Annotated in this window: 51 protein-coding genes and 1 tRNA gene (1 of these 52 running past the window's edge); 25 read left to right on the top strand and 27 right to left on the bottom strand. The window is 65.7% G+C overall.

Features of this window, described 5'->3' with window-relative positions:
* The first annotated feature begins 242 nt into the window (after window positions 1-242).
* Together DT069_RS21300 and DT069_RS21295 are read left to right on the top strand one after the other, a co-directional pair.
* Window positions 243-488 carry a hypothetical protein gene (locus DT069_RS21300; RefSeq protein ID WP_119462353.1) on the top strand — a complete coding sequence of 82 codons (246 nt, stop codon included), beginning with the start codon at window positions 243-245 and terminating at the stop codon, window positions 486-488.
* Entirely contained in the window at window positions 485-793 is a 309-nt protein-coding gene (locus DT069_RS21295; RefSeq protein WP_119462352.1) for a hypothetical protein, read from the top strand. Before DT069_RS21300 ends, DT069_RS21295 begins: the two co-directional genes overlap by 4 nt.
* Before the next feature lie 70 nt (window positions 794-863).
* On the opposite strand, the gene DT069_RS21290 is transcribed toward DT069_RS21295, so the two are convergent.
* Window positions 864-1,136 carry a DUF1488 family protein gene (locus DT069_RS21290; RefSeq protein WP_119462351.1) on the bottom strand — a complete coding sequence of 91 codons (273 nt, stop codon included), beginning with the start codon at window positions 1,134-1,136 and terminating at the stop codon, window positions 864-866.
* Between the two features lie 127 nt (window positions 1,137-1,263).
* Here DT069_RS21290 and DT069_RS24745 point away from each other — a divergent pair, with 127 nt between their 5' ends.
* Both DT069_RS24745 and DT069_RS21285 read left to right on the top strand, forming a co-directional pair.
* The gene (locus tag DT069_RS24745) at window positions 1,264-1,437 is read left to right on the top strand and encodes a hypothetical protein (RefSeq protein WP_162913340.1); all 174 of its coding nucleotides are present in this window, start codon (window positions 1,264-1,266) and stop codon (window positions 1,435-1,437) included.
* A 31-nt stretch (window positions 1,438-1,468) separates the two neighbouring features.
* Window positions 1,469-1,789 (top strand): tyrosine-type recombinase/integrase, encoded by a 321-nt coding sequence (locus DT069_RS21285; protein WP_119462350.1) that lies wholly within the window; start codon window positions 1,469-1,471, stop codon window positions 1,787-1,789.
* A 10-nt stretch (window positions 1,790-1,799) separates the two neighbouring features.
* On the opposite strand, the gene DT069_RS21280 is transcribed toward DT069_RS21285, so the two are convergent.
* From DT069_RS21280 to epsC, 8 genes are all read right to left on the bottom strand, one after another.
* Window positions 1,800-1,876: transfer RNA gene (locus DT069_RS21280), tRNA-Met, on the bottom strand.
* Window positions 1,877-1,972: 96 nt separating this feature from the next.
* Entirely contained in the window at window positions 1,973-3,094 is a 1,122-nt protein-coding gene (gene mnmA, locus DT069_RS21275; RefSeq protein WP_119462349.1) for a tRNA 2-thiouridine(34) synthase MnmA, read from the bottom strand.
* A gap of 33 nt (window positions 3,095-3,127) precedes the next feature.
* Window positions 3,128-4,483 carry an alpha/beta hydrolase family protein gene (locus tag DT069_RS21270; RefSeq protein WP_119462348.1) on the bottom strand — a complete coding sequence of 452 codons (1,356 nt, stop codon included), beginning with the start codon at window positions 4,481-4,483 and terminating at the stop codon, window positions 3,128-3,130.
* Window positions 4,484-4,586: 103 nt separating this feature from the next.
* A complete protein-coding gene (locus DT069_RS21265) occupies window positions 4,587-4,922 on the bottom strand; it encodes a ferredoxin family 2Fe-2S iron-sulfur cluster binding protein (RefSeq protein WP_119462347.1) in 336 nt (111 codons plus the stop codon).
* A 220-nt stretch (window positions 4,923-5,142) separates the two neighbouring features.
* Entirely contained in the window at window positions 5,143-6,381 is a 1,239-nt protein-coding gene (locus tag DT069_RS21260; RefSeq protein ID WP_119462346.1) for an IscS subfamily cysteine desulfurase, read from the bottom strand.
* Window positions 6,382-6,398: 17 nt separating this feature from the next.
* Window positions 6,399-7,529, bottom strand: coding sequence for a cysteine desulfurase family protein (locus DT069_RS21255; protein ID WP_119462345.1), 1,131 nt, complete (start codon window positions 7,527-7,529; stop codon window positions 6,399-6,401).
* A gap of 46 nt (window positions 7,530-7,575) precedes the next feature.
* The gene (locus DT069_RS21250) at window positions 7,576-8,058 is read right to left on the bottom strand and encodes an Rrf2 family transcriptional regulator (protein WP_119462344.1); all 483 of its coding nucleotides are present in this window, start codon (window positions 8,056-8,058) and stop codon (window positions 7,576-7,578) included.
* Window positions 8,059-8,067: 9 nt separating this feature from the next.
* On the bottom strand, window positions 8,068-8,859 hold the full coding sequence (gene epsC, locus DT069_RS21245) for a serine O-acetyltransferase EpsC (protein ID WP_119462375.1): 792 nt from the start codon (window positions 8,857-8,859) through the stop codon (window positions 8,068-8,070).
* A gap of 308 nt (window positions 8,860-9,167) precedes the next feature.
* On the opposite strand from epsC, the gene DT069_RS21240 reads away from it, so the two are divergent.
* Complete coding sequence (locus DT069_RS21240) at window positions 9,168-9,830, top strand: alpha/beta hydrolase (RefSeq protein WP_119462343.1); 663 nt, start codon at window positions 9,168-9,170, stop codon at window positions 9,828-9,830.
* Here the strand turns inward: DT069_RS21240 and DT069_RS21235 are convergent.
* Window positions 9,827-10,939, bottom strand: a complete 1,113-nt coding sequence (locus DT069_RS21235) for an anhydro-N-acetylmuramic acid kinase (RefSeq protein ID WP_425450448.1) — start codon at window positions 10,937-10,939, stop codon at window positions 9,827-9,829. The genes DT069_RS21240 and DT069_RS21235 overlap by 4 nt on opposite strands.
* Before the next feature lie 156 nt (window positions 10,940-11,095).
* Here DT069_RS21235 and tyrS point away from each other — a divergent pair, with 156 nt between their 5' ends.
* Window positions 11,096-12,349 (top strand): tyrosine--tRNA ligase, encoded by a 1,254-nt coding sequence (gene tyrS, locus DT069_RS21230; RefSeq protein WP_119462342.1) that lies wholly within the window; start codon window positions 11,096-11,098, stop codon window positions 12,347-12,349.
* Window positions 12,350-12,353: 4 nt separating this feature from the next.
* On the opposite strand, the gene DT069_RS21225 is transcribed toward tyrS, so the two are convergent.
* Window positions 12,354-15,551, bottom strand: a complete 3,198-nt coding sequence (locus tag DT069_RS21225; protein ID WP_119462341.1) for a YhdP family protein — start codon at window positions 15,549-15,551, stop codon at window positions 12,354-12,356.
* Between the two features lie 74 nt (window positions 15,552-15,625).
* On the opposite strand from DT069_RS21225, the gene DT069_RS21220 reads away from it, so the two are divergent.
* From DT069_RS21220 to DT069_RS21200, 5 genes are all read left to right on the top strand, one after another.
* Window positions 15,626-18,592, top strand: a complete 2,967-nt coding sequence (locus DT069_RS21220) for a bifunctional [glutamine synthetase] adenylyltransferase/[glutamine synthetase]-adenylyl-L-tyrosine phosphorylase (RefSeq protein WP_119462340.1) — start codon at window positions 15,626-15,628, stop codon at window positions 18,590-18,592.
* 88 nt (window positions 18,593-18,680) lie between these two features.
* Complete coding sequence (locus tag DT069_RS21215; protein ID WP_119462339.1) at window positions 18,681-19,649, top strand: MipA/OmpV family protein; 969 nt, start codon at window positions 18,681-18,683, stop codon at window positions 19,647-19,649.
* A gap of 128 nt (window positions 19,650-19,777) precedes the next feature.
* Complete coding sequence (locus tag DT069_RS21210) at window positions 19,778-20,743, top strand: cyclase family protein (RefSeq protein ID WP_425450447.1); 966 nt, start codon at window positions 19,778-19,780, stop codon at window positions 20,741-20,743.
* A 119-nt stretch (window positions 20,744-20,862) separates the two neighbouring features.
* Window positions 20,863-21,342 carry a thioredoxin-dependent thiol peroxidase gene (gene bcp / locus DT069_RS21205; protein ID WP_119462337.1) on the top strand — a complete coding sequence of 160 codons (480 nt, stop codon included), beginning with the start codon at window positions 20,863-20,865 and terminating at the stop codon, window positions 21,340-21,342.
* Between the two features lie 30 nt (window positions 21,343-21,372).
* Window positions 21,373-22,212, top strand: a complete 840-nt coding sequence (locus DT069_RS21200) for a ferritin-like domain-containing protein (RefSeq protein WP_425450446.1) — start codon at window positions 21,373-21,375, stop codon at window positions 22,210-22,212.
* A gap of 423 nt (window positions 22,213-22,635) precedes the next feature.
* Here the strand turns inward: DT069_RS21200 and prfB are convergent.
* The 3 genes from prfB to DT069_RS21180 form a co-directional block, all read right to left on the bottom strand.
* A protein-coding gene (gene prfB / locus DT069_RS21190) for a peptide chain release factor 2 (protein WP_119462334.1) occupies window positions 22,636-23,743 on the bottom strand; the annotation gives its coding sequence in 2 pieces (ribosomal slippage) (window positions 22,636-23,673 and window positions 23,675-23,743; 1,107 coding nt in all).
* A gap of 149 nt (window positions 23,744-23,892) precedes the next feature.
* On the bottom strand, window positions 23,893-26,331 hold the full coding sequence (locus tag DT069_RS21185; RefSeq protein WP_425450445.1) for a penicillin-binding protein 1A: 2,439 nt from the start codon (window positions 26,329-26,331) through the stop codon (window positions 23,893-23,895).
* A gap of 85 nt (window positions 26,332-26,416) precedes the next feature.
* Window positions 26,417-27,631, bottom strand: coding sequence for an N-acetylmuramoyl-L-alanine amidase (locus DT069_RS21180; RefSeq protein ID WP_162913339.1), 1,215 nt, complete (start codon window positions 27,629-27,631; stop codon window positions 26,417-26,419).
* Between the two features lie 552 nt (window positions 27,632-28,183).
* On the opposite strand from DT069_RS21180, the gene DT069_RS21175 reads away from it, so the two are divergent.
* Window positions 28,184-31,204 (top strand): ribonuclease E/G, encoded by a 3,021-nt coding sequence (locus DT069_RS21175; RefSeq protein ID WP_119462332.1) that lies wholly within the window; start codon window positions 28,184-28,186, stop codon window positions 31,202-31,204.
* 33 nt (window positions 31,205-31,237) lie between these two features.
* On the opposite strand, the gene DT069_RS21170 is transcribed toward DT069_RS21175, so the two are convergent.
* Together DT069_RS21170 and DT069_RS21165 are read right to left on the bottom strand one after the other, a co-directional pair.
* A complete protein-coding gene (locus DT069_RS21170; RefSeq protein ID WP_119462331.1) occupies window positions 31,238-32,386 on the bottom strand; it encodes a pyridoxal phosphate-dependent aminotransferase in 1,149 nt (382 codons plus the stop codon).
* A 51-nt stretch (window positions 32,387-32,437) separates the two neighbouring features.
* Window positions 32,438-34,015, bottom strand: a complete 1,578-nt coding sequence (locus DT069_RS21165) for a gamma-glutamyltransferase (RefSeq protein WP_162913338.1) — start codon at window positions 34,013-34,015, stop codon at window positions 32,438-32,440.
* 133 nt (window positions 34,016-34,148) lie between these two features.
* Here DT069_RS21165 and DT069_RS21160 point away from each other — a divergent pair, with 133 nt between their 5' ends.
* The 6 genes from DT069_RS21160 to aat all read left to right on the top strand — a co-directional run bounded on the left by DT069_RS21160 (window position 34,149) and on the right by aat (window position 39,571).
* Window positions 34,149-35,495, top strand: coding sequence for a M48 family metalloprotease (locus DT069_RS21160; protein WP_119462329.1), 1,347 nt, complete (start codon window positions 34,149-34,151; stop codon window positions 35,493-35,495).
* 144 nt (window positions 35,496-35,639) lie between these two features.
* Window positions 35,640-36,362 carry a DsbA family protein gene (locus tag DT069_RS21155; protein WP_119462372.1) on the top strand — a complete coding sequence of 241 codons (723 nt, stop codon included), beginning with the start codon at window positions 35,640-35,642 and terminating at the stop codon, window positions 36,360-36,362.
* Window positions 36,363-36,618: 256 nt separating this feature from the next.
* Entirely contained in the window at window positions 36,619-37,077 is a 459-nt protein-coding gene (gene aroQ, locus DT069_RS21150; RefSeq protein ID WP_119462328.1) for a type II 3-dehydroquinate dehydratase, read from the top strand.
* Window positions 37,077-37,529: an acetyl-CoA carboxylase biotin carboxyl carrier protein gene (gene accB, locus DT069_RS21145; RefSeq protein ID WP_119462327.1), complete on the top strand. Its 453-nt coding sequence runs from the start codon at window positions 37,077-37,079 to the stop codon at window positions 37,527-37,529. Before aroQ ends, accB begins: the two co-directional genes overlap by 1 nt.
* Window positions 37,530-37,548: 19 nt before the next feature.
* On the top strand, window positions 37,549-38,892 hold the full coding sequence (gene accC, locus DT069_RS21140) for an acetyl-CoA carboxylase biotin carboxylase subunit (protein ID WP_119462326.1): 1,344 nt from the start codon (window positions 37,549-37,551) through the stop codon (window positions 38,890-38,892).
* Window positions 38,893-38,920: 28 nt separating this feature from the next.
* Window positions 38,921-39,571, top strand: coding sequence for a leucyl/phenylalanyl-tRNA--protein transferase (aat, locus tag DT069_RS21135; protein ID WP_119462325.1), 651 nt, complete (start codon window positions 38,921-38,923; stop codon window positions 39,569-39,571).
* Here aat and DT069_RS21130 read toward each other — a convergent pair.
* From DT069_RS21130 to DT069_RS21105, 6 genes are all read right to left on the bottom strand, one after another.
* Entirely contained in the window at window positions 39,508-39,906 is a 399-nt protein-coding gene (locus DT069_RS21130; RefSeq protein WP_425450444.1) for a DUF2155 domain-containing protein, read from the bottom strand. The two genes, aat and DT069_RS21130, sit on opposite strands and share 64 nt — an antisense overlap.
* Before the next feature lie 7 nt (window positions 39,907-39,913).
* Entirely contained in the window at window positions 39,914-40,132 is a 219-nt protein-coding gene (locus tag DT069_RS21125; RefSeq protein ID WP_119462323.1) for a hypothetical protein, read from the bottom strand.
* 71 nt (window positions 40,133-40,203) lie between these two features.
* On the bottom strand, window positions 40,204-41,028 hold the full coding sequence (locus DT069_RS21120; RefSeq protein WP_119462322.1) for a class I SAM-dependent methyltransferase: 825 nt from the start codon (window positions 41,026-41,028) through the stop codon (window positions 40,204-40,206).
* A 2-nt stretch (window positions 41,029-41,030) separates the two neighbouring features.
* On the bottom strand, window positions 41,031-41,489 hold the full coding sequence (mlaD, locus tag DT069_RS21115; protein WP_119462321.1) for an outer membrane lipid asymmetry maintenance protein MlaD: 459 nt from the start codon (window positions 41,487-41,489) through the stop codon (window positions 41,031-41,033).
* 39 nt (window positions 41,490-41,528) lie between these two features.
* Entirely contained in the window at window positions 41,529-41,885 is a 357-nt protein-coding gene (locus DT069_RS21110; protein WP_425450443.1) for an NADH:ubiquinone oxidoreductase subunit NDUFA12, read from the bottom strand.
* 284 nt (window positions 41,886-42,169) lie between these two features.
* Complete coding sequence (locus DT069_RS21105; protein WP_119462319.1) at window positions 42,170-43,165, bottom strand: LysR family transcriptional regulator; 996 nt, start codon at window positions 43,163-43,165, stop codon at window positions 42,170-42,172.
* Window positions 43,166-43,326: 161 nt separating this feature from the next.
* Between DT069_RS21105 and DT069_RS21100 the strand changes: the two genes are divergently transcribed.
* Together DT069_RS21100 and DT069_RS21095 are read left to right on the top strand one after the other, a co-directional pair.
* Window positions 43,327-43,764, top strand: a complete 438-nt coding sequence (locus DT069_RS21100) for a cupin domain-containing protein (RefSeq protein ID WP_119462318.1) — start codon at window positions 43,327-43,329, stop codon at window positions 43,762-43,764.
* Window positions 43,765-43,905: 141 nt separating this feature from the next.
* The gene (locus DT069_RS21095; protein WP_119462317.1) at window positions 43,906-44,463 is read left to right on the top strand and encodes a hypothetical protein; all 558 of its coding nucleotides are present in this window, start codon (window positions 43,906-43,908) and stop codon (window positions 44,461-44,463) included.
* 272 nt (window positions 44,464-44,735) lie between these two features.
* Here DT069_RS21095 and DT069_RS21090 read toward each other — a convergent pair whose 3' ends face one another.
* The 4 genes from DT069_RS21090 to DT069_RS21075 form a co-directional block, all read right to left on the bottom strand.
* The gene (locus DT069_RS21090; RefSeq protein WP_119462316.1) at window positions 44,736-45,602 is read right to left on the bottom strand and encodes a DUF72 domain-containing protein; all 867 of its coding nucleotides are present in this window, start codon (window positions 45,600-45,602) and stop codon (window positions 44,736-44,738) included.
* Window positions 45,603-45,632: 30 nt separating this feature from the next.
* The gene (locus DT069_RS21085; RefSeq protein ID WP_119462371.1) at window positions 45,633-45,962 is read right to left on the bottom strand and encodes a c-type cytochrome; all 330 of its coding nucleotides are present in this window, start codon (window positions 45,960-45,962) and stop codon (window positions 45,633-45,635) included.
* An 80-nt stretch (window positions 45,963-46,042) separates the two neighbouring features.
* Entirely contained in the window at window positions 46,043-47,296 is a 1,254-nt protein-coding gene (locus DT069_RS21080) for a PQQ-dependent sugar dehydrogenase (protein WP_119462315.1), read from the bottom strand.
* Between the two features lie 144 nt (window positions 47,297-47,440).
* The gene (locus DT069_RS21075) at window positions 47,441-48,820 is read right to left on the bottom strand and encodes a UbiD family decarboxylase (RefSeq protein ID WP_119462314.1); all 1,380 of its coding nucleotides are present in this window, start codon (window positions 48,818-48,820) and stop codon (window positions 47,441-47,443) included.
* 114 nt (window positions 48,821-48,934) lie between these two features.
* Here DT069_RS21075 and DT069_RS21070 point away from each other — a divergent pair, with 114 nt between their 5' ends.
* From DT069_RS21070 to DT069_RS21055, 4 genes are all read left to right on the top strand, one after another.
* On the top strand, window positions 48,935-49,906 hold the full coding sequence (locus DT069_RS21070) for a Bug family tripartite tricarboxylate transporter substrate binding protein (RefSeq protein WP_119462313.1): 972 nt from the start codon (window positions 48,935-48,937) through the stop codon (window positions 49,904-49,906).
* 29 nt (window positions 49,907-49,935) lie between these two features.
* Window positions 49,936-50,367, top strand: a complete 432-nt coding sequence (locus tag DT069_RS24740) for a tripartite tricarboxylate transporter TctB family protein (RefSeq protein ID WP_162913337.1) — start codon at window positions 49,936-49,938, stop codon at window positions 50,365-50,367.
* Window positions 50,358-51,839, top strand: a complete 1,482-nt coding sequence (locus DT069_RS21060; RefSeq protein WP_119462311.1) for a tripartite tricarboxylate transporter permease — start codon at window positions 50,358-50,360, stop codon at window positions 51,837-51,839. The genes DT069_RS24740 and DT069_RS21060 overlap by 10 nt, the downstream gene beginning before the upstream one ends.
* 144 nt (window positions 51,840-51,983) lie before the next feature.
* Window positions 51,984-52,460, top strand: a complete 477-nt coding sequence (locus DT069_RS21055) for a hypothetical protein (RefSeq protein ID WP_425450442.1) — start codon at window positions 51,984-51,986, stop codon at window positions 52,458-52,460.
* A gap of 93 nt (window positions 52,461-52,553) precedes the next feature.
* Here DT069_RS21055 and rpoH read toward each other — a convergent pair whose 3' ends face one another.
* The gene (gene rpoH / locus DT069_RS21050) at window positions 52,554-53,441 is read right to left on the bottom strand and encodes an RNA polymerase sigma factor RpoH (RefSeq protein WP_119462310.1); all 888 of its coding nucleotides are present in this window, start codon (window positions 53,439-53,441) and stop codon (window positions 52,554-52,556) included.
* Between the two features lie 1,022 nt (window positions 53,442-54,463).
* Here rpoH and DT069_RS21045 point away from each other — a divergent pair.
* Window positions 54,464-57,040: the 5' portion of a vitamin B12-dependent ribonucleotide reductase gene (locus DT069_RS21045; RefSeq protein WP_119462309.1), read on the top strand. Its footprint extends 1,101 nt past the window's final position; 2,577 of the gene's 3,678 nt are visible here — the first part of the coding sequence; its start codon is at window positions 54,464-54,466; the stop codon falls past the right edge of the window.

Raw genomic sequence — 57,040 nt, 5'->3', positions numbered from 1 at the left:
ATTCCAGATGCGCTCAGGATCGTTCTGCCTGAGACGGCAAGTCTGCCAAGGAAGAGTACTCGGCGAACAGAGATCTTTGAGATAAGCGCATAAGCCAGAAAGCTTATGCTTTGACCTTTAGAGGCACCACCTCGGCACCCCCTTTTAACTCGAGCACAGTTTCCTGAGTCCGTGTCTGTACCAGAGCCTCTGTCGATAGCCTTAGTTGGCATGTCGCCGACATTCGCCTGTAGCGCCTGCAGGTGATCAGCGAGGCGGATGCGATCGCGGAGGGCGTGAGCAAGTTCCAGCCCCAAGATAGCGATGGACGGCGGCATTTCTCGGTGGAGGATATTCGCGACACCGACGAGCCGACCGCCAAGCGTAGCTTTGCCAGCCTGTGGCGCTCCATCCACGGCGCCGGTGCCTGGGAGGTGAACCCCCAGGTCGTCATAACTGTTTTCAAGCCGCACCTCGTCAACATCGACCAATGGAGGACGGCAGTATGAAACTCGACCGCAATCTCAATCGAGACGGCAAGGGTAAGTATGCGCTGGTTCGCCTGCGTGGAGACCTCACGCCCGCTGAGCAACGTGCGCTGCAGACACTCGTACACGGCGGGCGCGTCGACTTGGCAACGCCAAGTTCCCCCGAAGAGTTCTTCGCCATCAAATTGAAGGACAAGTATGCGCAGGCGGCGCTCCGTGCCTATGCGGACGCGGCAAAGTTGGATGATCCCGAATACGCCCGCGAGGTCCGCGAACTGGCGGACCGTGCCGGGCCCCGTCATCCACTGTGCAAGGCGCCGGACTGACGCTCTCCATCAACATCGATCGGCTCGGGAAGGAGGCGGCGTGACTCGGATTCCCCGCTTGTTGTCCGCGTCAGAAGTGCTCGGTCTTGAGAATATACGGCCCAGATCTGCCAGGTCCTTGGGCGGCATAGACCTTTCGGGCCACGTCTCGAATCTTCAAAAGATGCCTCCGGTGCGCGGCGGCAACCTGCTTTGGCGTCAGGCTCTCTGCCCTCTCCATATCCGACAGCGCCTCACGGGAAATTGTGAACATCACGGACGCCTTGCCGTCCGTCGCGAAGAAGCGGACGGCCTGTGTGTCCGCGTTATAGACGCCATCCTGGCGGGCAAATTGCAGCGACATGGGTTGCTTCCCTTCGTCGGCGAGGTCGGATCATGCGCTGTCGGGCCGCAAGGCGCAATCTTTCCTGGGGGCCAGCGCGTGGCGGCGATCAACGTGGTGCGCGATGCGTTCAAGAGGGAGCGCGGGAATGGCTGAGCAGGCGCGCCTCGTCGATATGCCCGACTGGCCGCTGCTGATGAGTCGCGACGTCGCGGCCGCTTATTGCGGTGGCGTCTCCATTGCCTTCTTTGAGCAGCACTGTCCTGCTAAACCGATGGGGATCGGCGGGCGACGGCTATGGAGGCCGCGCCCCTCGAATTGAAGGTGCCCGTCGTGATCGGCTGGAATAAGGATTGCGCGAGGGCGATGTCCTGCGGATGACATGGAAGAGCTATGATGGCTCTGCTATCGAGACGCGCCAGTTGAAGGCTGAGGGGAAGATCGAACCGGGCCTGACGTTCCATGGTTTCCAGCATTCGATCGGCAAGGCGCTGGTCGGCGCGGAATGCGACATGCGGACTATCATGGCCGTGATTAGACACCAGAAGGACGCTATGGCGGCGAAGTACACAAAAGAGGCTGAACAGCGCCGCCAGGCCAAGGTCGGAATCGTGAATTTGGAACGCCTGCGGACCAAAAACGGAAAACCGCCCGAAGGCGGCTGTACTAAGTGATTGAAAAGATTGGTAGCGGAGGAGGGACTTGAACCCCCGACACGCGGATTATGATTCCGCTGCTCTAACCAGCTGAGCTACTCCGCCACAAGGTCGATCGCCGCGCCTTGGCGGCGACAGGGTATATGGCCTTCGCCTTGTACCTGTCAAGCGAGCCGGGCTCCGGCGCTTCCCGCGGCCGATTCAGGCGGCGAGCGCCGCTTGGTCGCGGGCGATCCAGCCGCCGCCGAGGACGCGGTCGCCGTCATAGACCACGCAGGCCTGCCCCGGCGCGACGCCGAACTGCGGTTGCGTGAGCTGCACCCGCACCGTGCCATCCGCGGCGAAGATCCGCGCCGGCGCCGGCGGGCTGGCCGAGCGCAGCTTGACCGTGACGGGGCGACCCTCGGGGCCGAGCGGCTCGCGCGCCAGCCAGTTGAGATCACGAACCGTGAGGCTGCCGGTGGCGAGCGCCGCCTTCGGGCCGACGACCACCCGGCGGCTCGTCGGATCGAGGCGGACGACATAGAGCGGTGTCCCGTCGTCGGCCACCCGCAGGCCCCGGCGCTGCCCGACGGTGTAATTGATGATTCCGTCATGGCGGCCGAGCACGCGACCGTCGACATGGACGATGTCGCCCGGCTCGACCGCGCCGGGCCGCAGCTTCTCGACCACACGGGCATAGCCGCCGGTCGGCACGAAGCAGATATCCTGGCTGTCCGGCTTGGCGGCGACGGCAAGCCCCAGCCGCTCGGCGAGCGCGCGGGTCTCGGCCTTCGGCTTGTCGCCGAGCGGGAAACGTAGGAAATCGAGCTGCTCCGCCGTCGTCGCGAACAGGAAATAACTCTGGTCGCGCACCGGATCGACGGCGCGGTGGAGTTCCGGCCCTTCGCCCCCCATCATCCGGCGCACATAGTGGCCGGTGGCAAGCGCCGCGGCGCCGAGGTCGCGGGCGGTGTCCAGCAGGTCGCGGAACTTCACCCGCTGATTGCAGCGCACACAGGGGATTGGCGTCTCGCCGGCGAGGTAAGTCTCGGCAAAATCCTCCATCACCGCGCTACGGAAGCGGCTCTCGTAATCGAGCACGTAATGGGGGATGCCGAGCCGGTCGGCGACGCGCCGCGCGTCGTGGATGTCCTGGCCCGCGCAGCAGGCGCCCTTACGGCCGACCGCGGCCCCGTGGTCGTAGAGCTGCAGCGTGATGCCGACGACGTCGTACCCCTCCCCCTTCAGGAGAGCGGCGACCACCGAGCTGTCGACCCCGCCGGACATCGCGACGACCACGCGCGTCTCAGCCGGAGCCCTGTCGAAACCTAGCGAATTCATGGCGCGTAATATAATGTCTTGCCGCGTCGAGCGCTATGGTCGCTGCAGCCGATCGACCAAGCGGTTCAGCGGCGCCGGGTCGCGCGGTAAGCCGAGCGGCACCGTGAAATGGCCCTGATCGCGCAGGAATACGTTCTCCTGCGGCAGGTGCCAGCGAGTCGCCAGGGCCATGCCGCGGTGGAACGGCGTCACGTCGTCATAGCAGCCGAGCACCATGACGACGTCCTCCGGCGCCATCGCCAGCGCTCCGAGGGGTTCCCAGAGCGGATTCCAGCGGGCGAACCGCTCCGCCGTCCAGCCGGCCCGGCGAAGCGCCTGGTCAAGGCCCAGCGCCTTGGCCAGCGAACTGCCGAAGGCGAGGCTCCCGACATCGTCGGTGGTGGTGGTGAGATAGAGCGCATCCGGCTGCGCCGACGGGTGCCAATGGCGGGCGCGGCAGGCGGCGAGCTGCGCCGACAGCGCCCCCAGGCTGACCCCGCCGATCGCCACGCGGCCGGCGCTGTTGGAGCGGCACCAAGCGACGAGCGTGGCGAGCTCGGGCACCACCGCCGACAGGAACGAGAAGGCCGATATCGGCAGTCCGGCGATGAACGGCTCGCCGCCGTAATATCCAGGTTGCCGCCGGCGGCCATGCCAGGGGGCGTCGAGCCGCACGACGCGCACGCCGCTCTGTGCGAGCGCAACGACGATCTGGTCGTCGATCCCGTCGAGGGACTCGAGCTCGACGCCGAGGCCATGGATATAGACCAGTGTCGCCGGGTCGGGCACCCCGACCGGCTCGAAGACATGCGCCCAGGCCGTATCGCCGATCGCCGCGCAGGGCGATGGGAACCGCAGCCAGTATTCGGTGCCGAACGGGCCTGAGATCCGCTGCGATTCCTGGACCGGGGGCAGCGGATCGGGCACGTCGCAGGCTGACTCCGGGTCGGCGAGAAGCGGGCGGTATTCCGCCTCGACCCGCGCCGGATCGGGAATCGCGAACCGCGCCGCCGGCAGATTGGTGCGCAGCCGCAGCGGTAGATAGCTCCAGCGCGCCATCATATAGGCGTTGCTCGCCCGCCGCCGCTCGCGATCGATCGCCGCAAGCGTGCTCGGCGAAGTCGCGTGTTCGCCGAAGAAAGCCGCCTCCCAGCGCTGCGCGGCCGCTTCGGACCGCCGGCGCAGCGCCGCCGTCCGGGCGAGGGCATTCTGAATCTGGGCCTCCGTCCCGCCGGGCAAGCGGCGCAGCGGCAACGCCGCCAGGAAGCGGTCGATCGCCCCCTCCGCAACCGAGCCTGCCGCCCAGGCGCGCGACAGCGGAAAGGCCCAGCGCGACAGACCCCAAAGGGCGGCGCGGTCGAACCAGGGGCGCGTGACCAGCCCGCCGATCGGACTCGTGAGCAGCGGCATGACGCGCTCGGTACGGCGGCCCCTCAATGGTGGATCAGATGTCGGGGCCGGCGCGGCCTGTTTGGTGCATAAAGCGATGCGCCCGGGGCGTCACCCGAGTGCCTCACTCGCCGGCCATCATGTTGCGGGTGCCGGCCGGCAGGGCGACGGTCAACCCGTTGAGCTCCTCGGTCATGATGATCTGGCAGCCAAGCCGCGAGGTCTGGGTCAGACCGAAGGCGAGGTCGAGCATGTCCTCCTCGTCCTCCGTCGCCTCGGCGAGCGCCTCGTACCATTCGGGATCGATGATGACGTGACAGGTGGAGCAGGCCAGAGAGCCTTCGCACGCGCCCTCCAGATCGATATTGTTCCGGTGGGCGATCTCGAGCACCGACAGCCCGATCGGCGCGTCGACCTCGAGGCGAGTCCCGTCGGTGTTAATGAAGGTCATCTTCGGCATCAGGCCAGTCTCCGTAACCACTAGTCTCTCTAATAAATTGTCCGTCGCTCGGACGTTCGCGAACTCTTTCACCGGATGTGGCCGGTTCGGCGCCGCTCGCCGTCGTCTGAGGCTCCGGCACGGGCTACGCCGGCATCGGGTGCCACAGGTGCCCTCACAGGTCAAGGCAACTCCGCAGCACGGCAGATCAAGCCGCTAACGGCTTAACGTTGCCAAACCGTTAACGGTGTGCCACCGGGGCGGACGGCGCGTCGGCGCCCTCCGGGACGATCGCGGCAGCCGGCGGGCCGTCGCGGAGCCGTTGGACGGCGGCAACCAGCCGCTCCACGGCATAATCCACCTCGGCCTCCGTGGTGAACCGGCCGAGGCCGATCCGCAGGGAGGCGCGGGCCTGCGCCTCGTCGAGGCCCAGCGCCCGAAGCACATAGGAGGGCTCCAGCGCCGCCGAGCTGCAAGCGGACCCGCTCGAGACGGCGAGATCCTTCAACTCACCGATCAGCCGGTCGCCGTCAATGCCGGGGAAGCCGAGATTCAGGTTCCCAGGCACCCGTCGGCCCGGGTCGCCGTTTAGATAAGCGTCCGGCAACTGACGAACAACACCCTGATGAAGCCGCGCCGCGAGCCGGCGCAGCCGGTCCGCCTCGGGCGCCATCTCCCGCATCGCTATCTCGCAGGCCGCGCCGAGGCCGACGCAGAGCGGCGTCGGCAGGGTCCCCGACCGCAGGCCGCGCTCCTGGCCGCCGCCCTGGAACAGCGGCGCGAGGCGCACGCGCGGCCGGCGGCGCACATAAAGGGCGCCGATGCCCTTGGGTCCATAGATCTTATGGCCGGAGAGGCTCATCAGATCGATGTTCATCGCCTCCACGTCCAGTGGGATCTTGCCGACGGCCTGGGCCGCGTCGGTGTGGAAATGGACGCCGCGCGCGCGGCAGAGGGCGCCGATCTCGGCGAGCGGCTGGACGACCCCGATCTCGTTGTTGACCGCCATGATCGAGACGAGCACCGTGCGCTCGGTGATCGCGGCGGCGAGCCTTTCGAGATCGATCAGCCCGGTCCGGCCGACGGGAAGATAGGTGACCGCGAACCCCTCCCGCTCGAGCTGCGCCGCGCTCTCCAGCACGCATTTGTGCTCGGTCGCGGCGGTCACGAGATGGGTCTTCCGGTCACCCTGGAGATTTCGCTGGAACCGGGCGACGCCGGCGAGCGCCAGATTGTTGGATTCGGTGGCCCCGGAGGTGAAGATGATTTCCCGCGGATCGGCACCGATCAGCGCCGCGACCTGCGCGCGGGCCGTCTCGACCGCCCCTGCCGCCGCCGCGCCGAAGGCGTGGTGGCCCGAATGGGGATTGCCGAACTGCTCGGTGAAATAGGGCAGCATCGCCTCGACGACCCGCGGGTCGGTCGGGGTGGTCGCCTGGTAATCCAGGTAGATCGGCAGCGCGGGTAGGTTCTTGGTCAAAGGCTTATTCCCATGGATCAAGCAGCCGAGGATCGGTCCGATCGGTGGTTCGGCCGCTGCGTGACCAGCCCGCTCCAGGCTTCGATGAAGCGGTCGATATCCACCTCCGTGGACCGCCAACCGAGGCTGACCCGGATCGCGCTGCCCGCCTCCTCCACCGTCGCGCCCATCGCCCGCAGCACGTGCGAGGCGCGCACCTTGCCCGACGAGCAGGCCGACCCCGCGCTCACCGCGATGCCCGCGAGGTCGAGCGCCATCACCTGTGTCTCGCTCGGCATTCCCGCCCAGGCGAAGCAGGAGGTGTTCGGCAGCCGTGGCGACGCGGCTCCGAAGACCCGCGCCTCCGGCGCCGTCTCGCGCACGCGCCGCTCCAGACGGTCGCGGAGCTGCGCGATCCTGCCCTGCGCCGGGAGCTCGGCAGCCGCCTCCTCCGCGGCGACGCCAAAACCGACGATCGCCGCAACATTCTCCGTGCCGGCGCGCCGGCTCCGCTCCTGGCCGCCGCCGCGGAGCAGCGGTCGAAGCGCGAGATCGTCGCCGACGACCAAGGCGCCAATTCCCTGCGGACCGCCCAGCTTGTGTGCCGACAGGCTGAGGAGGTCGACGCCGAGAGCGGTGATATCCAAGGGGACCTTGCCGGCCGCCTGCACCGCGTCGCAATGCAGCAGCGCGCCATGAGCGCGGGCGATCTCCGCCGCTTCGGCGACCGGCTGGATGACGCCGGTTTCGTTGTTGGCGAGCATCACCGACAGCAAGGCCGGCCGCGGATCGCGCCCCAACCCCTCGGCTAGTGCCGCCAGGTCGACGATGCCGTCCGTGCTGACCGGCAGGATTTCGGCCTCTGGTGCCGCACGCAGCACGGAGTCATGCTCGATGGCGGACAGGACGAGACGATCGCGGCCTGTGCCGGTGAGGGCAAGATTATTGGCCTCGGTGCCGCCGCTGGTGAAGGTCACCTGCTCGGGCCGAGCATGGACGAGCGCGGCGACGCGCTCCCGCGCCTCTTCGACCTGACGACGTGCCGTGCGGCCGAACTGATGCACCGAGGAAGGATTGCCGCAGAGCGCCAAGGCGCGGGCCATCGCCGCGATGACAGCCGGACGGGCCGGGGCGGTAGCGTTGTAGTCCAGATAGACGGCGCGATCCATGACGGCTCTGTCTCCAGCCCTCCATTCCGGCGGGAAAGACGGTGATCTATTCCGCCGCCGCGATGCCGGCCCGTCCATCCGCGGCGGTGTCGTGGCGGATGAGGCCGCTGGTGCCGAGCACTCGGCGGGCGCAGACATCGGCAAGCGAGACGGAGCTCAGATAGAGATGGATCTGGTTGCCCAGCTCCTCCCAAAGGTCGTGGGTCAGGCAGCGGCTCCGGTTGCCGCGGCAGCCGGCCGGCGAGCCCGGCGTGCAGCGGGTCGCCCGGATCGGCTCGTCGACCGCCAGGATGATGTCGGCGATCCGCATCTCGTCATCGGGCCGCGCCAGCAGATAGCCGCCGCCGGGCCCCCGGACGCTGCGGACCAGCCCGCCGCGGCGGAGCTTCGCGAAGAGCTGTTCGAGATAGGACAGAGAAATCTCCTGCCGCGCTGCGATATCGGCCAGGGCGATTGGGCGGCCGTGGCTGTAGCTCGCCAGATCGACAAGCGCCATCACCGCATACCGGCCCTTGGTGCTGAGCTTCACGGCAGCCCCCTAGCAATCGCCCCGCGAGCCGGCGGCCTTCTCGCGGCGGGCATCGGCGCCCCCGTTGGCGTTCACGTCGTTCGCCGCCTGCCCGTCCGGTCGAACTCCGGGGACAGGCTCGCGCCGCTCCAACTCCCGTTCGAGGAGGTCGATCCGCGTCTTCAGGCTCGATACCTGATCGAGCAGTCCATCAACAGCGCGTGCCACCGGGTCCGGACAATCGCCCGTCGGCAGGCCGTAAGCGCGGAACTCGTGGGTTTCCTCCCGCGGCGCGACGACCTTCGCCGGAATCCCGACGACCGTCACGCCGGGGCTGACATCTCGCACGACTACTGCATTGGCGCCGATCCGGGCGTCCTCCCCGACCGTAACCGGTCCCAGGACCTGCGCGCCCGAGCCGATAATCGCCCGGTCCCGAATGGTCGGATGGCGCTTCCGGTTAACCTGCGCCGCGGAGTTGACGGACGGCGCGATGCCTCCGAGCGTCACGCCGTGATAGAGCGTCACATCGTCGCCGATCTCGGCCGTCTCGCCGATCACCAGCCCCATCCCGTGGTCGATGAAGAGCCGCTTGCCGATGATGGCGCCCGGATGGATCTCGATCCCGGTGACGTGGCGGCCGAGCGTGGAGATCAGACGTCCGAGCAGGTACCACTGGCGGCGCCAGACCGCATTCGCCGCCCGATAGAACAGCAGCGCCTGGAACCCGGGATAGGCAAGCACGACCTCCAAGCGCGACCGGGCGGCCGGATCTCGCGCAATCATTGAATCAATTTCGTCTCGAAGAGTCTTGAAAGTCATGTCGCCCGTCATGGTAAGATCGGTGGCGTCATCAGCACCGTCGCTCGCTGACGCAAAACCGGCCAGTGGTTTGATATAGTATGTCCGACTAAATTGGTCAAGTTTACCCGGCCGGGCTCGCGAGGCCTGTCCAGCACGTCGCTATGGCCCCGAACCCGGGTTCGGTACAGGGTCATGGTTTCGTGGTCTGATCGCAGCGCTCGAAACTCGAACGCTGCGATCAGACCGCTGAATAAAAACCTGTATGGTTCGCTGCCGACGCATGGAGGACACGCGTCGGCAGCGAACCTCTGGAGCAATGGTCAAAGATGCCGGAAGTGATCATAAACGGCCCGGAAGGCCGCCTGGAGGGTCGTTACCAGCACGGTCGGCGGCCCGATTCGCCGACTGCGCTCATGTTGCATCCGCATCCGCAGCATGGCGGCACGATGAACAACAAGGTCATCTACAGCATCTATCACGCGTTCGCCCGCCGGGGCTTCTCCGTGCTGCGCTTCAATTTCCGCGGGGTCGGCCGTTCGCAGGGGCGGTTCGACCGCGGCGAGGGAGAGTTGAGCGACGCCGCGTCGGCACTGGACTGGCTGCAGATCTACAACCCGAACGCCAGCACCTGCTGGATCGCCGGCTTCTCCTTCGGTGCGTGGATCGGCATGCAGCTTCTGATGCGGCGGCCGGAGATCAGCGGCTTCATCTCCGTCGCTCCGCCGGCGAACCTCTACGACTTCAGCTTTCTCGCCCCCTGCCCATCCTCCGGCCTCGTCCTGCAGGGCGACGCCGATGAGGTGGTGCCGCACGAATCGGTTGCGAAGCTGATCCACAAGCTGTCCAACCAGCGCGACATCTATATCGATTATCGCCGGATTCCCGGGGCGAACCACTTCTTCCACGACCACCTGGATGAGCTGACCACCGAGCTCGAGGACTATCTCGAGAAGGTCCTGGAACCGCCGAGCGCGGCGGCCGTCCGCTAGCTCTTGGCAGCCGGCCGGCGATGCAGGGTTCCGCCGGTCACGGGCCGGCGGACCCCGGTGGTTTCCGGCAGGCTAAGCGGCAGCCCCCGCAGCGCCCGCACCGCAAGATAGGCGAAGGCCTGGGCCTCCAGCGCGTCGCCGTCCCAGCCGACGGCCTCGACCGGCGCGACCGGCGCCGCCAGATGTTCCGCCAGCGCCGCCATCAAGGCGGGATTGCGGCGCCCGCCGCCGGCGATCAGCCAGCGCTGCGGCGGCACAGGGAACAGCTCGCCTGCTCGGGCGATGGCGGCGGCGGTGAAGGCAACCAGGGTGGCCGCACCGTCCGCCGCGGACAACCGCGCCACCGGCGCCGGATCGAAGGCGTCGCGGTCGAGCGATTTCGGGGCCGGCAAACCGAAATAGGGATGCGCCAGGAGGTTGGCGACGATGGCAGGATCGGCACGCCCCGCTCCCGCCAGGGCACCGTCCGCGTCGAACGGGCAGCCGGTATGGCGGAGCGCCCAATCATCGAGCAGCGCATTGCCGGGTCCGGTGTCAAAGGCGAGAAGGCGGTCCTCGCCGTTCCCAAGCGCTCCGACCCACGTGACATTGGCGACGCCGCCGATATTGACCACTGCGAGCGGCCGCGGCAGGTCGCGGCTGAGCGCCGCATGGAACAGCGGAACCAGCGGCGCCCCTTGGCCGCCCTCGGCGACGTCTCGGCTGCGGAAGTCATTGACGACGTCGATCCCGGTACGCTCGGCCAGCAACGCCCCGTCGCCGATCTGCCAGGTTCGGCCGCGCTCCGGCGCGTGCAGGATCGTCTGGCCGTGAAAGCCGATGACGGCCACCTCAGCCGGGCTCACGGCGTCCCGTGCCAGCAGGGCGTCGACGAGCTCGGCATGGATCAGGGTCAACTCGCGCTCGACAGCGGCGACCGGCCCCTGCCCGCCGATCACGCCGGCCAGCCGCTGGCGGAACTCCGGAGAAAAGGGCTGCGTCAGGGCCGAACCACAGACTAGGCTGCCGCGCCCGTCGGTGCGGACCAGAGCGGCGTCGACACCATCCCGCGAGGTCCCGCTCATCAGGCCAAGCGCCAGAAGCGATTCGGAAGATGAGTCCGCCGGCACGCCGTTCTCCTTCGATTTTAATCCCTAAACGCCTCGTCGGATCTTCCATCCCGGGCGTTGATTGTTAATGAAGAGCGACTGTGTTACATGACGCGGCCCCTCGGACAAGTCTCTGGAACAAGTCCCTGGGGCAAGACTAGAACGAGCCGATCGCCAATGGACATGCCTCGATCCGAATTTCTGCAGCAGGTCGTCAACCGCGGCTATCTTCACCAATGCACCGACCTCGAGGCGCTGGACGCGCTGGCGGAGGCCAAGCCCATAGCCGCCTATATCGGCTTCGATGCGACCGCGGACAGCCTGCATGTCGGCAGCCTGGTTTCGATCATGCTGCTGCGGCGCCTGCAGCAGACCGGCCACAAGCCGATCGTGCTGATGGGCGGCGGCACCACCAAGATCGGCGACCCCTCGTTCCGGGACGAGTCGCGGCGGCTGCTCAGCGACGCCGAGATCGCCAGGAACATCGCCGGCATTCGGCGCGTCTTCGGCCAGTTCCTCACCTTCGGGGATGGGCCAACCGACGCGCTGATGGTCAACAACGCGGATTGGCTCGACGGCCTCGACTACATTCCTTTCCTGCGCGACTATGGCAGCCACTTCTCGGTCAACCGCATGCTCTCCTTCGAGAGCGTGAAGCTGCGCCTCGAGCGAGAGCAATCGCTGAGCTTCCTCGAATTCAACTACATGATCCTCCAGGCCTACGACTTTCTGGAGCTGGGGCGGCGGCACGATTGCGTGCTGCAGATGGGCGGCTCGGACCAGTGGGGAAACATCGTCAACGGCGTCGAACTCGGGCGGCGGATCGACAACCGTACGCTGTTCGGCCTCACGACGCCGCTGATCACCACCGCCTCCGGCGCGAAGATGGGGAAGACGGCAGCCGGCGCGGTCTGGCTCAACGCCGACCGGCTCAGCCCCTATGACTACTGGCAGTTCTGGCGTAACACCGACGACACGGATGTCGGCCGGTTCCTGCGACTGTTCACGGACTTGCCGCTCGGCGAGGTCGAGCGGCTGGAGGGGTTGCAAGGCGCCGAGATCAACGCGGCGAAGATTGCGCTGGCCAACAAGGCGACCACTCTCGCCCACGGCGCGGAAGCAGCCGAAGCAGCGGCCGAGACGGCGCGGCGGACCTTCGCCGAAGGCGGAGTCGGCGCCGAGCTACCGACCGTCGAAATCGCGCGCAATGAGTTGGAATCGGGCATTCCGGCCTTCGACCTGCTGCGACGGTCCGGCCTCGCCGCCAGCAACGGCGAGGCGCGCCGGCTGATCCGCGGCGGCGGCGCCCGCATCAACGACGCCGTCATTCCCGATGAGGCCGCCACCGTCTCGCTGGCGGACGTGACGCCGGAGGGCATCATCAAGCTCTCCGCGGGGAAGAAGCGGCACGCGCTCGTCCGGCCGGTCTAGCGGTTCACTTGTTTTTTCCCGGTTCCGGCAGCGCTGTCGGGCCGGTCTGTTCACCCGAGGTTCCCAGAAGCTCGAAGAGACTGCGCAGAAACCCTGGCGCGAGGGCAGCCAGGGGATTGATGGTGATCCGCGGATCCGTAATTGAGCCGGAGACGGCATAGGTGGCGGCGAAGATGCCCTCGCCCTTGCCACCCTGCAGCGCGTCTCCGACGACCGGAATGTTGCCGAGGATATTGTTGATCGCGTAGGCGGGAACGATCGTCCCCTTCATATCCACGGTATCTGCGCCGAAATTCAGGTCGCCGGTCGCCGTCAGGCCGATCGATGGGCCATAGGCCCGCGCCAGCGGAACTTCGAGCCGGTCGCCGGTCCTCGTGAAGTCGCCGACGAATCGGTTGAATAGAAAGCCTTCGCCGGTCAGCACGTCGACCAGCCCGGTCAGCGTGGCGACGGTCAGCAACTGTGCGAGAACCGGCGCGTCGACCAACCGGAACTCCGAGATCTCCGCCCTGCCGCGCAACGGCCGGTCGGGCGCGGCATCGTCGGTTTCGGCGGTGATCCGCAGCCGTCCGCCGATGACATTGTCGACGATGCCGAAGGTCCGCAGCGCCGCCCCGGCATCGGCGGCGGTCACGACGAGCTGGTGCTTGCCGGCCGCCGCCGGCCCGTAGCGAAGGCTCATGGGAGCGGCGTTGGCGACCGTCCCGTCGATGGCGATCCGGTTCCAGAATTCGCCGTCATTATCCAGGATCGCCGTGACCCCCGCGATGCTCCGGTCCGGGCCGAGCCTGACCTCGTGAAGCCGATCTGCCCGCAGGGTGAAGGTCGTGCGAGCCTCGTCATCCGGCATCTTCTCCGCTGCCTCCGCGATATTGGAAAGCAGTGGCTCGGCATCGAGCCGCCCGCCGCCAATCGCGATATCGAGCCCGTCCTCGTCAAGGCCGACGGTCACATCCTCCAGCTCCGACTCGCCGAAGGCCACGAAATCGAGAACGACGCGCCGCAGCTTTTCACCCGTTTCCACGAAACGGCCATGCCCCGTCGCCAGCAGCGTCCCGGCGGTGACCGAGAAATTGCGGATCTCGACGGCGCGCTCGCCATTGAGCGTCACTTCCAGCTTGGCCGTGCCCGACTCGCCCGACGCCTTGGACCAGCCGACGAACGGCAGTTCGAGGGTCGCCGCCGCAAGGTCGAAGGTCGCCGTCAGCTGGCCCCGCCCATCCTCGAACCGGGTCAGCCGCAGATCCGTCGAGACCGCCCCCCCGACATAGGGCCGGAAATCGAAGCCGAGCGACGCCAGCTGCCCGGCATCGGCCGTGCCCGACAGGACAATCCGGCTGCGGAACTCCGCATCGAAGAAATTCTCGACCCATCGGACCGCCGCCGGAACGCCGCCGAACAGGGCATCCCCGGCGACCGTCATCGCCTCGCTCGTCACCTGGACGGTGAAGTCTCCATGGGTCACGTCGCGCTTGAACATCGCATTGTCGAACGCGGCGTCGGCCACATCGGCGTTCACGTCGACCTCCACCTCGTCGAAGGTGAGGTCCTTTTTCGCTGGAAAGCGGAACCACAGATGCGCGACGGCCTCGCCAGCGGTTTCCGCCGGGTTCAGCCCGAGCTTGCTCGGATAGCCGAGCCTGGGAGAGTCGAGCAGGCGCAGCGCATCCGGCAGCGCCCCCCGGACTCGGCCGTCGATCTCGATCATCTCGTGACGCCGGCGGTCCAACTCGGTAATTCGAACCTGGCCGCTTTCGATCGACAGGCCTTCGGCACCGCCGCCGCTGAAATCGGCGACGAACGTCTCTCTGGTGAAGCTCGCGGCGCCGCCCACCCCGCGAATCGGCGGCATCTCCCTCATGTAATGCACGGCCAATCCGACGGCGCTGAGCGCGCCGCTGAGACGCTCGACCACGGCAGCACCGACGTCGCCGCCGGGCAGCCGGAGCGCAAAATCCGCCTCGGCACGCTCGACCATCCCTTCGTCGATATTGCGGGTCACCCAGTCGCGGGCACCGTGGGCGACATCGGCGGGCCAGTAGCGCGCCAGATCCTGGGCCGGAATATCCACGGCGGTGGCATATCCGGCCAGGTGGATGGATCCGGCGCCGGATGCGCCATGCGGAGCGAGGCCCGTTTGGGCGAGACCCGTCGCGGTGCCCGTCACGGTCAGCCGCGGGCCATCCAACTGCAGGGCGGCCTCGTCCAGCGTGAGCCGGTCACCTCCGGCGTCTATGCCACCCGCAACCGTCAGGTGCCGAACCGGCAGCGGCGCGTCGTAGAGAGCCGGCAGGACGAGCCGTCCGCTCCCGGTGGCGAGCCGAAAACGGCTGGCGCCGACCGTCCCGTCCAGCCCGATTGTGGTCTCGATCCGGCCCTCCGCGATCAGTTCGGCCCCGGCAAGGGGCGCCAAACCCGGATCGAACGCCGCAAGCGCGGCCACGGCCACGTCGACGAACTGTACCGACAGATCGATGTTGCGCCGCGATCGGCTGTAGGAGAAAGCGGCCTGCAGCCGGGCCGGGTCGCCGAGCTGCTCCAGCGCGATCGAGAGATCGCCGGCAATTCCTCGCCGCTGGCGGCGCAGGGTGATGTCGGCGTCTGGTGCTCGCCAGGTGAGGCCGCTCTGCCTGTCGGAGAAGACCAGCTTGCCGTCGATGATGCTGGCGCTGCGGAGATAGCCGGTCGGGCGGTCCCGGTCGGGCGGCCGGAGAAGCTCAGCGAGCAACCCCGGCAGAATCGACGCACCGTGTTCCTCGTCGCCGCTCACTTCCTCTTCGGCGCCGATGCGGCCGATCTTGAGCCGGCCGCCCGGCCCGCGGCTAAGGAACAGGCGGGGACGGAAAAGGTCGATTGAGGTCGGGGCGACGAGGCCGCGCAGCAGTGCCGGAGCGCTGAGGGACACCGCGATCTCCGGAACCGCCGCGATCGTGCGACCACCGGGCCCGACGGCGCGGACACCCCGGGCGCGGAGATCGAAGGTGCGCTCCCACCCGGCCCAGGTCAGCAAGGTCTCGTCGATGCGAACGCTGAAAGACCTGTCGGGAGCGGTCAGCGCCTGCTCGAGGTAAGGCGTGAGGAAACCGAGCCGGATCGGCTCGTCACCGGCCAAACGCCAGGCGCCGAGCGCGAAAATAATGGTAATACCCGCGAGCAACGCGGCGACGGCCTCCAACAGGATGCGCGAGGATCGGCGGATCAATCTGGCTCGTCTTCCTCTCGGTCTTGACCCTGGATCAAGCTTTCCGCAGTGTGCCGAAAACCATGACGGGGACCATGCTGGCCTCTTTCCGACCCCTCGACATCCGATCGCTCCCGAAGCTGGGAAGTCCCGAACGCGCCGCCGTCGGGATGGAACGCTGGCGCGAGAGCGGGCGGCAAACCGGCGACCCTGAGCTGGCCGCCTCCATCGCGGCGCTGGCCGAGGATGCCACGAGCCGGGCTCTTCTCGAGGCCGTCTTCGGCAACAGTCCGTTCCTCACCCAGTGCCTGCTCGCGGAGCCACAGCTGGCGGGCTCCTTCTTAACGCACGAAACCGACGCTGTCTTCGCCGATCTGCTCAACCAGCTCCGCCGGGACACGGAATCGGAACGAGATTTTAACCGGCTGACGCAGACCTTGCGCGTCGCCCGGCGGCGGGCGGCCCTGCTGATCGCGCTGGCCGACATCGCCGGCCGGTGGCCGCTGGAACGGGTGACGGCGGCGCTCAGCGACTTCGCGGAGACGGTGCTCTCCGCCGCCGCCGCCTATCTGCTGCGCCGGAGCGCCGAGAATGGTGAGATTGTGCTGCCGCACCCGGAAGACCCCGAGCGCGGCTCCGGCCTCATCATCCTGGCCATGGGCAAGCTGGGCGCGGGCGAACTGAACTATTCCAGCGATATCGACCTGATCGTGCTCTATGACCGCGAGCGCATCGATTATCGCGGCAAGCGCAGCCTGCAGGACGCATTCGTGCGGATGGCCCGCGATCTGGTGCACCTACTCCAGGATCGCACGCCCGCCGGCTATGTCTTCCGCACCGATCTGCGGCTGCGGCCGGACCCCGCCTCCACGCCGCTCGCCCTCTCCGTCCTCGCCGCCGAGACCTATTACGAGGGCATGGGGCAGAACTGGGAGCGGGCGGCGATGATCAAGGCGCGGGCGGTCGCCGGCGACCGGCAGGCCGGCGCGCAGTTCCTGCACCGGCTGCGGCCGTTCGTCTGGCGCAAGCATCTCGATTTTGCGGCAATTCAGGACATTCACTCGATCAAACGCCAGATCCACGCCGTAAAGGGCTTCCGCCACATCGCCGTCGGCGGCCACAACATCAAGCTCGGCCGCGGCGGCATCCGTGAGATCGAATTCTTCGCCCAGACGCAGCAGCTGATCTGGGGTGGCCGCAGCCCGGAACTGCGGCCGGCCGGCACCTGCGAGGCGATTCGAGCCCTGGTCGCCGCCGGCCGCGTCGAGGAGCGGACGGCCGAGGAGATGATCGCGGCCTATCGATATCTCCGCCAAGTCGAGCATCGCCTGCAGATGACGAACGACCAGCAGACACAGACACTGCCGCCCGAGGGGCCGGAGCTGGACACGCTCGCGCGCTTCGTCGGCCATGAAACGACCGCGGCCTTCACCGAGGAGCTGCTTGGCCATCTCGGCAGGGTGGAGGACCATTATGCCGAGCTGTTCGAGGAGGCGCCATCGCTCAGCGGGCCGGGAAGCCTGGTCTTCACCGGCGCCGAGAACGACCCGGACACTGTCCGAACCCTGACCCAGATCGGCTTCACGGACGGCAGCTCGATCTCGGCCATAATCCGGGGCTGGCATGCCGGGCGCTATCGCGCGACGCGGAGCACCCGTGCCCGCGAGCTGCTGACGGAACTGATGCCGACGCTGCTGGAGGCGCTGGGGCGCACCTCGCAGCCGGATGCGGCTTTCACAAAATTCGACGAGTTCCTTGCCGGGCTGCCGGCCGGCGTGCAGCTCTTCTCTCTGCTCTACGCCAACCCTGCCCTCCTCGGCCTCCTGGCCGAGATCATGGGCGGGGCGCCGCGATTGGCCGACCATCTCAGCCGGAACCCGGCGCTGCTCGAGGCCGTGCTGGCCCATGGCCTCTCCGAGCCCCCGCCGGCGGCCGCGGAGTTAGCGAAAGAGCTGCAGGACATTCTCGGCCAGGCGAACGACTTCCAAGACGTGCTCGACATCGTCCGCCGCTGGACCAAGGACCGCCAGTTCCAGGTGGGCGTGCGCATCCTGCGCAACATCGCTGATGCCGACGCTGCCGGCCCAGCGCTGTCCAACATCGCGCAGACGGCCCTCGCCGCCCTGCAGCCCCATGTCGAGGCCGAGTTCGCGAACCGCCATGGAAGATTGCCGGGCAACGGCCTCGTCACCGTGGCGCTGGGCAAGCTCGGCGGGCGGGAGATGACGGTCAACTCCGATCTCGACCTCATCTTCATCTACGACGCGCCGGACGACCCGGGGCTGATGTCCGATGGGCCGAAGCCCTTGGCGCCGATCCACTACTATGCGCGGTTGTCGCAGCGGCTGATCAACGCGATCAACGCGCCGACCGGCGAGGGGCGGCTCTTCGAGGTGGACATGCGGCTGCGGCCCTCCGGCAATGCCGGCCCGATCGCCTCCAGCCTCTCGGGCTTCCGCCGCTATCAGGAGGAGAACGCCTGGACCTGGGAGCATATGGCGCTGACGCGAGCCCGGGTGGTAGCCGGCAACCCGATCCTCGCCGCGACCGTCGAAGCCGTGCTGCGCGAGGTTCTGACCCGGCCGCGCGATCCGGCGAAGCTGGTTCAGGATGTGGCCGCGATGCGGGCGCGGATGGCCGGACAGCATCCGACCGACCGACTGTGGGACGTGAAGCACCTCCGCGGCGGCCTCGTCGATGTCGACTTCATCGCCCAGTATCTGCAGCTCCGCCACGCCGCCGCCCATCCCGAGATCCTGCACCCCAACACCACCGACGCGTTGGCGAGCATGGCCGCGGCCGGCCTTCTGGATGGCAAGGCGGCCGACGAGCTGATCGCCGCGATGCGGCTCTGGCGGCGGCTTCAGGGGCTACTGCGCCTCACGGTTGGTGACCGGCCTGCGGAGGAGGCGCTGCCCGACGCCCTTCGTCAAGCCCTCGCCGAGGCCGGCGGCGGCGCGGACTTCGCCGATCTGAAGGAGAAGATCATGGCCGCGGCGGCAACTGTGCGGACGCAGTTCGAAACGCTGATCGAAACGCCGGCTCGCGCCGCGACCATTTGAGAGCCGAAAAGTTATAAGTTGTTGAGCGGAAGTCCCCGGCTCTATAATTATTCTTATCGACAGGCTGGTTAAAAACAAAAGACACATCATGATTGGCGAGCGTTACTGTTTTGTTGCGAATATTATCAAAAATATTGCAACAAATTTCGGGAATATCGCGAAGCCGCGGCTTTCTTCACCCACACCCCCCGCTCCAAGCCATCGCCAAGCCAGGACTGCACTGCTTGCGGGAATCGCCGGCCTCGTATCCGTCAACGATGCGGCCGGCCAGGAGCGCCTCGGGCCGATATCCACTGAACGCCAGCTTGCCCACGCAACCGACACCGGAGCCGAGGAAACACCCGACCGGCAGGATTGGAGCGGGTCGCTGAGCATCGGCGGAGCATTCGCGCCGGATTATCCGGGTTCGGACGACTACGGCCCGGTTCCGCTGCCGCAGGTCGAGCTCAGCTATCGCGACCTTCTGTTCCTGAGCGGGCCGTCGCTGGGCGCCGATCTGCTCGCGCTGAGCCCCTGGCCCGACCATGACCTCCAGGCCGGGCCGATCATCCGCCTTGAGTTCGGGCGGGACGAAGATGATAACGACGCCCTCGACCGGCTCGGCGATGTCGATGAGAGCGTGGAGGCCGGCGCGTTCATGCGTTACGAGATCGGCGGCTGGTCGGCCGAGCTGACGGTCGCCAAGGACATCGCCAACGGCCATGAGGGCACCATCGCCGAGATCGGGGCCGGCTATGGCTTTCCGATTACGGAACGGATACACGCCGGTATGGAGGTATCGGCGACCTGGGTCGACGACAACTATATGCAGGCCTATTTCGGCATTACACCGACGCAGGCGGCCCGCAGCGGTCGGCAGCAGTATGATGCGAGCAGCGGGTTCAAGGATGCCGGCTTTTTTGTGATGTTCAGTTATGCGCTGACCCCGCAATGGGCGGTTAGCAGCCTTGCCGGCTATACGCGGTTGCTCGGCGATGCCGCCGACAGCCCGCTCGTCGAAGACGGGGGCTCTGCGGACCAGTTCATGGGCGGGCTCATTCTCAGCTACCGGTTCTGACGGGGAACGAGGATATCTGCCAATAGCTTGTCCGGTTCTCTGAGCTTGACGCACACAACGTTCCGACGGCGAAATGGAACGTCCTGGATCGACTCACGGCCCAGGCCCGATCTCATGGGGGAGATGCCATGAAGCACGAAGGAATCACTCTTTCGCGGATCCGTGGAGCGCTATGCACAGCCGTGATGCTCACAGCCCTCGCAGATGGCGGCTCGGCCGCACTCGCACAGGGAGGCGACTGGTACCCTTCGCCATGGGGACCGGAGGACGAACGGGGCGCAGCGAATCGACTGACGCCGGCTAAGGTGCTTGAGGCGAAAAACCTGATCGAACGGGGGCAGGTTTATCAGCTTGGCCGTGTCTACCAGCCGGATATGCCATTCTTCGGGGAACGAAGCTACGAGATGCGCATCCTCGAGGTCGGACCGCTCGCCAAGAATCAATTACGGGCCCACGAAGGATATTTCAGCGGTGAACTTGATCAGGTCGGCACCCAATTCGATGCTCTCGGTCACATCGGAATCGGAGACCGTTTCTTTAACGGATATCACCACAGCGATCTTGGCGACGAGCATGGATTGGCTCACCTTGGCGTCGAACATGTAGGACCCATCGTGTCCAGAGGCGTGCTCATTGATGTCGCCGGCTACAAAGGGTTGGATCGGCTTGAGGCTGGTTACGAGATTACCGTCGCCGATCTCAAGGGAGCCCTTGAACGGCAAGGTACCGAGATAAACGAAGGCGATGCGGTGCTCATTCACACAGGTTGGGGATCGCATTGGGCGATGGACAACGCCAAATACTATGGCGCCGGGCCTGGGATCGGCCTTGAGGCAGCCCAGTTTCTGGTGGACGAAAAGATCGTGGTGGTTGGGTCTGACAATGCGGGCGTCGAAGTCGTGCCCAATCCGGACCCCTCGCTCGTCTTTCCAGTGCACCAGCTATTCCTGGCACAGAATGGTATCTACCTTCTCGAAAGCATCATTACCGAGGAACTGGCGCAGGACGGCGCTTATGAGTTTGCGTTTATCTTCGCGCCGCTCCGCCTAAAGGGCGCATCGGGGTCGCCAGGCAACCCGATCGCGATTCATTAGACTCGGAGCGCCTGACAGGATGGTCTGTCGGCGGCAAGGACCATTGACTTTGCCGATCTGACGGAAAAGATCATGGCCGCCGCCGGCATATCGACACCGCAGCAGGAGGAGCGCGAGACATGAGCCCGCAACGGAGCGACCTGAAGGAAGGTGACAAGGCCCCGAACTTTACGCTGCCGACGGACGGCGATGGCCAGGTCTCTCTGTCGAAGCTTCAGGGACAGAAAGTCATCCTCTACTTCTATCCGAAGGACGACACCTCCGGTTGCACCGCCGAGGCCTGCGGCTTCCGCGACGCCTTTCCGGACTTCTCCGAGATCGACGCCACGGTGATCGGCATATCGCGCGACAGCGTCGCGAAGCACGACAAGTTCAAGGCCAAGCACGATCTGCCCTTCACGCTCGCCTCGGACGAGCAGGGCGAAGTCTGCGAGGCCTACGGCACCTGGGTAGAGAAGAGCATGTACGGCCGGAAATATATGGGCATCGAGCGCGCGACCTTCCTGATCGACGGTACGGGAACGGTGCGGCGCATCTGGCGCAAGGTCAAGGTACCCGGCCATGTCGACGCCGTGCTGAACGCGGCGAAGGAGATTTGATGCGCGCGCTGCAAGTCCAGGAGCCAAGGCATGCTTCGACAAGCTCAGTATGAGGGTCTTCCTCCGAGCTTGTCGACTATCGGGAGTAACCTGACCGATGCCGCCGTCGCCGTCCTCACCGCGGCCGAGCCGGCCGAGAAGGTCCGGCTGACGCAGGAGGCGACCGCAGCGTGGCGGGCCGAGGCGATTGCCACCCTCGGCCGCGTGCAGCCGCCGGACCGGCCGGCGCGGCCGGCACGCCCGGACCTGCTGGCGCCCCGCGACATGCCGAAACGGAAGGGAAGCGGTCGCCGCGTCGCGCTGCTGCATGCGCTCGCCCATATCGAGCTGAATGCCATCGACCTTGCCTGGGACCTGGTCGCACGCTTCGCCGACGAAGAAATGCCGCGCGCCTTCTTCGACGACTGGGTCCGCGTGGCGTCGGAAGAGGCGAAGCATTATGGCCTCCTCGCCAAGCGGATGGCGGAACTCGGCGCGGCCTATGGCGACCTGCCGGCCCATGACGGCCTGTGGCAGGCGGCGACGGAGACCGCGCATGATCTGCTCGCCCGCCTCGCCATCGTGCCGCTGGTCCTCGAGGCGCGCGGCTTGGATGTGACGCCGGCGATGATTGCCGACCTTGCCCGCGCCGACGACGAGGCCAGCGCCGCCATCCTCCAGGTGATCTATGACGAGGAGATTGGCCATGTCGCCATCGGCCGACGCTGGTTCGAGACGATCTGCGCCGCCCGCGGACTGGACCCGCAGACATCCTGGCAGGGGCTGGTGCGCCGACACTTCAAAGGCATGTTGAAGCCGCCCTTCAACGAGGCCGCCCGCGATGCAGCAGGGTTTCCGTCGGCGTTCTATGCTCCTCTGGCCAACCGCTGAGAGCGATGCCCGAGGCGAGCGCACTGCCCGGCCTCCGCGTCAGCATGCCGACAGGAATTTGAGATTTGGAGAAGCCGGACCACGCCTCGCCCGCCTCGCTGATGCGCCAAGCCGTCGCGGCGCATAAGGAGAAGCGTCATGCGGAAGGGCATTTCGGCATAATGCCCGACATCCGGAGCTTCATCTCGACCTGTGAAATGCCCTGCATGAAGCCGGCGATATCGCCGCGGCGGAAGCGGCCTGGCGGCGGGCGCTGCAGCTTGCCCGCGGCTGCTCGATGCAAAGCTTCATCTCGCGATGAGCCTGCGCCGGCGCGGTGCCGTGACGGAGGCGCCCTCGAGCGCGCCTATCGCGAGATGTGGGCAATCAAGGCCCGCGGCGAAGCCCCACGCCAAATCGAGATCGCGGGCTGACGGCTAGCGGCTAAGCGTTCCCCTCCACCCGTGCGGCCAAGGCGGCGCCAAGGAAGTCGTCGATGTCGCCATCGAGGACGGACTGGGTGGCACTGGTCTCGACGTTGGTGCGCAGGTCCTTCACCATCTGATAGGGTTGCAGCACGTAGGAGCGGATCTGGTGGCCCCAGCCGATATCGGTCTTGGACGCCTCGGTCGCTTCCGCCTCGGCCTCGCGCTTCTGGAGTTCCAGCTCGTAGAGCCGCGCCTTCAGCATTTCGTAGGCGGCCGCGCGGTTGCGATGCTGCGAGCGGTCGCTCTGGCACTGAACGACGATGCCGGTCGGCAGATGGGTGATGCGGATCGCGCTGTCGGTCTTGTTGACGTGCTGGCCGCCGGCGCCGGAGGCGCGGAAAGTGTCGACGCGCAGGTCCTTCTCCTGGTACTCGACCTCGATCGTCTCGTCGACGACCGGATAGACCCAGACCGAGGAGAAGCTGGTGTGCCGCCGCGCCTGGCTGTCATAGGGCGAGATGCGGACCAGGCGGTGAACGCCGCTCTCCGTCTTCAGCCAGCCATAGGCGTTGGGGCCGCTGACCTTGATGGTGGCGGACTTCAGCCCGGCCTCCTCGCCGGGGCTCTCCTCGAGCCATTCGACCTTATAGCCATGCTGCTCGGCCCAGCGGATATACATGCGCAGCAGCATCTCGGCCCAATCCTGCGCCTCGGTGCCGCCGGCACCGGCATGCACCTCGAGATAGCAGTCATTGAGGTCCGCCTCGCCCGAGAGCAGGCTCTCGAGCTCGCGCTTGGCCGCGCGCTCCTTCACCTCCTTGAGCTGGGCCTCCGCCTCGGCGACGGCCGCCGCGTCGTCCTCGGCCTCGCCTAGCTCGATCAGGGTCAGCGCGTCATCCAGCCCGCGCTCGAGGTCGCGATAGCCCTCGAGCGCGTTCGCCAGATGCGTGCGCTCGCGCATCAGCTTCTGCGCCTCGGCAGCGTTGTCCCAAAGCTTCGGATTCTCGGCGAGAGCGTTCAGCTCCTCGAGCCGGCGATTGGCAGTATCCCAGTCAAAGATGCCTCCTCAGCAGCGCCAGGGAAGATCGAATCTCCTCGGCGACCGCTTCAACGTCCGCGCGCATGCGCACTCTCCTTCTCGCGATGAATCAGCAGCTATTTAGTATCTGCCCATGATTTTTCACGCCCGCCATGCCCGGGTTCGAACCCGCCGATGACGGCTGGAAGCGGCATCCCTTACCAGAAAAATTCGGGATCGTTCCAGATCAAAACGTCAGTAAAGGCCGCCGAGGCCTGACGGCACCGTGCTCCCCGTTCCGATGGCTCCTCCCGGGACTCCGGCGCCGTACCCGTCGATGACGACGCTTTGCCCGGTCGGCTCGGTGCCCGGCTTGAATGCCTCGAGGATCACCTTGTCCGAGCCGGGGCCGGCGCGCTGACCGGTGACGGCATCAACCCGGACCAGCCGGATGTCCGGCGGGATGCGGAACGGGATCGCGGGCTTGCCCTTGAGCGCCGCAGCCATGAAATCACGGAAGATCGGCGCGGCAACGCTGGCCCCCTGCTCGTGGGGCCCAAGGCTGTGAGGATTATCGAAGCCGGCATAGACCCCGACCGCAAGGTCCGGCGCGAAGCCGATGAACCAGGCGTCGCGGCTTTCGTTCGTGGTGCCGGTCTTGCCGGCGAGCGGCTTGCCGACGCTCGAAACGCGAATGCCGGTGCCGCGCTCGACCACGCCCTCCAGCATCGAGACCATCTGATAGGCGCTGCCCGCATCGATGACCTGTTCGCGGATATCGGGAATCTGGGGCACCGGCTGGCCGGCCCACGCCACCGCCTGGCAGCCTTCGCAGGGCCGTGCGTCGTTCCGGAACACGGTCTGCCCGCGGCGATCCTGCACCCGGTCGATCAGCGCCGGCTCGATGCGCTTGCCGCCATTGACGATCATCGCGTAACCGGTCGTCAACCGGAGCAACGTCGTCTCGCTGGCACCGAGCGCCATCGCGAGCCTCGGCTTCCTGTTGCTGATCACGCCGAAGCGCGCCGCCATTTCGGCGACCTTGTCTATGCCCACCGCCTGCGCCAGCCGGACGGTCATCAGGTTGCGCGATTTCTCAATCCCCAGGCGCATGGTGCTAGGGCCGTAGAACACGTTCGAGTAATTCTCCGGCTTCCATTTCGGCAGGCCGGGGCCCTGGTCGATAACGATAGGAGCATCGAGAATGATCGTCGACGGCGTGTAGCCGTTTTCGAGCGCGGCGAGATAGACGAACGGCTTGAAAGCCGAGCCCGGCTGCCGCATCGCCTGTGTCGCGCGGTTGAATTCGCTGGTCGCGTAGCTCCAGCCGCCGCTCATCGCCAGCACCCGTCCGGTATGCGGGTCGAGCGCGACGATTGCGCCGCCGATGGCCGGAATCTGCCGCAACCCGAAGCTGCCCTCCGGATAGGACTGCCCCTCGCCATTCTCCGCGACAGCCTCGACCGCGACCACATCGCCGACCGCCAGAACGTCGCCGGTGGCCCGCACGGCTCCACCGACCAGCTGCCCTTCCAGCCATGGCCGCGCCCATTCCAACTCGGCCAGCGGGATCCACCCTTCGGTGCCGTCCATCAGCCCGATCCGGGCGCCGTCCGCCTCGACCGCGAGCACGGCGGCAATCTGCCAGCCGAACAGCCCTGCCGGCCGCTCCAACGCCTCCAGCTCCCCGATCCAGTCGACGCCCGGCTCGATGCGGGCGATCGGTCCGCGCCAGCCATGACGGCGGTCATAGGCCTCGAGCCCCGCGCGCAATGTCCGCTCGGCAATCGCCTGAAGGCGCGGATCAAGTGTCGTACGCACCGACAGCCCGCCGCCATAGAGCTGGTCCTCGCCGAACTGCGCCAAGAGCTCGCGCCGCACCTCCTCGGCGAAGTAATCGGCCTGGACGGCATCGGCTTCACCCTCCTCGCGAGCGATGAGTGGTTCGGCCTGCGCCGCCGCCGCCTCTTCCGGCGTGATATGGCCATCCTCGGTCATCCGCCCGATCACCCAGTTCCGACGGGCCGTTGCCGCCTGCAGATCGTGGATCGGATGATAGTTGTTCGGCGCCTTCGGAAGCGCCCCGAGATAAGCCGCCTCGGCAATCGTCAACTCGTCCAGCGACTTGTCGAAATAGTTCAGCGCCGCGGCCGCGATACCATAGGAACCACCGCCGAGATAGATCTCGTTCAGGTAGAGTTCGAGAATGCGGTCCTTGCTGTAGGTCTGCTCTATGCGGAAAGCCAGGATGGCTTCCTTCAGCTTGCGCTCGATCGAAACCTCGCTCGAGAGCAGGAAGTTCTTGGCAACCTGCTGGGTGATCGTCGAGGCGCCGACCGGGCGCCGGTCCGTCCCCAGATTGGCGATATTGGTGACGATGGCGCGAAGAACGCCGGGCAGATCGACGCCGGGGTGGCTGTAGAACGTCTTGTCCTCGGCCGCAAGAAAGGCGTTGATCACCCGCTTCGGAATCGCCTCGATCGGAACGAAGGCCCGCTTCTCGACGGCGAGCTCGGCTAGCAGCCGGCCATCGCCGGCATGGATGCGCGTGACCACCGGCGGCTCGTAAGCGGCGAGACTCCTGTAGTCCGGCAGATCGACCGCGTAATAGCTCACGACCGCATAGGCAGCCGCGAGCCCCGCGATGGCGAGTGCCAGCGCCACGCCGCAAATTGTCGCAAATACCTTCAGCAAGTCGCGGTTCCTTTGGCTGCCGGGCCGGCAGCGGCTGTCCTGGAAAGATCATGCAGCATGATAGTCTCCGGAAGAGATGGCGCTTTTATGACCGCCGCAAGGTTTCCTGCCACGCGAAAAAGCTGTCAATCGACCGCAGCAGCGCCTCGCACAGCTTGGCCCGATGATCCGCCGAGCGCAACAAGGCTTCGTCCTTGGGGTTGGAAAGATAGCCGGTTTCCACCAGAACGGACGCGATGTCCGGCGCCTTCAGGACCGCGAACCCGGCGAACCGGTGCGTGTTGCGCAGCAACCGGACGTCGCGCCCCAGCTCGTCGATCAGCATGGCGGCAAAATGCGCCGATAGATTCTTCGTCTCACGCTGCGCGAGGTCGATCAGGATGTTGGTAACGATATTGTTCTCGGCGGAAAGATCAACGCCGGCGATCAGATCCGCCTTGTTCTCCTTCGCCGCCAGCGCTGCCGCCTCGGCATCGGAAGCCGTCTCGGACAGGGTATAGACCGACGCGCCGCGTGGCTCGCTGCTCTCGTGGGAATCGGCATGCAGGGACACGAACAGATCACCGTGCGCCGCGCGGGCGATGGCGATGCGGTCGCGCAGCCTGATGAAAATGTCCGTGTCGCGGGTCAGCACGACCTTGTATCGGCCGGTCTCCTCAAGCTGCCGCCGCAGTTCCTTGGCCATGGCCAAGGTGATGCTCTTCTCCGTGGTTCCCCGGGTCCCGATCGCCCCCGGATCGACGCCGCCATGGCCGGCATCGATAACGATCACCGGCTTGGTGCTGGGAGGGCTTTGCATCGGCTTCGGTGGCGGCGGGACGAAGGTCGATGTGAGGCTGGCCATCATCGGCGTCGAGATCAGCGGAGCGCCCTGGGACTGCCGAATGAATTCCGACTCCGGGACCGATTCCAGATCGATCACGAGCCGGGTCGGCGTCGAGCCCTTGCCCGGCAGCAGATCGACGAGCTTGATCCCTACCGGCCCCTTCGCATCGAGCACGAGGCGCGAGGTGCCGACCGCGAACAGCCCGTAGCGCAGGGCCGCGACGAGGCCGCGCCCCTCCGGCGGATTTCCGGCTGAAAGCTGCCAATCCACCTCCGTCATGTCGATGACGACCCGGTAGGGGTCAGGCAGCGTGAAGATCCGGTACTCGGGCGCCTCCGAGAGATCGAGCACGACTCGCGTCTTATCGGGATGAAGGCCGAGCCTCACATTGATGACTGCCGGCTTGGCCGCCCCCACGATGGGTACCAGCAGCAGGATGAGGAGGGCTGCCCAGAACCGGCGAATACCGAACATTCCGTCTGATCTCTGCTCCACAACCGCCCGATATATCATCGAAAATGCGTTTGGGGGCAATGCAAAAATTCAACCCGGCGCGCGGCCAGGCCGGTTGCGGCCGCCAACAAAGGCTGGAAAACGGCCAGAGAACAGGCCCGGCACGGCGGCTCCCCCAGGGACTCACACGGGGAATTCACAAGGTTATTGTCGAATCACTACGCAATGGTTATTTTCCGTTCATCCGACCCCGTGTTGTCGGCCGCCCCGGCATCCGCGTCGGGATGGCGATGAGCGGCCTTCCGCCCCGCAGCCTGACCGAATTCGGCAGCCGGTGCGTCAGAGGCCAGCGACTTCGCGACATGGCGAGGCGGATTGTGTTCCGAAGCCCTTTCTGGCGGTCGCGCTCGGCGTGTCCGCCCCAGGGTCCCGGTCCTGGCGCTCCGCAGCATCTTGTCGGCGCGCCGTTTGACAGGTTGGACATGAGGCAGACCTGGTTCCTACTCAATAGTTTCGCGCCGCCGCCGCCGGTATCGGCAGGCCGTGCCGGGCGCGAATTGGAGCAGCACGATAATGGCAAAACGCATGCTGGTCGACGCTACCCACCCGGAAGAGACTCGGGTCGTGGTGGTGTCGGGCAAGAGACTGGAAGAATTTGATTTCGAGACGACAAGCAAGAAACAGCTCAAAGGAAACATCTATCTCGCCAAGGTAACCCGGGTCGAGCCGTCGCTTCAGGCGGCCTTCGTCGACTACGGCGGCAATCGCCACGGTTTCCTCGCTTTCAACGAGATTCATCCGGATTACTACCGCATTCCGGTCGCGGATCGCGAGGCGTTGCTGGCCGAACAGGCCGCGCTGGGTGATGCCGAGGATGTCGAGGACGAGGAAGACGACGATTCAGCGGACGCCCGGCCGGAAGGCGCCGAAAGCGAAGCCCGCAGCGACGGGGAACCGGAGGCGGAGAACGGGGCGGCAAGAAGCATGGCCGCCGATGCCGCTGCGGATCGAATTGCCGGCAACCCCGAGGATCTGACCGACGATGAGCCTGGGGAGGCTCCTGAGGAAACCCCTGAGGCTATTCCCGGGGATATCGCCGGAGAGGCGACCGGCGGCCTGGCAGGCACCTGGCCCACTGAACCGGACGGGTTTTCGGCCGCGGCCGAGGAGACCGCCGGAGAAGCTGGCGAAGCGGCCGAGGCTGCGGACGACACCGACGAGGCGGGCAGCGACGACCCCGCCCCTCGCCGCTCCACCGCCCCGTCCAGATCGCTCGAAACCGTCGGCGGCGACGAGATCGAGGACGCCGTCGAGCCGCGCCGGCCGCGTAACAGCCGCCGCTACAAGATCCAGGAGGTGATCAAGCGCCGGCAGATCATGCTGGTGCAGGTGACCAAGGAGGAACGCGGCAACAAGGGCGCGGCCTTGACGACCTATCTGTCGCTCGCTGGCCGCTACTGCGTCCTCATGCCCAACACCGACCGCGGCGGCGGCGTCTCGCGCAAGATCACCAACGCCGCCGATCGCAAGCGCCTCAAGTCGATCATCGAGGAACTCGATATACCGGAAGGCATGGCGGTGATCGTCCGGACCGCCGGGAGCGAGCGCAGCAAGGCGGAGATCCGCCGCGACTACGAGTATCTCCTGCGCCTGTGGGACGAGATCCGCGAGCTGACGCTGAAATCGACGGCGCCGGCGCTGATCTATGAAGAGGCCAATCTGATCAAACGATCGATCCGCGACCTCTACAGCCGCGACACCGAGGACATTCTCGTCGAGGGCGAGGACGGCTACAAGGCGGCCAAGGCGTTCATGCGCACCCTGACGCCGAGCCACGCCAAGCGGGTTCAGCTCTACAAGGACCCGACCACGCCCCTGTTCCATCGCTATCAGGTGGAGGGTCAGCTCGACGCCATCCACAACCCGGTCGTCCAGCTCAAATCGGGCGGCTATATCGTCATCAATCCGACCGAGGCGCTGGTCGCGATCGACGTCAATTCGGGTCGATCGACGCGTGAGCGCAACATCGAGGAGACGGCGCTCAGGACCAATCTGGAGGCGGCCGAAGAGGTTGCGCGCCAGCTGCGCCTGCGCGATCTGGCGGGACTGATCGTCATCGACTTCATCGACATGGAGGAGGCGCGCCACAATTCCGCGGTCGAGCGCCGGCTGAAAGAGGCCATGCGCAACGACCGCGCGCGGATCCAGTTGGGGCATATCAGCCCCTTCGGCCTTCTTGAGCTGTCACGCCAGCGGCTGCGCCCCAGCCTGGTCGAAGCGAGCACCGAGATATGCCCGCGCTGTCGCGGCGTCGGCCATATCCGCTCGACCGAATCGACCGCCCTTCACGTTCTCCGCTCGATCGAGGAGGAAGGCATCCGCAATCGCAGCGCGGCGATCACCGTGCAGGTGCCGACAGCGGTCGCGCTCTACGTGCTCAATCAGAAGCGCAGGGCGCTGGCCGAGGTGGAGATGCGTCATAATCTGCGCGTGTTCCTGTCCGGCGACGATACGCTGATCCCGCCCGACTTCCGAATCGAGCGCATGCGCGCGCTGACGCCCGAAAGCGAGGCCATGCATCCCGTGAGCCACGTCAGCGCTCCGCTGATCGAGGATGAGCCGGACGAAGCCGACGAGGAAGCCGTCGAGGCGACGTCGGAGGCCGCCGAGCATGGCGAGCAACCCAGCGTCCGGCGCCGCTCGCGCCGCCGCCGGCGGCGGCGGGACGACGACGGCGCAGCGGTCGAGGCCGGCGAATCGCCCCGACAGGACGAAGCGGCCGAACTGCGCGTCGGCGATGCCGAGCAGGCGGCGATCGAGCAGACCGACGGCAACCTGGGCACCGCGGACGCAGATGAGGCCGGCGAAGGCGCGACCGAGGAGGGCGGCCGGCGCCGGCGGCGTGGCCGCCGCGGCGGTCGGCGGCGTTCGCGGCGCGGCGAGACCGCAACAGCGGCCGAATCAACGCCCGACGAGTCCACGTCCGACGAGCCAACGCCCGAAACAGAGCCGGCGGGTCTGGAGATGCAGCCGTCCGAACCGGAGTCGGCAGGCTTCGAGACCCAAGGGGAAACCCAAGGAGAGGTTCAGGAGGCTGAACCGGAGGCACTTCCGGCCGATATCGAGCAACCGATCGCCGAGACGCCTGTCGAGCCGTCGCAAGACGATATGGCTGCACCACATTCCTATGCGGAAGATGAGCCGGAGCCCGAACTCCAGACCCCCGAACTCCAGACCCCGGAAGCAGATACTCCAAGGGCAAGAGAGCCCGAGCATGAGGCCGAAAGCGAGTTCGAGCAGGAACGGCCCGGCACGACCACGCCGTCCTGGCTGGACGAGACCATCGAACCTTTGGCGGCGGCTGGCCCAGAGGAGCAGGAACAAGAGCAGGAGCAACAACCTGCCGACGACGAAACCTCTGACGAGCAAGAGCGGGGCTCTCCGGAGCCCGTGGCAGCGCTGTCTTACATTCCCCTGCCCTCCGCTCACGATCGGATCGAGGCGAGCGGCGAACCCGGGGCACACCGGGAGCAGCCGTCCGACGAGAACACGCCGTCGACGGGATCGCGTCGACGTGGCTGGTGGAGGCGATAGGCAGACGAGCTGTGGCCGGGAGAACTGCGAAGGTCAGCGCCGCCAAGCGATCAGGCGGCGCGCGGCCTCGCTGATGTCCTCGGCCGACCCGGCGAACGAGAACCGCAGGTAGCGGTGCCCGCGCTCCGGATCGAAGTCGCTACCCGGCGTCGTCGCGACGCCGGTTTCCGCGAGCATCCGGCGGCAGAAGGACTCGCTGTCGTTCGTCAGTTGCGTGACGTCCGCGAAGATGTAGAAGGCTCCGTCGACCGGCGCCAGCCGGTCGAAGCCGGCTTTCGGCAGCTCCGTGAGAAGCCGCGCCCGGTTGTCGGCATAGCGACGAACGTTTGCCTCCAGCTCGTCGCGACAGCCGAAGACCGCCATCGCGCCGTGCTGCGGCAGGGTCGGCGGCGAGATGAACAAGTTCTGAGCCAGGCTTTCGACCGGCCGCAGCAGCGACTGCGGCAGAATGGCCCAACCGAGCCGCCAGCCGGTCATCGCGAAATATTTCGAGAAGCTGTTGACGATCAGCGCCTCGTCAGTGAGCGACGCTGCCGTTATCGGCGTCTGACCGTAGGTGATGCCGTGATAGATCTCGTCGGAGACGAGGCGGATGCCGTGCCGATTGCAATAGGCGACGAGCCGTTCGAGCGCGTCGCCATCCAGCATCGTCCCAGCCGGATTGGAGGGGCTTGCCACGATCAGCCCGTCGATCCGGCCATCGATCGCATCGAGCAGGTCGGGAGTCGGCTGAAACCGCGTTTCGGGGCCGGCCGGCAGCTCGACCGGCGTGATGCCGAGCGCCATCAGGATGTTGCGGTAGGCAGGATAGCCGGGGCTCGCCAAGGCTACCCGATCGCCGGCGTCGAACGCGGCCAAGAACCCGAGCAGGAACGCGCCGGACGAGCCGGTGGTCACGGCGATCCGCGCCGGATCGACCTCGAGGCCGTAGCTTTCCTCGTAATGCCGGGCGATCCGCTGACGGAGCGCCGGCATGCCCAGCGCTTCGGTGTAGCCGAGGGCGTCACGGTCGAGGGCGCGCTTCGCCGCCTCGACAACGGCGGCCGGGGCCCCGGTGCTCGGCTGCCCGATCTCCAGATGGATGACATCCTCTCCGGCCGCCGAGCGTTCATTGGCGGCCCGCAGCACCTCGAGGGCGATGAATGGTGGGATCGATCCGCGCTTGGCGGCTTTCAGGACCATAGTATCCCTCGGGGCATCTCTCGAAGCCTTGCTCGGCTGTTCAACTGCACATTATTCGGCAAGAATCGTTGCCAAGCCGTTGGCGCGCGGATCCGATTGCGCCTGGCAGGTCTCCGGCCGTGTGGGAAGCCCGCCGGGGCACCAGATGGCGTTGACGCGGCCGAGGATCCCCGCCTCGCGCACGCTGTGGTTCCGCCGCCTGAGGGCCGACAGCGTCTCGTCGCTCTCGCCGGCCTCGTGAAAGACGATGTCGGGGAATCCGTTATGATGCAGGCGCTTGGCCTCGATCGCGGCTTCCAGAGGCTGATCCTCGACGGCGACGCGCAAGAACAGGTTGGCCATCGCGGTCGAAGCGGTCGGTCCGCCCGACGCGCCGGCGGCATAGAAGAGACGGCCGGTTTGCGCATTGGCCATGATTGCCGGCCCCAGCGCGATGGAGCCCGGCCGCTCGCTGGGCGCCGGAGCCAGAATGATGCCCGTGCCGGGCGCCATCCGTCCGCTGCCGAAGAGATCGTTCATGGTCACGTTGCAGGCGACGGCGCCACCGTCCTTGTCGACCACGACGAAACCGGTCGCCCATGGATTCTCGGGCGGGCTCCCCTTCCCTTGCTGTGCGCCGGCGGTCGCCGCATCGGCCTCGTAGCCTTGCATCAGCGCCTCGGCCCGCTCTACCGAAACAGGGGTGGCGGCAGCCTCGTCGATGCCGCCGTCGGGGGCCATCCAGCGGTCGCGGTCGATGAAAGCTCGGGCCGACGCTTCGGCGAAGAGATGGGCGCGCTCTTCAGCGGGCACCTCGTTGATCTCGCGGCCCCGGGTCAGCATCAGCACGAGCGCCGCGGTCACGGCGCCGCCGGCCGCAGGCGGCGGCGCGACATGCAGGAGATGGTCGTCGAACGCGACCCGCACGGTGTCGCGGAACTCGGGCACGGCACCGCGCAGCGCCTCAAGAGGCAAGGGCGCCCCGATCGACTGCGCCGCCTCGGACAGGCGCAAGGCAAGCTGATCTGTGTAGAATGCCCCGGCCCCCTTCAATCGGATCTGCGCGAGAACGGCGGCCAGTTCGACCTGCCGGAACCTGTCGCCCTCGGTGATCAGGCTTCCATTGGGTCCTGTGAAGATGCGGCGGACCTCCGAATCGTGGAGCAGCTTGTCGCCCGCCGTCGCCACTTCGCGCGCCAAGGCGCGGCTCACCGGTGTGCCGAACCGCGCCAGATTTTCGGCCGGAGAGAGAAGCTGCTCCCAGCGCAGCCGCCCGTAGCGGGCATGGAGCGCCGCCATCCCCCGAACATTGCCCGGCAGGGCGACGGAGCCGCCATAGGTCGAGCTATTCGGGGCCGGGCGCGGCAGGAAGTCGAGCGCGACGGTCTGCCCTCCCTCCGGCTGCACGTCCGTCGGGTCGTGGATCAGGCAAACCCCTCCGCCGCCGAGACCCGCCGTCGACGGCAGGGTGACCGAAAGCGCGAAATAGAGCGCGACGGCGGCGTCGGCGGCGGTGCCGCCGGCGCTCAGCGTGTCGCGAGCGATCAGGACTGCCCGCGGCTCATCGGCGGCGATCGCCCCCGCGAACCCCTCGACGCTGCCGATGGCTCCCGGCGGAGGCGCGGATTCACAGCCGGCCAGCAAGACCATACCCAGCGAAGCGCCGAGAAGCAGCCTCGCCAGCGGCTTCCCCGGCGGATTCCCCTGGGCCTTCCCCTGGGCCTTCCGTTGACACCACCTGCTGCCAGCCCCAAGTTGTGACGGGGCAAACAGGATTCGTGTATTGAGCAAGCGCCTTACCTCCGTTGCCGTCTTCTTCTCGCTCGCCCTTGCCCTGCTGGCGCCGACGACCGCGACAGCGCAGCAGATCAGCCTGATCCGCGACGCGGAGATCGAAGCTACCATCCGGTCATATGCCACGCCACTGTTCACGGCGGCCGGCCTCGACCCGGAGGCGGTTCGCGTTCATATCGTCAATGACGACACGCTGAACGCCTTCGTCGCCGGCGGCATGAACCTGTTCCTCAATACCGGATTGCTGATGCGTAGCGAAAGCGCCAATCAAGTCATCGGCGTGATCGCCCATGAGACCGGGCACATAGCGGGCGGCCACCTCGCCCGCACGCAAGAGGCGCTGCGCGCCGCCACGGCGGAAGCGATCATTGCCTATGTCCTGGGCATCGGCGCCGCCATCGCAACCGGCGACGGCGCGGCCGGCGCGGCCGTGATCGGTGGCGGGCAGTCGATGGCGCAGCGGTCGCTGCTGAAATACACCCGCACGCAGGAATCGGCGGCCGACCATGCCGCCGTCGCCTATCTCGACGCGACGGGCCAGTCTTCGCGCGGCATGCTGGAATTCTTTGAGATTCTCGGCGCGCAGGATCTGCTGCTGTCGGGCAACCAGGACCCCTATCTCCGCACCCATCCGCTGACCTCGGAGCGTGTCGAGTTCGTGCGACGGCACCTCGATATCTCGCAATATACCGATACTCCCCCGTCGCCCGAGTTCGTGAAAAGCCACGCGCGCATGCGGGCCAAGCTCATCGGCTTTCTCGAGCCGCTCGGCCGTGTCCTTCAGCATTATCCGAAGTCGGACGACAGCCTCGAGGCACGGTACGCACGTGCCATCGCCTTTTATCGGGACGCGCGGCTGAACGAAGCGCTGCCGCTGATCGACGGCCTTATCGCCGAGTATCCGCAGGATCCGTATTTTCAGGAGTTGAAAGGCCAGATCCTTTATGAAAACGGCCGCACGGCAGAGGCGCTGCCCTATTACAAAGCTGCAGTCGCCCTGCAGCCCCACTCGCCGATGTTGCGGCTGGGGCTGGCCCGCGTGCAGCTCGACCTCGAGGATTCGGCCTTCATCAAATCGGCGATCGGGAATCTGGAAGAGGTCGTGCGCGCCGAGCCGCGAAACCCCGGCGCCTGGCGCTTTCTAAGCATCGGCTATGGCCGTGACGGTCAATTGTCGATGGCGGCGCTCTCCCTCGCCGAGGCGGCCCTGTCCCGCGGCGACAAGAGCGAGGCGCAAGTTCAGGCGGATCGCGCCCTGCGTCAGCTTCCGGAAGGGTCGTCCGCCTGGATCCGGGCACAGGACATCCTGGACCAAGCGTCACGCCCCAGAAGCTGACCCCGCCCCCGACAAGGCCACCAACCATACAATTCTTCGTACTCTGGAACTTGGCGGCCTTGTGCCGTTGTGCCGTCCCGGAGCATCGGCGAATATAAGGCTGCGGCGGACCACGCCGCGGCAGAAGACGAGGATGTGACCGACATGCCAAAGGCCCGCTTTCGTTCGCTCGCCGCCAGCGTCTGTGCCGGACTGGCGCTGATGCTGTCGACGCCGGCGGCGGCCGACGAGACGATGACCGAGGCGGAAACCGAAGCGATCGAGCGCGTGGTCCGCGGCTATCTGCTGGAGCACCCGGAGATCATCATCGAGGCGCTTCAGGTGCTCGAGACGCGCAACAGGCAGCAGGCCATCGATGCCCTGCTGGCGGACAAAGCGGCACCGGTCGCCGGCAATCCGGAGGGGCCGCTCACGGTCGTCGAGTTCTTCGATTATCAGTGCCCCTACTGCAAGACCATCGCGGCCGACATGATCGAGACCCTGGAAGCCGAGGGCGACGTCCGCATCGTCTTCAAGGAGTTTCCGATCCTGGGGCAGGCGTCGGAGTACGCGGCCAAAGCCGCGCTGGCGGCGCACCGGCAGGGCAAATATCTCGAATTTCACCAGGCGCTGATGGCGGCAAGGGGCAAGCTCAACGAACGGATGGTGATCGAGGAGGCCCGGCGGGTCGGCCTCGATGTGGAGCGTCTCCAAGCAGATATGGACTCGCCGGAGATCGCCGCCGCCCTGGAGCGGAACCACGAGCTCGCCACGGCCCTGCAGGTGAACGGCACACCTGCTTTCGTGGTTGGCAAAACGGTCGTTCCCGGACAAGCCAACATGATAAATCTGATCCAGCAATTGCTCGAGGCCGAACGCAGCAGTTAGAAGGCGGAACCCGCGACGCGCCGTGGCGTCCACCCGAAACTCCCCGTAACCTCAGCCACGAGGCAGGACAGGGAGAACGACCATGGACCGTCGCAACCGATCGGCAGTCCTCACCGGCAGCTCGCGCGGCATCGGCAAGGCGATCGTCGTCGAAGCCGACGCCGCCAAATGAGGCCCGGGTGATCGCCCATGCCGTTGCACGCCCCGCCGGCCGTGCTATAACCCTCGCGGACTGGTGAAGTGAGAGGGGCGCGGGTTGCCCAAAGCACCGACGATTCTGATCGTGAACGGCCCGAACCTGAACATGCTCGGGTCGCGCGATCCCGCTTTGTACGGCCGGGACAGCCTGGCGGACATCGAGAAGGCTTGCCGCCGGCGCGCGGGCGAAATCGGGCTCGCCGTCGATTTTCGGCAATCGAACCACGAGGGCGAGATCGTCACCTGGATTCAGGAGGCGCGCGGCCGCGCCGCGGGGCTCATCATCAATGCGGGTGCCTACAGCCACAGCTCGATCGCCATCCTCGATGCGCTGCAGCTTGCGGACTTTCCCGTGATCGAGGTGCACCTTTCCAACATCTTCCGGCGCGAGTCCTATCGACGGCATTCCTATGTCAGCGAGGCCGCGCGCGGCATCATCTGCGGGCTGGGCAGTCTCGGCTACCGGCTTGCGCTTGATGCCATGGCGCAATTTCTGAAAACCGAGAAAGAGGTCTGATGCCGAAATTCGACGTGGACGAGAGCCTGGTCCGCAAGCTGGCGGGGCTACTCGAGGAGACTGGTCTCAACGAGATCGAGTATGAAATCAGCGATCAGCGCATCCGCGTGACTCGTGGCGGCGCCACGATGATCGCTGCGGCACAGGCCGCACCGATGGCACAAGCGCCCGCGATGGCTGGCGCAGCGCCGGCCGCGGCCCCGTCCGATGCGCCGCCGGCAGGCGCCGTCCTGTCGCCGATGGTGGGCACCGTCTATGTGAGCCCGGAGCCGGGCGCGCCGCCCTATGTCAAGGTCGGGGATCAGGTTGCCGAGGGACAGACGCTGCTGATCGTCGAGGCGATGAAGGTGATGAACCCGATCCCGGCGCCGCGAGCGGGCAAGGTCGAGCAGATCCTTGTCAGCGACGCCCAGCCGGTCGAGTACGGCGACGTGCTTTTGGTCGTGCAGTAGACCGGCCGGGCCTCACATCATGTTCGAGAAAGTCCTCATCGCGAACCGTGGCGAGATCGCGCTGCGGATCCATCGCGCCTGCCGCGAGATGGGCATCCGCACTGTCGCCGTCCATTCGACCGCCGATGCCGACGCCATGCATGTGCGGCTCGCCGACGAGAGCGTCTGCATCGGTCCGCCGCCGTCACGCCAAAGCTACCTCAACATGCCGGCGATCCTGTCGGCCGCGACGATCGCGGGTGCCGACGCGATCCATCCCGGCATCGGCTTCCTGTCCGAGAACGCCCAGTTCGCGGCGATGGTCGAGGAGCACGGCTTTACTTTCATCGGCCCGTCGCCGGAGCACATCACGCTGATGGGCGACAAGGTCGCGGCCAAGGACGCGGCCCGCTCGCTCAACATTCCGGTCGTGCCCGGCTCTGACGGCGCCATCGACAACGACGTGGAGGCGATGCGGGTTGCCGAGGAGATCGGCTTTCCGGTCCTGGTGAAGGCGGCAGCCGGTGGCGGCGGCAAGGGAATGAAGGTCGCCGAGTCGAGCAACGATTTGGTCCAGGCGTTGAGCCTTGCCCGGGCGGAAGCCAAGGCGAATTTCGGCAATGACGCCGTCTATCTCGAAAAATACCTCTCCCATCCGCGTCACATCGAAATCCAGATTCTCGCGGACAGCCACGGCAACGTGATCCATCTCGGCGAGCGCGACTGCTCGCTGCAGCGGCGCCATCAGAAGCTCCTGGAAGAGGCCCCCTCGCCCGCCCTCAACGCCAGCCAGAGAACGGCCATCGGCGAGACGGCGACGGCGGCGATGCGCCGCTTCGGCTATCGCGGCGCCGGCACGCTGGAGTTCCTGTTCCAGGACGGCGAGTTCTATTTCATCGAGATGAACACGCGGCTTCAGGTGGAGCATCCGGTCTCGGAGATGATTACCGGAATCGACCTCGTACGCGAGCAGATCCGGGTCGCGGCCGGTGCGCCGCTCAGCCTCGCGCAAGACGATGTCACCTTCAACGGCCATGCCATCGAGTGCCGGATCAACGCCGAAAGCTCGGAGACTTTCCTGCCGTCGCCGGGCCTCGTGACGGACTATCATGCGCCCGGCGGATTGGGCGTCCGCGTCGATTCCGCGCTCTATGCCGGCTACCGCGTGCCGTCGCACTACGATAGCCTGATCGCGAAGCTGATCGTTTCCGGATCGAGCCGAAACGAGTGCCTAATGCGCCTGCGCCGTGCTCTGGAGGAGTTCTTCATCGGCGGGATCGAGACGAGCATTCCGCTCCACCGTCGGCTGATCGCCGCCCCGGACTTCATCAACGGAGACTACGATATTCGTTGGTTAGAGAAGTTCGTCGCATCCAAGGAGTGACAGGAAGGCAACAACATCGGGGCGGCTCATGCCCGCGCTGACGCCCCAGATGCTCCTGCGGGCCTATGCTCTCGGGGTGTTCCCGATGGCAGAAAGCCGGCATGATCCGGAAGTCTATTGGATCGATCCGGAAGACCGGGGAATTCTGCCGCTCGAGCGCCTTCACGTCCCGCGCCGGCTCCGCCGGACGCTGCGCCGGGGGCTATTCGAGGTGCGTTGCGACACCGCCTTCCGAGAGGTGATCATGGGCTGTGCGGAGCCAGCATCCGACCGGCCGGACACCTGGATCAACGATGAGATCCTGCGCCTCAATACCGAGCTGTTCGAGATGGGCTATGCCCACACCGTCGAATGCTGGCGCGACGGACGGCTGGTCGGCGGGCTCTACGGCATCGCGATCGGCGGTGCGTTCTTCGGCGAGAGCATGTTCAGCCGCGAGCCGGACGCCAGCAAGGTGGCGCTCGTCCATCTGGCAATCCGCCTGCGGCTCGGAGCCTTTCAGCTCCTCGATACGCAGTTCGTCACCCACCACCTGCAGCGCTTTGGTGCGATCGAGATCACGCGCGCCGAATATCGCCAGCGCCTCGTTCGCGCCATCGCGGCGCCGGCCCGCTTCTACTCGGAGATTTCGGCGTCCGACGTCGACGCGTTCTTGCAGTCGATGACCCAGAGATCATAGACCGGATGCTCAAGAGCCGAGAGCGCCGGGCTCGAGGCGAACATCCAGCCGGTGAATCGCTCCGTCGGCTCCTCGTCCGGCTTGACCTCGACGATCTCCAGGAATGCGGCGCTCTCCGGCGTCTCCTCCGGCGGCCGCTTGTCGCAATGGCGGGCGGTGATCTGAAGCGTGCCGAACTGTACGGTGCTGTTGATCGGTGCCTCGATCGTCGACACGCGGGCCGTGATCTTGTCGAGGGCCTGCAGAACGGCGATCTGCATCGGCGACGCCGATGTGCCCGAGGCCAGGAGTGCGGCGACGGGGATCAGCGTTGCTAGGAAGAGGATTGAACGCACGTCAGAGCTACTTCCGGTAGGGATTATGGAGGGACTCGACGAGGCCCTGCAGCACGGCCCGCAGCTGCGCTTCATCGCATCCCATAAGGATCGCATCCTCGAAGGCATCCTGGGCCATCTGCTGAATCTCGGCGAGGTTCTCGTTCAACACCTTGATCTTCTCGACGCAGGAGACGGGGCTTCCATCCGGCTGCCGCCAGGTCGGAGGGCTGAAGGGTTCTGTCATAGGAATGCCAACAGGTCTGAACCGCCCGAGAGAGTTGGGGTGCGAAACGGGTCTGGACAGCATAGCGCTCTTTAGGCGTCCCGCAACCCGGCCCGGCCAGGGCCGGACTCGGGGGCAGGCTTCCAGGCAGCAAACCGAAGACGGACATAATCGGCCGTCCAATTGCCGCTCCCGTCGGACAGGATCGGACGCAGGCTCTCGGCCACCTCGGCGATGAAGTCCGCCCGATCTTCCGGCGCGATCCGCCGAACGAAGCTCTCGGCGAAGGTTTCCAGCCAGCCGGCAATCTCCCCCGGCAGCGGCGTCGGCCGCGGGATCAGGGCTATGCTGGAAACCCGAAAGCCCTGCGCCCGCAGCAAGGCACCATAGGCCTCGGGCGTCGGAAAATACCACGGGACGGCGGCCGCCCCGTCGAGTCCGCGGCGGTCGAGCGCGGACACAAGGGCAGCGGTGATCCGCGCCACATTGCCGTGGCCGCCCATCTCGCCGACGAAGCGCCCGCCGTGGCGCAGCGCCCGCCACACGCCGTCGATCACGGCCGCGGGCCGCCGCATCCAATGCAGGGCCGCGTTGGAAAAGACGGCATCGAATTCGTCGCTGAAGCGTAGCGCCTCGCCGTCCGCGACCCGGGCATCGAGACCGGTCGCCCGCGCGGCCGCGATCTGCTCCGTGCTGCTGTCGATCCCGACGACCTCGACCCCGAGATCGGCGAGGCGCCGGGTGAGCCGGCCGTCGCCGCAGCCGAGATCGAGAATACGCTCGCCGGCGCATGGCGCCAGAAGCTCGAGCGCCGGGCCGCCTAGGTCGGCGACGAAACCGGCGTTGCGGACATAGCGATTCGGGTCCCAGTGCTGGCCGCGGACGCCTGCCGCCGAGCCGCCCGGTGAAGCCGTCATCGCTATTCCGCCTTCTCCTGGTCACCGGCGCTGAAGATGAAGCGGCCGATGAGATCGGTCAGATTGACCGCGTCCTGGGTGTAGCGGATCTCGCCGCCGGGCTCGATCATCGTGACCTCTGCCCCGGGCTCCAGCGCCACATAATTGCCGCCGAGCAGACCGTCGCTCTGGATCTTCGCGGTCGTGTCCAGCGGCAGCTTGATCGAGTCGGAGATCCCCATATGGATGACCGCGAGATAGGTTTCGGGATCGAGTTCCTGATCGATGACGCTGCCGATCTTGATGCCGCTCATCCGCACGTCGCTGCCTTCGGCGAGGCCGTCGACCCGATTGAACTTCGCACTGATCTCATAGCCCCCGACCCGCCGCACGTCGCTGGCGGTATAGGCGAAAACGACGAAAGTCGCGGCGACCAAGAGCACAAGGCCACCCATGATCGTTTCGATGACGCTCCGCTTCATCAACTCCCCCCAGGGTTGGGCGATGCGACCGGATGGGGCCTAGGAGGGCACCCAGGGCTCGTAATCGCCGGTCGCCTTGGCCCGCTGGCCGCCGCGCAATTGGCTGCCGAGCGGCCGGTAGGCCGCCTCGGTTCCGGTCAGGTTGGGGAGATGCTCCTTCTGCCAGGGCCGTTGCGACACCGCGCCCGGCTTCGGCGGATCCTTGACGATCGCATGCAGCCAAGCGTGCCACTCCGGCGGAACCTTCGACGCCTCGGGCTCGCCCTTATAAAGAACCCACCGCCGCTCGCGCTTCCGGCCGGCCGTCCGCTTGTCCCGGTAATAGCGGTTGCCGAACGAATCGGTGCCAACCAACTCGCCCCGCCACCAGGTGAACAACCGGGTTCCTATCGTCATGCCTAAACCTCTTCCGGGACCTCTTCCGGCGGAAACCCTTGCCATATCGGCGATCCACCGGCCCGCGACTTACCCCGGCACCGGGTCCCCTTCCCCTGCGCCGCCGGGAATATGGCACCGACCCACCGCCACGTCCAGCCCTGGCCCCCGCTTCGGTAATGTCTCAGTTTGAATTTCGGCTCTGTGTGGATTGCAGACTTTGGTGCGATCGCCTCAGACTTCCGTCCATGACCCTGAGCAGACATGGGCAGCCTATTCGACCTATTAGCGGCGAGCCTCAATTTCTACCGCGTTTGTCGCTGTGCCGGGCCGCTCATAGCTCTCGTTAGGGGCATCGTCCAGATTGCCTCTCTCGGTCGGGGAGGCAGGGGCGCGCGCTTTGTGAACTCACGACCGGGATAGTAGCGATCGCAGTAGGCCACCAGTTCCTCGACAAACTGCTCGGCGTAAGGCGCCAGGAAGCGGTGCGCGTCCCAGCCCACGGTCAGCCATCGCCCGAGTGGGACTCCGCGCTGGGTAAGCAGAGCGGCCCAGATGTTCCCGCGCGGAACCGTTACGGTCGAGGGAATGATCGCAATTCCATATTCCGCGCCCGCCAACGCGATGATCGTGTGAGGGGCGGCGCTCTCCAGAAGCACCCGCGGCCGGATGTGCGCCGCATTGCACGCCGTATCCAACCATTCACGCGATGCGAATGTTCGGTGGAGCAGCAGCAACGGCTCATCCGCCAACTCTTCGACGTCGATCGTGCGACGTTGACTGAGCCGATGCTTTGTCGATAGCACCGCGATGCCGTATCCCGGATAGAGCAGTCGTTGCCGGAAGCGCTCGTCGATGACGACGGTGAGCACAAGCTGAACGTCGCCGTTCGCGAGCCGATCCGGCAGACGGACACCACCGTCCTCGACCAGTTGGACCTCTATGGCGGGGTGACGGCGCCGGTAATGGCCGAGGAATGGTGCGAGCGTATTCTCGATCACCTGCGGCGTCGCCCCTATCCGCAAGATACCCGTCTCTCCCTTTTTGAGGGCGTCCGCCCGCTCTACGAGCGAGTCTGCGTCGCTCAGGAGTTGGCGACTGCGCCGGAGCAGGTCTTCCCCCTCCGAGGTCAGTTGTACGCGCCGGCCGATACGGTCGAAAAGCGGTACGCCCAGTTCGATTTCCAGCGCACGGATCTGCCGCGAGAGCGCCGGCTGACTCAGATTCAATCGGGCGGCTGCCCGGTGAACGCCACCGGTATCGGCGATGGTTACGAAGGTGCGCAGGCTCCGGAGGTTCATCGCTGATAACTTTAAAGCATCATAGTTGAGAAAACAAATGCATTGGACGCATCAGGAAAAATGGCCGACCATACCGACCAGAGGAAATCGCGCCTCCGTAACGATTGCTGCGACCGTCAGCGGGAACCACGGGTTCCCCAGGCTATTCTTGGGAGGGCACAATGGACCGATCAGCAATTGCCATGAGCCTCATCGTTGCCAGCGGCCTCATCGCCGCGGCTATTACCGGGCAAGATGCGCGCGCTGCCGAGGAGAAAGAGGCGTACGTTTCGCCGGGAGCGGACAAGACGACCCTGATCAGCGAGCCTCTGCCTGGGGTGGAGGCCCAGGTGGTCACCATCGATCACTACACGCTGCCTCCCGGCTGGATCGGCGGAAAGCACTATCATACCGGTCCTGTCTACGTGTACGTGCTTGAAGGCTCGTTCGCGATCGACGAGCAAGGCAAAGAACGCCGCACCTTGAAAGCAGGCGAACTGTACAAGGAACCGCTCGGGGCGCCGATGCAGGCGCGGAACCTGAATGCCTCCGAGCCGCTCAAGATTGTCGTCTTCCAGGTGACGCCCGAAGGGGAGCCGCAGATGGTCAAGGCCGATTGATCTTCGCGACAGGCCAGTGAAGACGACCTAGAACGTTCCGATGGCGATGCGCTGGGCCACCCCGCCGCAGCAGGTCGGCGGCAGGGTGGCCCAACCGGATCGCGACACATAGTCACAGCACAAGACAAGGAAGTCAGGACCATGTTTGACCTCGACGAGTTCATCGCTGATTGCCGCAGCGCTCTCGCAGCCGACACGTCCCACAAGCTCGTGCGCGATGTCGTCGCGCGTGCCGTCTCGAATCCGGCCGCCATGCTCAAAGTCCTCGGTGCACCGACGCGCGCCGAAATCCAAAGGCTCTACCACACCAACGATCTGACCATCCTCAATGTCGTCTGGGGACCTCGGATGACCCTGATGCCCCATAACCACCAGATGTGGGCGGTTATCGGAATCTACAGCGGCCGCGAGGACAACATCTTCTGGCGTCGGGTGCCGGGCGATCCGAAAGGCAGGGTGGAGGCCGCCGGTGCGCGGGCGCTTTGCGAGAAGGATGCCGAACCGCTCGGGCGCGACATCATCCATTCGGTGACCAATCCGATTTCGCGCTTCACCGGCGCGTTGCACGTCTATGGCGGCAACTTCTTCGGCGCCGAGCGGAGCGAATGGGATCCGGAGACGCTCCGCGAACAGCGATACGACATGGAGAAGGCGTTACGTCTGTTCGAGGAAGCAAACGTCAGCTGCGCTGCGAAGTGATGCTGGATCAGCCTGCGAGAGGCACCAGCGCGGATGCTCTGATCACGTTCTCGGCGCAACGGCTCGGTACATGTTCTGTCAGATCGCCGACACGGCGGTGAACGTCCGCTCATGGCACTTCTGAGAAGTGCCGCGCCACGCATCGCGAGTCCGCTCCGGTCGTAAGCCGAAACTCAAACTGAGACACTACCCCCGCTTCCGAGCCGGCGGCAATCCCGGCTCTCGGCCGGGCTCAGCCTCCGGAACGAATGCGCTCGGCTCCACTGAACATTCTAAACCAGTCGCTGCGCAAGGTTCATGGCGTCGAACGGGGCGCGGACCTTCGCGTCGTTGTCGAAATAGACATAGACATCGCGGCGGCTCCGGGGCGGCGCCTCTGCCGTCGTGCGCTTGGCGTCCGCGGACTCGCCGCCGGCCGCCCAGACGCGAACCCGCCTCGCCCAGTTATCGAGCGCCGCGTCGTCATAGCCGCTGACGTAAAGCTCTTCCGATCCATGCAGCCTGAGATAGATAAAGTCAGCCGTGACGTCCTCGATATAGGGCCAGTCCACGGCATCGGCGAAGACCAGCGCGATGTCCTGCCGGCGCAGCAACTCGATGAAGCGCGCGGTTCGGAAGCTCTCATGCCGCACCTCAACGGCATGGCGAATCGGCCGGCCTGCATCCGCGATTGTCCAGGCGCGGCCGGTGACGCGATGGTCGTGCCGGTCGGCGAGCTTGGCGGCCACCTCGGTGTTGCGCGGGATCTGGTCGAAGAAGCGCTCGAACCTCGCCTCGTCGAACCGGACGGATGCGGGTAGTTGCCAGAGAATGGGGCCGAGCTTCTCGCGCAGCGCCAGGACGCCGGAGGCGAAGAAGTTCGCCAGCGGCGTGGCGACCTCGTTGAGCTTCTTCATATGGGTGATGAACCGCCCGCCCTTGATCGCGAAGACGAAGCCCTCGGGCGTCTCCTGGTACCAGCGCTGGAAGCTGTCCGGCCTCTGCAGTGCGTAGAAGGTGCCGTTGATCTCGATCGAGTTGAAGCATCGGCTCGCATAGGTCAGCTCCCGGCGGTGCGGCAGGCCCTTCGGATAGAAGACTCCGCGCCAGGACGGATAGGTCCAGCCGGAGATGCCGATGCGGATCCGCGCGTCTGCCATAACGGAACAACACCGGACAGGCCGGCATGGTCACTCGCCGGCGCAGTCCGGTCCGAGGCTTTCGTAATAGGCGGCTAGATCCTCGATGTCCTGGTCGCTCAAAGGCTGCGCCACCAAGCTCATCATTTCGCTTTGGCGCGCCCCGTCCCGGAACGCCTGGAGCTGCTGGATCATGTAGATCGCGCTCTGCCCGGCGAGGTTCGGGAACTGAGGTGCCGTACCGATGCCATCCCGGCCATGACAGGTGACGCAGGGCCCGACCTTGGCTTCACCGGCCGCGACATCGCCCGCCGCGGCCGGTGAAGCCATAAGACCGGCCATCACCAACACGGCACCGACAAACAGGACCAGCAGACGCATCGCGGTCGACCTTCTGCCATCGAGGTTGAAGGCGGGCGCACCTTCGAGGCACGCCCGCGGTTGCGGCAATTCCGCCGGATCTACTGGCTTTCGCCGTTGTAATAGATCCGGTAGATGGCGCCCACGAGATCGTCGGAAACGAGAAGCGATCCGTCGAGATATTGCTTCACGTCGACCGGCCGCCCGAGATACTCCCCGGTCTCCTCGTCGAGCCAGCCTTTGGCGAACACCTCGGAGGAGACGATATTGCCGTCCTCGTCGAAATCGACATGCATGATCTGGGCTCCGACGGGCGTCGTCCGGTTCCAGGAGCCGTGCTGGGCGCTGAACAGGTCGTTCTTGTAGGAGGACGGGAACTGGTTGCCGGTGTAGAAGGTCATGCCCAGATCGGCGGCATGCGCCTGCCACTCGATCTCGGGAAAGACGAGTCCTTCCGGCGGCTCCATGTCCTTGTACTCGACCGTCCGGGTGCTTCCGCCCCCGTACCATGGGAAACCGAAATTCAGGCCCGGGCTCGGCGCGCGGTTCAGCTCGCCGGACGGAATATCATCGCCCATGCCGTCCACCTGATTGTCGTTGAACCAGAGTTCGCCGGTGACGGGATGGAAATCCAGCCCGACCGAGTTGCGGATGCCGTGGGCATAGATCTCCCATCCGGTCCCGTCCTGGTTGAGGCGGGCGATCGAGCCCAGCGGCTCCATCGGCATCTTGTCCGCCGGGAAGACGTTGTAGGGCTGTCCCAGCGCGACATAGAGCTTTCCGTCTGGGCCGATATCGAGCACTCGGAATGCGTGATTGAAATACTCCTCCTCCAGGGGGATGAACTGGTCCTTCACCACCGCCACGGCAACGTCGGGCCCTTCGTAGAAGAACTCGGCCGCCGGGAAGGCGAGGATGCGGTTGTGCCCGGCGATGTAGAGCACGCCCTCCTTGCTCATCACGGGGCCGTTAGGGAACTTGAACTTCACGCTTGGGGCGAACTGCTTCACCTCGTCAGCGACCCGGTCCTTGTCGCGATCGGTCACCGCCCAGACCTTGGTCTTGCGGGTGCCGACGAAGACGACGCCCACATTGGTCCCGACCGCCATATGGCGCGCATCCGGAACGATGGCATAGAGATCGATCTTGAAGCCCGGCGGGAGCTGGATTCTCTCGAGATTCTTCCGGATCGCTTCGATTCTCTCCGCATCCTGAGGGATGCTTTCGATCTCGAGCTCCGTGCCGGTCTGCCGGAAGTCCTGGAGCTTCTCCATATTGTTCTGAGCGAAGCTCTGGCCGGAGAAGGGAATTGCAAGAAGAAGGCTCAACGCGCACCTGCAGGCCAATTTCTTCATGGCGGCTCTCCCTGAATATTACGCCCGGTTTGTCTATCAAGCCCCTAATCAGCAGTAATCCGGATCCCTTGTTAACTATAGAAGGCTATCATCAGGGTCGCCGTACAACAAGTGGAGGACGCAGGGCCGGAGCTGTGTCGCCGATTACCGAGTTCTGGCGAGTAATGCGCGTGCCTTGGCGAGCGTGTCCTCGGGCAGGCTGTGGCGGCTTGCATAGGGCCGCTTCTTCCGGGTTGCGTCGACGATCAGTTTGGCAGTCAGGCCGTCATGGTTCGAGGGGTCGAGCGTCGCGCCCATCGCGGAGCGGATAACGTCGAGATCGGTGTCAGCCTGGAAGCGGGTGGCCATGGCCCAGAGGACCTCCTGCTCGTCATGGACGTCCACATCCTCGTCCACCACGACGACCAGCTTCAGGCTCAGATTGTCGCCCAGGGCGGCAGCGGCGATGTTGCGCGGCTGGCCGGGCGCCGGGTCGCTGACCGAGACATAGCAGTGCATCAGGCAGGTTCCGGACTTCGGATAGGCGACCGCCCTGACGTTCGGAAACTGCACGCGCAACGCCTTCAACTGCCGCGCCTCCTGCGAGATTCCGAGCAGCAGGGTATGCTCGTCCGAGATTCCGGGCACGATGCTGTGATAGATCGCGTCGCGGCGGTGCAGAATTGCCGTCACCTCCATGGCGTTATGGGTCGACCGTTCCGAAGCATAGCCGGTGAACTCGCCGAACGGCCCTTCCGGCTCGTCGACATCGAGCAGCAGGTGGCCCTCGATCGCGATCTCGGCGGTCGCCGGAATCTCGACGGGTACAGTCACGCCGTTCACCACCGGCAATGGTTCGCCCAGGAAGCCACCGGCCACCGCATACTCATCGGCGTCGATGGGCCCTTTCCACAAGCCGGAGCCGAAGGTGATCAGCGGATGGCACCCCACCACCACGACGACCGGCAGGCGATCCAGCCCCATCGCCCGGGCCTTGCGGGCATAGTTCCAGAGATGCCGTCGGCTGTGCAGGCTGGTGCCGAAGCGCGCCCGCCCATTGACCTGCAGACGGTGGAACGAGGCATTGCGAACGCCGGTTTCCGGATCCTTCGCGACAAACATCGCATTCGTGAGATAGGACCCGCCGTCCTCGACGAAATGCCGCATGATCGGCAGCCTTGCGAGATCGACCTCCGCTCCCGTCGCGACCACATCGAGCACCGGCCCGGTCTCCACCACGGTCGGCGCGATCGGCGAAGCGTCGACGCTTGCCCAGGTTTCGATCAGGCGATCCTCCTCGAGGCCCAGGGCGAAGGCGAACCGGTTGCGCCGACCGTAAAGATTCATGAGAACCGGAAAGCCGGAATTGCGCACATTCTCGAACCACAAGACCGGGCTGCGGCCGTGCCGCTCCAGTTCGAGCGCGATTGCCGTCGCCTCGTAATCGAGATCGATCGGGTCGGCGATCCGCAACACCTCGCTCGGATAGACGGCCTCGAATTCCGCCAGGAAGCTCCTGAGATCCCGACTGCTGCTCTTCGACATTCACGCCCCCTGCATGTTGACCCTTGGACAGGCCGACCTGTATAGACTCCGCATGGTGCGGCTTGGAATATCAAGAAGATATCACACCCGATCCAACATCAGCGGGAGAGCGCGATGATCCGTCCGATCAAGATAGCCTTGCAGGCGGTGCTGGTCATGGGGCTCGGGCTCCTGGCGGCGGGGACTCTCCGCGCGCAAGATTATCCGAGCCAGGCGATCCGGGTTATCGTGCCGTTCGGCGCGGGCGACGCGATCGACGGCACCGCCCGGGTCATCGCCGACCGCCTCAAGGAGGAGCTCGAAGTTCCAATTATCGTCCAGAACGTTCCTGGTGCCGGTGGCAGCCGAGGCGCGCTTTCGGCCGCGCAAGCGCCGGCCGACGGCTATACGCTGCTGATGGGCTCGACCGGTGCCCTGACCGCGGGCCCGCTGATCCGCAATGCGGGATATAAGACGGACGATTTCGTCGCCGTCGCGCAGCTCGTCGAAGTGCCGATCGGCCTCGCGGTGCGGGCGGACAGCCCCTACCAGTCGATCGAGGATGTCGTCGAGGCGGCGAAGAGCGATCCTGGCGGCGTGACCTACGCAACCCCCGCCCCCGGCAGCACACAGCACATCAATATGGAGCGGTTCGCCAAGGAACAGGGCATCGAACTGACGCATATCGGTGGGCAGGGCGGCAAGGGCGCAGTCACCAAGGCGCTGACCGGCGAGGTCGATTTCGTGTTCGTCGGCGCCTCCAACTACACGTCGCTGGCCGACGGCGGAAAGCTCCGCGTGCTCGGCGTCGCCGCGCCCGAGCGCGTCCCCTACCTTCGGGATGTACCCACCTTCGGTGAGCAAGGCTATGACCTCGACGCCGCCGTGTGGTTTGGGATCGTCGCACGCAAGGACACGCCGCAGCCGGTGATCGACCAACTCGGAGAGGCTGTTGCGCAGGTGGCAAGGGAGCCGGAGACCAAGACACTCTACGACAAATTCCATCTCACCGACGCCTATCTCGACGCCCCGGCGTTTCAGGAGCGGATCGAAGACAATGTGGCGCAGCATCGTGTGGTGCTGAGCGATATCGGGCTGATCGAGTAGCGAAACCGGCAAGGAGCTTGGAGGGCAGGTTGCGCGCCGATCGGGCGACGGGCATCGCGACGGTCGCGGCCGGTATCGGGCTGGGGCTGGCGAGCCTGCAGATCGAGACGCTGGTAGCACCGGGGCTCTCGGCCCGCTTCTTTCCGCTGCTGCTCAGCCTCGCTTTGATAGGGCTTGGAGCCGTCCTGGCGATTCGTCCCGGCGAGCGGACGGCCGGCGATGCGCTTCGCCAGATGCTGGCCCGCCGCGCCGTTCTGCTAGCCGGGCTCCTGCTCCTCTATTTCCTCAGCTTCCCGTACGTCGACTTCCGAGTCGGGACGTGGCTATTCATGCTCCTCGCGATGATGCTGCTCGGATCCCGCCGTCCCCTCGAGCTCGCCGCCGTTCCCATCGCTGTATCATTTGGAGTCTATTTCCTGTTCCGCTACGGCTTCACGGTCCTGCTGCCAGTATGGATCTGATCAGCCTCTCCGATTTGGCCGCGGCCTTCGTTCGCCTCGCGGATCCGCTCGTCCTCGGCTGGATTGTCGTCGGCGTCGCCGTGGGGGCCGTATTCGGCGCGTCGCCGGGCCTGACCGCAACGGCCGGAGTGGCCCTGGCGACACCGCTCACCTTTGGCCTGGGGTTCGAGGCATCGATGGCGCTTCTCCTCGGCCTCTACTGCGCGGGATATTTCGCTGGCTCGATTCCGGCGATTCTGGTCAACACGCCAGGTGCGCCGGGGAATGCCGCGACGTCCGTCGACGGCTATGCGATGGCGCATAGTGGGCGCGCCGACCTCGCCATCAGCCTGTCCGTCGTCTCCTCCTTCGCCGGTGGGGTGATCTCGGCGGCGATCCTGATGGTATTCGCGCCCGTTCTCGCCGGCTTGGCACTGGAGTTCACCTCCGTCGAGTACTTCACCCTCGCCCTGTTCGGCCTCATCTGCGTCGCCGCGGTATCCCGCGGCTCGCTCGTGAAGGGCATGATCAGCGCCGCGCTCGGCATGCTGCTCGGCACAGTCGGTATCGACCCGGTCGGCGGCATGATGCGGTTCACGCTCGGACTGCCCGAGCTCCAGAGCGGCGTGTCGCTTCTGCCGGCGTTGATCGCCTTCTTCGCGGTCACCGAGATCCTCGCGCAGGCGGCCGCACCCGCGACCGGTGTGGCCGTTTCCCGACAGCAGCCGATCCGGTTGCGCGATCTCGTGCCGATCTATGTCCGCCACAAATGGCTGGTCCTGAAAAGCGCCGTAATCGGCACGAGCACCGGCATCCTGCCGGGAACGGGACCCACAATCGCCTCCTGGATCAGCTATGGCGAGGCGGCGCGCAGCACGCGCGACGAGAGGCTCGGAGAGGGAGTACCCGCCGGGGTGATCGCGCCCGAAACCGCGAACAATGCCGTGACGGGCGGCGCTCTGGTTCCGCTCCTGACCCTCGGCATCCCGGGCGACACCGTAACGGCCGTTCTGCTTGGTGCGTTCCTCATCCAGGGCATCGATCCCGGGCCGTTCTTCATGGTGACGAACGGCGACCTGTTTGCCCTGATTCTCCTGATCCTAGTCGCAGCGAACATCCTGATCCTCGTGCTCGGCCTCGGCCTGCGGCGCTATCTGCCGGCGATCCTGCGCGTGCCGCCCCGCATCCTGCTTCCGATCATCGGCGTGCTGTGCGCGACCGGCGGCTTCGCGATCGGCAATGCTAGCTTTGACGTGACGCTCGTCGCGGTGCTCGGGCTCGCCGGGTTCATCCTGACCTGTTTCGGTTTTCCGATGCCACCGCTGGTGATCGGCTTGGTGCTGGGGCCGATCGTCGAGGTCAACCTCCGCAATGCGCTGATCGCCAACCAGATGGACCCGACCGTCTTCCTGACACGGCCGATCAGCGCAGCGCTCCTTCTGGCACTCGTCCTGCTGCTCGTCGTCGCTTGGCGCCGCTCCAGCGCGCGGTGAGGGGCTGCAACCAACCGGTCATCGAGATGAAGCGGCTCGCGCTTTTGTGAACGCCGCATCGGAAAAACCAGCGGCGATCGGCAGCCTCTTTTCCTTTAAACTCTCTGGACGTTTGCGTGACCTATCCATGCGGAGGTGATCGCAATGACGAAAGAGCAGCACTACACCGATGTCCAGTCCGGCCCCTCCGTGGGCCACTTGGCCGCCGCCTTCATTGCCGGGGCCCTTGCCGTCCTGGTTTTCCATCAGGGCATGCTGGGCATTCTGAATGCCGTTGGCGTCACGCCCGCCATGCCGTACCAGACGCAACCGACGGCACTCTTGGGCGTTCCGCAGATCTGGTCCATTGCGTTCTGGGGCGGGATCTGGGGCATCGTCTTTGCCTATCTGGAGCCGCACCTGCGGCGTGGCTGGGCATATTTTCTGGGCGCGCTGCTGTTCGGCGCCATTGCCCCGACCCTCGTGGCCTGGTTCGTGGTTTCGCCCTTGAAGGGACTTCCGGTCGCAGGCGGGTGGCGCGCCTCGGCGATGGCAACCGGGCTGATGGTCAACGGTGCGTGGGGGATCGGCACCGCATTGTTTCTTTGGGCCGGCGCAAGGATCACCGCTTTCCGGCGATAGGCAAAAAAAATGCCACGTCGGCGTCTCCGCCGCGTGGCTTGGTATTCTGTTTGATGCCGCCGGCCTGTTTCTCGCGGCCGGTCTGAGGCTGCCTTAGGCCGCCGCGAGCATCGGCTGCTGTTCCAGCGCATTGGCCGCGGTCTTCATAGCCTTCTGCAGCTTCTCGAACGCCCGCACCTCGATCTGGCGCACGCGTTCGCGCGACACCTCGTAATGCTGGCTCAGCGTCTCCAGGGTCGAGGGGTCGTCCTTGAGCCGCCGCTCGACCAGGATGTGCCGCTCGCGCTCGTTGAGCTGCTGCAGCGCGTCATGCAGCAATCGACGGCGTAGGGCCAGCTCGTCGGCATCCGCGATCAACGCCTCCTGGTTCGGCCGATTGTCCATCAGCATCTCCAGCCAGTCGGTTTCGCTTTCGCCGCCGACCGTCGCGTTCAGCGAGCTGTCCCCGGCCGTCAGGCGCCGGTTCATCTCGACCACCTCCGTCTCCGGCACGTCCAGCTCAGTGGCAATGGCCGAGACCGTCTCGGGCGAGAGGTCGCCCTGGCCCAGCTCCTCCATCTGGCTCTTCAGCCGCCGCAGGTTGAAGAACAGCTTCTTCTGCGCCGCGGTGGTGCCCATCTTCACGAGCGACCAGTTGTGCAGGATATGCTCCTGAATCTGAGCGCGAATCCACCAGATCGCATAGGTCGCGAACCGGAAGCCGCGGCTCGGATCGAACTTCTGAGCCGCCTGCATCAGGCCGACATTGCCCTCGGCAATAAGGTCGGTGATCGGCAGGCCATAGCCGCTGAAGCTCCGGGCGCTCTTCACCACCAGCCGCATATGGCTGCCGATGAGCTGCCTCAAGGCCTCCTCATCCTTATGATCGCGCCAGGCGATCGCCAGTTCCTGCTCCCGCTCTAGCGTCAGCATCGGAAACTTCTTGGCTTCCTCCAGATAGCGCGACAGGCCGGTATCCAAGATAGCGCGTTGAACTGCCATTCCTTAAGCCCTCCATTCCTTCAGAGCCCCCTTCCCGACCAGTCTCGTGCGCAGACGCGAATGCGCCCGTGCGGCGGAGCCGTACGGAATCTACTCGGAAGATGGTCAAAAAAGTGGCGCAGCCGGCTTGCTCCAGGTCCCTCCGACTGACAAGGTTTAAATATGACTGAATCAGTCTGATTTCAAGGGGTGAAAGGCCGATTTGGACCGGAATCGAGGCTCTAAATCTGGGAAGAATCAGATAAAATTCAAGCTCTTATCTCAAACCATCGATCTGCCGCTGAATGGCGGCAGTCCGGGGTCGCCGTGAATGCGCGGAAGGATCTAAGCGGCGATTGCGGAATCCATTGCATGGCCCAACCGCCGACCGGCGGTTGGGCCATGGGACCGTGCCGAGACTTGATGCCGCGCATCCGAGGCCCTTATGTTGGGCTCATCCCGTGCCACCAGCCACAACATCTTGCGTTATCCACCGAAATTTTTTCGTCCACGATGGAACATGCCTTGCCATCGTCTGTTAACTTTAACAATATGTAGGTCTCTTCAGCCGGTTGCCCACAATGGCTAGCGGACAGCGCCGGGACGGACTTAACGATCGATTAAGGTTGTCTCGGCGATGATCCAAAGCGGCAAACGCGACGGGACAATTTGACGGCTTGGCTGCGTGCCGGATTTCGCCGGCATCAAAAGAGACTATGAAACGTCATTTTGTGACGTAAGATAAAATGGCAGCGCTGGCACGACGTCGGCGCCGACCTGAGCAATAAAAATCTTACGGATGACAATATCTGCAGATGGTAGTCTGTGGATTGTTTTTGCATTCTCTTATTCAAAAACTTTCAAGAGAATTTTTTGATTAACGCACTCGATTTTCAATTGCACGATCACTACCATGAGTCCTATATCTTGCGTCCCGGATCGATCGGCCTACTAGCGGCAGGCGAGACCGGGTTCCGAAGTCGCATTGTCTGGGGGCGAGCGGCACGGAACGGACCACAATAGATTTAAGGGGTGAGCGCGCCATGCGGATCGAACGTCGTTTTACCGAAGCAGAGACCGGACCTTACGCCGCTATCGAGTTTCGCCGGACCAACAGCGAGATCCGCAATCCGGACGGGTCGCTGGTGTTCCAGCTTCGCGATATCGAGGTGCCGGCCGACTGGTCGCAGGTCGCCTGCGACGTTCTGGCGCAGAAATATTTCCGCAAGGCCGGCGTGCCGGCGAAGCTGCGGCCGGTGCCCGAAGCCGATCTGCCGGAATGGCTCTGGCGGCACGAGCCCGACCAAGCCGCCCTCGAACAGCTCGAGCCCGAGCAGCGCACCGTTGGCGAAGCCAGCGCCAAGCAGGTGTTCGACCGGCTGGCCGGGACCTGGACCTATTGGGGCTGGAAGGGCGGCTATTTCGAGGCCGAGGCCGATGCCCGCGCCTTCTATGACGAGATGCGCTACATGATCTGCCAGCAGATGGGCGCGCCGAACTCGCCGCAATGGTTCAACACCGGCCTGCATTGGGCCTATGGGATCGATGGTCCGGCCCAGGGCCACTATTACGTCGACTACAAGACCGGCAAGCTGACCGCCTCGGCCTCGGCCTATGAGCATCCGCAGCCACATGCCTGCTTCATCCAGTCGGTCGCCGACGATCTGGTGAATGACGGCGGCATCATGGATCTGTGGGTGCGCGAGGCGCGGCTTTTCAAATACGGCTCCGGCACCGGCAGCAACTTCTCGAAGCTGCGCGGCAACGGCGAATCGCTCGCCGGCGGCGGCAAGTCCTCGGGGCTGATGAGCTTCCTCAAGATCGGCGACCGCGCCGCCGGCGCGATCAAGTCCGGGGGCACGACGCGCCGTGCCGCCAAGATGGTGACGGTCGACCTCGATCACCCCGACATCGAGGACTATATCGACTGGAAGGTGGTCGAGGAGCAGAAGGTGGCGGCGCTCGTCGCCGGCTCGCGCCTCGCCCGCGAGCATCTGAACACGATCATCCGCGCCTGCCATGCCGGCACCGGCGACGGTCGGTTCGACCCGCAGCAAAACCCGGACCTGAAAAAGGCCGTCAAGGCCGCCCGCAAGGTGATGATCCCGGAGAACTACATCAAGCGGGTGATGCAGTTCGCCGAGCAGGGCTATACCGAGATCGACTTCCGCAGCTATGACACGGACTGGGATTCGGACGCCTATCTGACGGTGTCCGGCCAGAACTCGAACAATTCGGTGCGGATCTCCAACGACTTCATCAAGCGGGTCCAGGAGGACGGACCCTGGCAGCTGATCCGCCGCACCGACGGCAAGGTCGCCAAGACGGTCCGAGCGCGCGACTTGTGGGAGAAGATCGGCCATGCCGCCTGGGCCTGCGCCGATCCGGGCGTGCAGTACGACACCACGATCAACGAATGGCACACCTGCCCCAACAGTGGCCGGATCGAGGCGTCGAACCCCTGCTCCGAGTACATGTTCCTCGACGACACCGCCTGCAACCTGGCGTCGCTGAACCTGATGACCTTCCGCGAGGAGGGCGGCGGCTTCGACATCGCAGGCTTCGAGCATGCGGTCCGGCTGTGGACGATCGTCCTCGAAGTTTCCGTGCTGATGGCGCAGTTCCCGTCGCGGGAGATCGCTCAGCGGTCCTATGATTTCCGTACGCTCGGCCTCGGCTACGCCAATATCGGCGGTTTGCTGATGGCGATGGGCATTCCCTATGACAGCGATTCGGGCCGCGCCCTGGTCAGCGCCATCACCGCGCTGATGACCGGCGTCGCCTACGCCACCTCGGCCGAGATGTCGGGCGAGCTCGGCACCTTCCCCGGCTTCACGGCGAACCGCGAGCCGATGCTGCGGGTCATCCGCAACCACCGGCGGGCCGCTTATGGCGAGCGCGGCGGGTATGAGGGGCTAGCCGTGCTGCCGGTGCCGCTCGACCTGCGCAACTGCCCGATCGTCGAGGTCGCCGTCGCCGCGCGGACAGCCTGGGACCGGGCGCTCGAGCTCGGCCAGAAGCACGGCTACCGCAATGCCCAGACGACGGTGATCGCGCCCACCGGCACTATCGGCCTGGTGATGGATTGCGACACCACCGGCATCGAGCCCGATTTCGCGCTGGTCAAGTTCAAGAAGCTCGCCGGCGGCGGATATTTCAAGATCATCAACCGGATGGTCCCGCAAGCCTTGATGGCGCTGGGCTATTCCGAGGTCGAGATCGAAGACATTATCCGCTATGCCGTCGGCCACGGCACCTTGGAGAATGCCCCCGGCATCAACCACGAGACCCTGACGGCGAAGGGCTTCACCGCCTCCACCCTGCAGGCGCTGGAGACGACGTTGGCCAGCGCCTTCGACATCCGCTTCGCCTTCAACAAATGGACGCTGGGCGAGGAGTTCTGCACCGCCGCGCTGGGCTTCACCACCGCGCAACTCAACGACGTCCGCTTCGACATGCTGGCGGAACTGGGCTTCACGCGGGCGCAGATCGAGGCGGCGAACACCTATTGCTGCGGCGCCATGACGCTCGAAGGGGCGCCGCATCTCCGGGACGAGGACCTGCCGATCTTCGACTGCGCCAATCCCTGCGGCCGGACCGGCAAGCGGTTCCTGTCGGTG

Origin of the sequence: Virgifigura deserti, assembly GCA_003576685.1 — a bacterium.
In the GTDB taxonomy this organism is placed as follows: domain Bacteria; phylum Pseudomonadota; class Alphaproteobacteria; order Dongiales; family Dongiaceae; genus Virgifigura; species Virgifigura deserti.
This window is presented reverse-complemented; position numbering and strand designations above follow the sequence as displayed.

What these genes read in the sequence shown, in the direction of transcription:
- DT069_RS21295 (WP_119462352.1), top strand. Translation starts at nt 485, where the DNA reads ATGAAACTCGACCGCAATCTCAATCGAGACGGCAAGGGTAAGTATGCG.
- DT069_RS21290 (WP_119462351.1), bottom strand. Translation starts at nt 1,136, where the DNA reads ATGTCGCTGCAATTTGCCCGCCAGGATGGCGTCTATAACGCGGACACA.
- DT069_RS24745 (WP_162913340.1), top strand. Translation starts at nt 1,264, where the DNA reads ATGGCTGAGCAGGCGCGCCTCGTCGATATGCCCGACTGGCCGCTGCTG.
- mnmA (WP_119462349.1), bottom strand. Translation starts at nt 3,094, where the DNA reads ATGAATTCGCTAGGTTTCGACAGGGCTCCGGCTGAGACGCGCGTGGTC.
- DT069_RS21270 (WP_119462348.1), bottom strand. Translation starts at nt 4,483, where the DNA reads ATGCCGCTGCTCACGAGTCCGATCGGCGGGCTGGTCACGCGCCCCTGG.
- DT069_RS21265 (WP_119462347.1), bottom strand. Translation starts at nt 4,922, where the DNA reads ATGCCGAAGATGACCTTCATTAACACCGACGGGACTCGCCTCGAGGTC.
- DT069_RS21255 (WP_119462345.1), bottom strand. Translation starts at nt 7,529, where the DNA reads ATGGATCGCGCCGTCTATCTGGACTACAACGCTACCGCCCCGGCCCGT.
- epsC (WP_119462375.1), bottom strand. Translation starts at nt 8,859, where the DNA reads ATGACTTTCAAGACTCTTCGAGACGAAATTGATTCAATGATTGCGCGA.
- DT069_RS21240 (WP_119462343.1), top strand. Translation starts at nt 9,168, where the DNA reads ATGCCGGAAGTGATCATAAACGGCCCGGAAGGCCGCCTGGAGGGTCGT.
- tyrS (WP_119462342.1), top strand. Translation starts at nt 11,096, where the DNA reads ATGGACATGCCTCGATCCGAATTTCTGCAGCAGGTCGTCAACCGCGGC.
- DT069_RS21220 (WP_119462340.1), top strand. Translation starts at nt 15,626, where the DNA reads ATGCTGGCCTCTTTCCGACCCCTCGACATCCGATCGCTCCCGAAGCTG.
- DT069_RS21215 (WP_119462339.1), top strand. Translation starts at nt 18,681, where the DNA reads ATGATTGGCGAGCGTTACTGTTTTGTTGCGAATATTATCAAAAATATT.
- DT069_RS21210 (WP_425450447.1), top strand. Translation starts at nt 19,778, where the DNA reads ATGAAGCACGAAGGAATCACTCTTTCGCGGATCCGTGGAGCGCTATGC.
- bcp (WP_119462337.1), top strand. Translation starts at nt 20,863, where the DNA reads ATGAGCCCGCAACGGAGCGACCTGAAGGAAGGTGACAAGGCCCCGAAC.
- DT069_RS21200 (WP_425450446.1), top strand. Translation starts at nt 21,373, where the DNA reads ATGCTTCGACAAGCTCAGTATGAGGGTCTTCCTCCGAGCTTGTCGACT.
- DT069_RS21180 (WP_162913339.1), bottom strand. Translation starts at nt 27,631, where the DNA reads ATGTTCGGTATTCGCCGGTTCTGGGCAGCCCTCCTCATCCTGCTGCTG.
- DT069_RS21175 (WP_119462332.1), top strand. Translation starts at nt 28,184, where the DNA reads ATGGCAAAACGCATGCTGGTCGACGCTACCCACCCGGAAGAGACTCGG.
- DT069_RS21170 (WP_119462331.1), bottom strand. Translation starts at nt 32,386, where the DNA reads ATGGTCCTGAAAGCCGCCAAGCGCGGATCGATCCCACCATTCATCGCC.
- DT069_RS21165 (WP_162913338.1), bottom strand. Translation starts at nt 34,015, where the DNA reads ATGGTCTTGCTGGCCGGCTGTGAATCCGCGCCTCCGCCGGGAGCCATC.
- DT069_RS21155 (WP_119462372.1), top strand. Translation starts at nt 35,640, where the DNA reads ATGCCAAAGGCCCGCTTTCGTTCGCTCGCCGCCAGCGTCTGTGCCGGA.
- accB (WP_119462327.1), top strand. Translation starts at nt 37,077, where the DNA reads ATGCCGAAATTCGACGTGGACGAGAGCCTGGTCCGCAAGCTGGCGGGG.
- accC (WP_119462326.1), top strand. Translation starts at nt 37,549, where the DNA reads ATGTTCGAGAAAGTCCTCATCGCGAACCGTGGCGAGATCGCGCTGCGG.
- aat (WP_119462325.1), top strand. Translation starts at nt 38,921, where the DNA reads ATGCCCGCGCTGACGCCCCAGATGCTCCTGCGGGCCTATGCTCTCGGG.
- DT069_RS21125 (WP_119462323.1), bottom strand. Translation starts at nt 40,132, where the DNA reads ATGACAGAACCCTTCAGCCCTCCGACCTGGCGGCAGCCGGATGGAAGC.
- DT069_RS21120 (WP_119462322.1), bottom strand. Translation starts at nt 41,028, where the DNA reads ATGACGGCTTCACCGGGCGGCTCGGCGGCAGGCGTCCGCGGCCAGCAC.
- mlaD (WP_119462321.1), bottom strand. Translation starts at nt 41,489, where the DNA reads ATGAAGCGGAGCGTCATCGAAACGATCATGGGTGGCCTTGTGCTCTTG.
- DT069_RS21110 (WP_425450443.1), bottom strand. Translation starts at nt 41,885, where the DNA reads ATGACGATAGGAACCCGGTTGTTCACCTGGTGGCGGGGCGAGTTGGTT.
- DT069_RS21105 (WP_119462319.1), bottom strand. Translation starts at nt 43,165, where the DNA reads ATGAACCTCCGGAGCCTGCGCACCTTCGTAACCATCGCCGATACCGGT.
- DT069_RS21100 (WP_119462318.1), top strand. Translation starts at nt 43,327, where the DNA reads ATGGACCGATCAGCAATTGCCATGAGCCTCATCGTTGCCAGCGGCCTC.
- DT069_RS21095 (WP_119462317.1), top strand. Translation starts at nt 43,906, where the DNA reads ATGTTTGACCTCGACGAGTTCATCGCTGATTGCCGCAGCGCTCTCGCA.
- DT069_RS21090 (WP_119462316.1), bottom strand. Translation starts at nt 45,602, where the DNA reads ATGGCAGACGCGCGGATCCGCATCGGCATCTCCGGCTGGACCTATCCG.
- DT069_RS21085 (WP_119462371.1), bottom strand. Translation starts at nt 45,962, where the DNA reads ATGCGTCTGCTGGTCCTGTTTGTCGGTGCCGTGTTGGTGATGGCCGGT.
- DT069_RS21080 (WP_119462315.1), bottom strand. Translation starts at nt 47,296, where the DNA reads ATGAAGAAATTGGCCTGCAGGTGCGCGTTGAGCCTTCTTCTTGCAATT.
- DT069_RS21075 (WP_119462314.1), bottom strand. Translation starts at nt 48,820, where the DNA reads ATGTCGAAGAGCAGCAGTCGGGATCTCAGGAGCTTCCTGGCGGAATTC.
- DT069_RS21070 (WP_119462313.1), top strand. Translation starts at nt 48,935, where the DNA reads ATGATCCGTCCGATCAAGATAGCCTTGCAGGCGGTGCTGGTCATGGGG.
- DT069_RS21060 (WP_119462311.1), top strand. Translation starts at nt 50,358, where the DNA reads ATGGATCTGATCAGCCTCTCCGATTTGGCCGCGGCCTTCGTTCGCCTC.
- DT069_RS21055 (WP_425450442.1), top strand. Translation starts at nt 51,984, where the DNA reads ATGACGAAAGAGCAGCACTACACCGATGTCCAGTCCGGCCCCTCCGTG.
- rpoH (WP_119462310.1), bottom strand. Translation starts at nt 53,441, where the DNA reads ATGGCAGTTCAACGCGCTATCTTGGATACCGGCCTGTCGCGCTATCTG.